The organism is Rahnella sp. P4_A8, from assembly GCF_056402435.1.
Genome location: NZ_JBFUHK010000008.1, coordinates 57,672 through 115,342, shown reverse-complemented (window position 1 = coordinate 115,342; position 57,671 = coordinate 57,672). Strand labels below are relative to the sequence as shown.

At 52.7% G+C, this 57,671-nt stretch carries 56 protein-coding genes (2 of these 56 cut by a window edge); 31 read left to right on the top strand and 25 right to left on the bottom strand.

Translation table 11 applies throughout. From position 1 onward, the window contains the following. The 6 genes from rng to csrD form a co-directional block, all read right to left on the bottom strand. Window positions 1–1,399, bottom strand: the 5' portion of a protein-coding gene (gene rng, locus AC1DUO_RS06835) for a ribonuclease G (RefSeq protein ID WP_013577287.1). The gene continues 71 nt to the left of window position 1, outside the view; only the first 1,399 of its 1,470 coding nucleotides appear in the window; the start codon lies at window positions 1,397–1,399; its stop codon lies beyond the left edge, outside the window. Continuing rightward, window positions 1,389–1,982, bottom strand: a complete 594-nt coding sequence (locus AC1DUO_RS06830; protein WP_013577288.1) for a Maf family protein — start codon at window positions 1,980–1,982, stop codon at window positions 1,389–1,391. The genes rng and AC1DUO_RS06830 overlap by 11 nt, the downstream gene beginning before the upstream one ends. 7 nt (window positions 1,983–1,989) lie before the next feature. Further along, on the bottom strand, window positions 1,990–2,478 hold the full coding sequence (gene mreD / locus AC1DUO_RS06825; RefSeq protein WP_013577289.1) for a rod shape-determining protein MreD: 489 nt from the start codon (window positions 2,476–2,478) through the stop codon (window positions 1,990–1,992). Continuing rightward, entirely contained in the window at window positions 2,475–3,482 is a 1,008-nt protein-coding gene (gene mreC / locus AC1DUO_RS06820; RefSeq protein WP_013577290.1) for a rod shape-determining protein MreC, read from the bottom strand. The genes mreD and mreC overlap by 4 nt, the downstream gene beginning before the upstream one ends. Window positions 3,483–3,737: 255 nt before the next feature. Then, on the bottom strand, window positions 3,738–4,781 hold the full coding sequence (gene mreB / locus AC1DUO_RS06815) for a rod shape-determining protein MreB (RefSeq protein ID WP_013577291.1): 1,044 nt from the start codon (window positions 4,779–4,781) through the stop codon (window positions 3,738–3,740). Window positions 4,782–5,136: 355 nt separating this feature from the next. Next, window positions 5,137–7,071 (bottom strand): RNase E specificity factor CsrD, encoded by a 1,935-nt coding sequence (csrD, locus tag AC1DUO_RS06810; RefSeq protein ID WP_013577292.1) that lies wholly within the window; start codon window positions 7,069–7,071, stop codon window positions 5,137–5,139. 316 nt (window positions 7,072–7,387) lie between these two features. On the opposite strand from csrD, the gene msrP reads away from it, so the two are divergent. The 18 genes from msrP (at window position 7,388) to AC1DUO_RS06720 (ending at window position 23,680) form a co-directional block, all read left to right on the top strand. Next, on the top strand, window positions 7,388–8,389 hold the full coding sequence (gene msrP / locus AC1DUO_RS06805) for a protein-methionine-sulfoxide reductase catalytic subunit MsrP (RefSeq protein WP_013577293.1): 1,002 nt from the start codon (window positions 7,388–7,390) through the stop codon (window positions 8,387–8,389). A gap of 18 nt (window positions 8,390–8,407) precedes the next feature. Further along, window positions 8,408–9,010: a protein-methionine-sulfoxide reductase heme-binding subunit MsrQ gene (msrQ, locus tag AC1DUO_RS06800; RefSeq protein WP_013577294.1), complete on the top strand. Its 603-nt coding sequence runs from the start codon at window positions 8,408–8,410 to the stop codon at window positions 9,008–9,010. Window positions 9,011–9,251: 241 nt separating this feature from the next. Further along, window positions 9,252–9,704, top strand: coding sequence for a type II 3-dehydroquinate dehydratase (gene aroQ, locus AC1DUO_RS06795; RefSeq protein ID WP_013577295.1), 453 nt, complete (start codon window positions 9,252–9,254; stop codon window positions 9,702–9,704). A 32-nt stretch (window positions 9,705–9,736) separates the two neighbouring features. Next, window positions 9,737–10,201 carry an acetyl-CoA carboxylase biotin carboxyl carrier protein gene (gene accB, locus AC1DUO_RS06790; protein WP_013577296.1) on the top strand — a complete coding sequence of 155 codons (465 nt, stop codon included), beginning with the start codon at window positions 9,737–9,739 and terminating at the stop codon, window positions 10,199–10,201. An 11-nt stretch (window positions 10,202–10,212) separates the two neighbouring features. Beyond that, entirely contained in the window at window positions 10,213–11,562 is a 1,350-nt protein-coding gene (gene accC / locus AC1DUO_RS06785) for an acetyl-CoA carboxylase biotin carboxylase subunit (RefSeq protein WP_013577297.1), read from the top strand. 85 nt (window positions 11,563–11,647) lie between these two features. After that, complete coding sequence (locus tag AC1DUO_RS06780) at window positions 11,648–11,890, top strand: YhdT family protein (RefSeq protein ID WP_015690529.1); 243 nt, start codon at window positions 11,648–11,650, stop codon at window positions 11,888–11,890. After that, window positions 11,880–13,325 carry a sodium/pantothenate symporter gene (panF, locus tag AC1DUO_RS06775; protein ID WP_119262146.1) on the top strand — a complete coding sequence of 482 codons (1,446 nt, stop codon included), beginning with the start codon at window positions 11,880–11,882 and terminating at the stop codon, window positions 13,323–13,325. The genes AC1DUO_RS06780 and panF overlap by 11 nt, the downstream gene beginning before the upstream one ends. 43 nt (window positions 13,326–13,368) lie before the next feature. Then, complete coding sequence (gene prmA, locus AC1DUO_RS06770) at window positions 13,369–14,253, top strand: 50S ribosomal protein L11 methyltransferase (RefSeq protein WP_013577300.1); 885 nt, start codon at window positions 13,369–13,371, stop codon at window positions 14,251–14,253. Window positions 14,254–14,398: 145 nt separating this feature from the next. Then, the gene (locus AC1DUO_RS06765; protein WP_225444940.1) at window positions 14,399–15,151 is read left to right on the top strand and encodes a carbonic anhydrase; all 753 of its coding nucleotides are present in this window, start codon (window positions 14,399–14,401) and stop codon (window positions 15,149–15,151) included. 389 nt (window positions 15,152–15,540) lie between these two features. Next, window positions 15,541–16,506, top strand: coding sequence for a tRNA dihydrouridine synthase DusB (gene dusB, locus AC1DUO_RS06760; protein ID WP_013577302.1), 966 nt, complete (start codon window positions 15,541–15,543; stop codon window positions 16,504–16,506). 21 nt (window positions 16,507–16,527) lie between these two features. Continuing rightward, a complete protein-coding gene (gene fis, locus AC1DUO_RS06755; RefSeq protein WP_004097144.1) occupies window positions 16,528–16,824 on the top strand; it encodes a DNA-binding transcriptional regulator Fis in 297 nt (98 codons plus the stop codon). A gap of 197 nt (window positions 16,825–17,021) precedes the next feature. Further along, window positions 17,022–17,453 carry a DoxX family protein gene (locus AC1DUO_RS06750; RefSeq protein WP_370447499.1) on the top strand — a complete coding sequence of 144 codons (432 nt, stop codon included), beginning with the start codon at window positions 17,022–17,024 and terminating at the stop codon, window positions 17,451–17,453. 420 nt (window positions 17,454–17,873) lie between these two features. Further along, window positions 17,874–18,794, top strand: a complete 921-nt coding sequence (gene lpxP / locus AC1DUO_RS06745; RefSeq protein ID WP_013577304.1) for a kdo(2)-lipid IV(A) palmitoleoyltransferase — start codon at window positions 17,874–17,876, stop codon at window positions 18,792–18,794. An 86-nt stretch (window positions 18,795–18,880) separates the two neighbouring features. After that, window positions 18,881–19,066, top strand: a complete 186-nt coding sequence (locus AC1DUO_RS06740) for a hypothetical protein (RefSeq protein WP_112151061.1) — start codon at window positions 18,881–18,883, stop codon at window positions 19,064–19,066. Between the two features lie 417 nt (window positions 19,067–19,483). Continuing rightward, window positions 19,484–20,509 carry an amino acid ABC transporter substrate-binding protein gene (locus AC1DUO_RS06735; RefSeq protein ID WP_013577306.1) on the top strand — a complete coding sequence of 342 codons (1,026 nt, stop codon included), beginning with the start codon at window positions 19,484–19,486 and terminating at the stop codon, window positions 20,507–20,509. Window positions 20,510–20,612: 103 nt separating this feature from the next. Beyond that, the gene (locus AC1DUO_RS06730) at window positions 20,613–21,791 is read left to right on the top strand and encodes an amino acid ABC transporter permease (protein WP_013577307.1); all 1,179 of its coding nucleotides are present in this window, start codon (window positions 20,613–20,615) and stop codon (window positions 21,789–21,791) included. A 9-nt stretch (window positions 21,792–21,800) separates the two neighbouring features. Next, complete coding sequence (locus AC1DUO_RS06725; protein WP_041673173.1) at window positions 21,801–22,910, top strand: amino acid ABC transporter permease; 1,110 nt, start codon at window positions 21,801–21,803, stop codon at window positions 22,908–22,910. An 8-nt stretch (window positions 22,911–22,918) separates the two neighbouring features. Further along, window positions 22,919–23,680, top strand: a complete 762-nt coding sequence (locus tag AC1DUO_RS06720; RefSeq protein WP_013577309.1) for an amino acid ABC transporter ATP-binding protein — start codon at window positions 22,919–22,921, stop codon at window positions 23,678–23,680. A 392-nt stretch (window positions 23,681–24,072) separates the two neighbouring features. Here AC1DUO_RS06720 and AC1DUO_RS06715 read toward each other — a convergent pair whose 3' ends face one another. Both AC1DUO_RS06715 and AC1DUO_RS06710 read right to left on the bottom strand, forming a co-directional pair. Next, window positions 24,073–24,762, bottom strand: coding sequence for an LrgB family protein (locus tag AC1DUO_RS06715; protein ID WP_013577310.1), 690 nt, complete (start codon window positions 24,760–24,762; stop codon window positions 24,073–24,075). After that, window positions 24,755–25,177 carry a CidA/LrgA family protein gene (locus AC1DUO_RS06710; RefSeq protein ID WP_013577311.1) on the bottom strand — a complete coding sequence of 141 codons (423 nt, stop codon included), beginning with the start codon at window positions 25,175–25,177 and terminating at the stop codon, window positions 24,755–24,757. Before AC1DUO_RS06710 ends, AC1DUO_RS06715 begins: the two co-directional genes overlap by 8 nt. A gap of 144 nt (window positions 25,178–25,321) precedes the next feature. On the opposite strand from AC1DUO_RS06710, the gene AC1DUO_RS06705 reads away from it, so the two are divergent. Then, window positions 25,322–26,200: a LysR family transcriptional regulator gene (locus tag AC1DUO_RS06705; RefSeq protein ID WP_119262147.1), complete on the top strand. Its 879-nt coding sequence runs from the start codon at window positions 25,322–25,324 to the stop codon at window positions 26,198–26,200. 58 nt (window positions 26,201–26,258) lie between these two features. Here AC1DUO_RS06705 and AC1DUO_RS06700 read toward each other — a convergent pair whose 3' ends face one another. The 3 genes from AC1DUO_RS06700 to AC1DUO_RS06690 form a co-directional block, all read right to left on the bottom strand. Then, a complete protein-coding gene (locus AC1DUO_RS06700; RefSeq protein ID WP_013577313.1) occupies window positions 26,259–27,908 on the bottom strand; it encodes a Na+/H+ antiporter in 1,650 nt (549 codons plus the stop codon). A gap of 268 nt (window positions 27,909–28,176) precedes the next feature. Beyond that, on the bottom strand, window positions 28,177–29,544 hold the full coding sequence (locus AC1DUO_RS06695) for an NCS2 family permease (protein ID WP_013577314.1): 1,368 nt from the start codon (window positions 29,542–29,544) through the stop codon (window positions 28,177–28,179). A gap of 409 nt (window positions 29,545–29,953) precedes the next feature. Next, window positions 29,954–30,622 carry a glutathione S-transferase family protein gene (locus AC1DUO_RS06690; RefSeq protein ID WP_013577315.1) on the bottom strand — a complete coding sequence of 223 codons (669 nt, stop codon included), beginning with the start codon at window positions 30,620–30,622 and terminating at the stop codon, window positions 29,954–29,956. A gap of 268 nt (window positions 30,623–30,890) precedes the next feature. Here AC1DUO_RS06690 and AC1DUO_RS06685 point away from each other — a divergent pair, with 268 nt between their 5' ends. Next, on the top strand, window positions 30,891–32,984 hold the full coding sequence (locus AC1DUO_RS06685; protein ID WP_015690534.1) for a putative bifunctional diguanylate cyclase/phosphodiesterase: 2,094 nt from the start codon (window positions 30,891–30,893) through the stop codon (window positions 32,982–32,984). 10 nt (window positions 32,985–32,994) lie between these two features. On the opposite strand, the gene AC1DUO_RS06680 is transcribed toward AC1DUO_RS06685, so the two are convergent. Continuing rightward, complete coding sequence (locus AC1DUO_RS06680; protein ID WP_119262148.1) at window positions 32,995–34,557, bottom strand: methyl-accepting chemotaxis protein; 1,563 nt, start codon at window positions 34,555–34,557, stop codon at window positions 32,995–32,997. A 235-nt stretch (window positions 34,558–34,792) separates the two neighbouring features. Next, complete coding sequence (locus tag AC1DUO_RS06675; protein WP_013577318.1) at window positions 34,793–35,596, bottom strand: inositol monophosphatase family protein; 804 nt, start codon at window positions 35,594–35,596, stop codon at window positions 34,793–34,795. Between the two features lie 157 nt (window positions 35,597–35,753). Here AC1DUO_RS06675 and AC1DUO_RS06670 point away from each other — a divergent pair, with 157 nt between their 5' ends. The 3 genes from AC1DUO_RS06670 to AC1DUO_RS06660 all read left to right on the top strand — a co-directional run bounded on the left by AC1DUO_RS06670 (window position 35,754) and on the right by AC1DUO_RS06660 (window position 38,344). Beyond that, window positions 35,754–36,386, top strand: coding sequence for a LysE family translocator (locus AC1DUO_RS06670; RefSeq protein WP_013577319.1), 633 nt, complete (start codon window positions 35,754–35,756; stop codon window positions 36,384–36,386). Between the two features lie 81 nt (window positions 36,387–36,467). After that, complete coding sequence (locus AC1DUO_RS06665; RefSeq protein WP_112151065.1) at window positions 36,468–37,556, top strand: ABC transporter substrate-binding protein; 1,089 nt, start codon at window positions 36,468–36,470, stop codon at window positions 37,554–37,556. A 47-nt stretch (window positions 37,557–37,603) separates the two neighbouring features. After that, window positions 37,604–38,344, top strand: a complete 741-nt coding sequence (locus tag AC1DUO_RS06660; protein ID WP_013577321.1) for a molybdate ABC transporter substrate-binding protein — start codon at window positions 37,604–37,606, stop codon at window positions 38,342–38,344. Window positions 38,345–38,372: 28 nt separating this feature from the next. Here the strand turns inward: AC1DUO_RS06660 and AC1DUO_RS06655 are convergent, their stop codons facing one another. Beyond that, a complete protein-coding gene (locus tag AC1DUO_RS06655; RefSeq protein WP_013577322.1) occupies window positions 38,373–39,230 on the bottom strand; it encodes a PA4780 family RIO1-like protein kinase in 858 nt (285 codons plus the stop codon). Window positions 39,231–39,677: 447 nt separating this feature from the next. Between AC1DUO_RS06655 and AC1DUO_RS06650 the strand changes: the two genes are divergently transcribed. Beyond that, the gene (locus AC1DUO_RS06650) at window positions 39,678–40,793 is read left to right on the top strand and encodes an SDR family oxidoreductase (protein ID WP_015690537.1); all 1,116 of its coding nucleotides are present in this window, start codon (window positions 39,678–39,680) and stop codon (window positions 40,791–40,793) included. A 226-nt stretch (window positions 40,794–41,019) separates the two neighbouring features. Here AC1DUO_RS06650 and AC1DUO_RS06645 read toward each other — a convergent pair whose 3' ends face one another. From AC1DUO_RS06645 to AC1DUO_RS06635, 3 genes are all read right to left on the bottom strand, one after another. Next, window positions 41,020–41,643, bottom strand: coding sequence for a glutathione S-transferase family protein (locus AC1DUO_RS06645; protein WP_112151068.1), 624 nt, complete (start codon window positions 41,641–41,643; stop codon window positions 41,020–41,022). A gap of 35 nt (window positions 41,644–41,678) precedes the next feature. Further along, complete coding sequence (locus tag AC1DUO_RS06640; protein WP_013577325.1) at window positions 41,679–42,212, bottom strand: GNAT family N-acetyltransferase; 534 nt, start codon at window positions 42,210–42,212, stop codon at window positions 41,679–41,681. 85 nt (window positions 42,213–42,297) lie between these two features. After that, window positions 42,298–43,176 carry an AraC family transcriptional regulator gene (locus AC1DUO_RS06635; protein WP_162906083.1) on the bottom strand — a complete coding sequence of 293 codons (879 nt, stop codon included), beginning with the start codon at window positions 43,174–43,176 and terminating at the stop codon, window positions 42,298–42,300. Between the two features lie 188 nt (window positions 43,177–43,364). On the opposite strand from AC1DUO_RS06635, the gene AC1DUO_RS06630 reads away from it, so the two are divergent. Both AC1DUO_RS06630 and AC1DUO_RS06625 read left to right on the top strand, forming a co-directional pair. Continuing rightward, window positions 43,365–44,270 (top strand): DMT family transporter, encoded by a 906-nt coding sequence (locus tag AC1DUO_RS06630; RefSeq protein ID WP_013577327.1) that lies wholly within the window; start codon window positions 43,365–43,367, stop codon window positions 44,268–44,270. 116 nt (window positions 44,271–44,386) lie between these two features. Then, window positions 44,387–44,767: a tautomerase family protein gene (locus AC1DUO_RS06625; RefSeq protein ID WP_013577328.1), complete on the top strand. Its 381-nt coding sequence runs from the start codon at window positions 44,387–44,389 to the stop codon at window positions 44,765–44,767. A 21-nt stretch (window positions 44,768–44,788) separates the two neighbouring features. Here AC1DUO_RS06625 and AC1DUO_RS06620 read toward each other — a convergent pair whose 3' ends face one another. The 3 genes from AC1DUO_RS06620 to AC1DUO_RS06610 form a co-directional block, all read right to left on the bottom strand. Further along, window positions 44,789–45,133: a type II toxin-antitoxin system PemK/MazF family toxin gene (locus tag AC1DUO_RS06620; protein ID WP_013577329.1), complete on the bottom strand. Its 345-nt coding sequence runs from the start codon at window positions 45,131–45,133 to the stop codon at window positions 44,789–44,791. Then, window positions 45,133–45,387 carry an AbrB/MazE/SpoVT family DNA-binding domain-containing protein gene (locus AC1DUO_RS06615; RefSeq protein WP_223510138.1) on the bottom strand — a complete coding sequence of 85 codons (255 nt, stop codon included), beginning with the start codon at window positions 45,385–45,387 and terminating at the stop codon, window positions 45,133–45,135. Before AC1DUO_RS06615 ends, AC1DUO_RS06620 begins: the two co-directional genes overlap by 1 nt. A gap of 116 nt (window positions 45,388–45,503) precedes the next feature. Beyond that, complete coding sequence (locus AC1DUO_RS06610; protein ID WP_112151070.1) at window positions 45,504–46,244, bottom strand: SDR family oxidoreductase; 741 nt, start codon at window positions 46,242–46,244, stop codon at window positions 45,504–45,506. A 121-nt stretch (window positions 46,245–46,365) separates the two neighbouring features. Here AC1DUO_RS06610 and AC1DUO_RS06605 point away from each other — a divergent pair, with 121 nt between their 5' ends. Next, a complete protein-coding gene (locus tag AC1DUO_RS06605; protein ID WP_013577332.1) occupies window positions 46,366–47,268 on the top strand; it encodes a LysR family transcriptional regulator in 903 nt (300 codons plus the stop codon). A gap of 54 nt (window positions 47,269–47,322) precedes the next feature. Then, window positions 47,323–47,808: a hypothetical protein gene (locus AC1DUO_RS06600; RefSeq protein WP_126124315.1), complete on the top strand. Its 486-nt coding sequence runs from the start codon at window positions 47,323–47,325 to the stop codon at window positions 47,806–47,808. Between the two features lie 37 nt (window positions 47,809–47,845). On the opposite strand, the gene AC1DUO_RS06595 is transcribed toward AC1DUO_RS06600, so the two are convergent. From AC1DUO_RS06595 to AC1DUO_RS06580, 4 genes are all read right to left on the bottom strand, one after another. Next, complete coding sequence (locus tag AC1DUO_RS06595; RefSeq protein ID WP_477986842.1) at window positions 47,846–49,432, bottom strand: hypothetical protein; 1,587 nt, start codon at window positions 49,430–49,432, stop codon at window positions 47,846–47,848. Between the two features lie 125 nt (window positions 49,433–49,557). Further along, window positions 49,558–50,715: an FAD-dependent urate hydroxylase HpxO gene (hpxO, locus tag AC1DUO_RS06590; protein WP_013577335.1), complete on the bottom strand. Its 1,158-nt coding sequence runs from the start codon at window positions 50,713–50,715 to the stop codon at window positions 49,558–49,560. Window positions 50,716–51,015: 300 nt separating this feature from the next. After that, window positions 51,016–52,947 (bottom strand): metallophosphoesterase, encoded by a 1,932-nt coding sequence (locus AC1DUO_RS06585; protein ID WP_222940634.1) that lies wholly within the window; start codon window positions 52,945–52,947, stop codon window positions 51,016–51,018. 255 nt (window positions 52,948–53,202) lie between these two features. Continuing rightward, entirely contained in the window at window positions 53,203–53,892 is a 690-nt protein-coding gene (locus tag AC1DUO_RS06580; protein WP_013577337.1) for a YopT-type cysteine protease domain-containing protein, read from the bottom strand. 206 nt (window positions 53,893–54,098) lie between these two features. On the opposite strand from AC1DUO_RS06580, the gene AC1DUO_RS06575 reads away from it, so the two are divergent. Next, window positions 54,099–54,953: a LysR family transcriptional regulator gene (locus tag AC1DUO_RS06575; RefSeq protein ID WP_037034979.1), complete on the top strand. Its 855-nt coding sequence runs from the start codon at window positions 54,099–54,101 to the stop codon at window positions 54,951–54,953. Window positions 54,954–55,048: 95 nt separating this feature from the next. Continuing rightward, window positions 55,049–56,467, top strand: coding sequence for an amidohydrolase family protein (locus AC1DUO_RS06570; protein ID WP_112197673.1), 1,419 nt, complete (start codon window positions 55,049–55,051; stop codon window positions 56,465–56,467). Between the two features lie 87 nt (window positions 56,468–56,554). Here the strand turns inward: AC1DUO_RS06570 and AC1DUO_RS06565 are convergent, their stop codons facing one another. Further along, window positions 56,555–57,097: a single-stranded DNA-binding protein gene (locus AC1DUO_RS06565; RefSeq protein WP_013577340.1), complete on the bottom strand. Its 543-nt coding sequence runs from the start codon at window positions 57,095–57,097 to the stop codon at window positions 56,555–56,557. A gap of 326 nt (window positions 57,098–57,423) precedes the next feature. Between AC1DUO_RS06565 and uvrA the strand changes: the two genes are divergently transcribed. Continuing rightward, window positions 57,424–57,671: the beginning of an excinuclease ABC subunit UvrA gene (gene uvrA / locus AC1DUO_RS06560; protein WP_013577341.1), read on the top strand. It continues 2,608 nt past the right edge of the window; 248 of the gene's 2,856 nt are visible here — the first part of the coding sequence; it begins with the start codon at window positions 57,424–57,426; the stop codon falls past the right edge of the window.

The following is a 57,671-nucleotide window of genomic DNA, read 5'->3' as shown; positions in this document are numbered from 1 at the left end:
CGAAGATTTCTACTTCGGCCAGTGCATGGGATTCTTCTCCCTTGAGCGCTTCCCCTACTGCGGCAGATGCGTAAACCAGGAAACGGTCAGAATCGTAGGCGTGATGCACGCGCACGATTTCACGCAGAATTTCATAGCAGACGGTTTCAACGGTTTTCACCGTGCCGCGTGCATGACAGGTCGGACAATCGCTGCACAGCACATGTTCGACGCTTTCGCGGGTACGTTTGCGGGTCATCTCTACCAAACCAAGGGCGGAGAAACCGTGAATACCGGTTTTCACGCGGTCTTTCGACAGCGCCTGCTCGAGGCTGTGCAGCACGCGACGGCGGTGATCTTCATTCGACATATCAATGAAGTCGATAATGATAATGCCGCCGAGATTGCGCAGCCGTAGCTGACGGGCAATGGCCTGCGTCGCTTCGGTGTTAGTGTTAAATATCGTGTCTTCCAGATTACGATGGCCGACAAACGCACCGGTATTAATATCCACGGTGGTCATGGCTTCGGTCTGATCGATAATCAGATAACCGCCGGACTTGAGTTCCACCTTGCGCTCGAGCGCACGCTGGATTTCGTTCTCCACATCGAATAGATCGAAAATAGGCTGCTTGCCACTGTAATGCTCCAGCTTGCTGGTCATTTCAGGCATGTATTCGCTGGTGAATTCGACCAGCAATTCATACGTCAGGCGGGAGTCAACGCGGATGCGGTCCAGTGCTTCACCGGCAAAATCACGCAGCACACGGTGCGCCAGTGCCAGCTCACCATACAGCTTGCATTTGGTTTTGTTGCGACGCTTGCGCTCCATCACCTTGGTCCACAAGCGTTTCAGGTAGGCCGCATCTTGTTTGAGTTCTTCTTCACCCACGCCTTCGGCTGCGGTACGAATAATATAGCCGCCGTGCTCATCACAATATTCTGAGACGATACGTTTGAGGCGATCACGCTCGGCTTCGCTTTCAATACGCTGCGACACGCCAACGTGTGACGCACCAGGCATGAACACCAGATAGCGGGAAGGCAAGGTAATGTCAGTCGTCAGACGCGCACCTTTGGTGCCCAGCGGATCTTTCACCACCTGCACCATCAGATCCTGGCCCTGATGCACCAGTTCTGCGATGTCACGCACGTGGAAATTTTTCTGCTCGTCACGCGCCACACATTCGGTGTGCGGCATGATGTCTGAAGCATGTAAAAATGCGGCTTTTTCAAGGCCGATATCGACAAATGCTGCCTGCATACCCGGCAGAACACGGCTGATACGCCCTTTATAAATATTGCCGGCAATCCCGCGCTTGGTCTCGCGCTCAATATGGATCTCCTGCAGAATGCCACCGTCAATGTAAGCCACGCGGGTTTCAGACGGGGTGACATTGACCAGTAATTCAGCTGTCATGTTTTCTCCTAAGCTCGCGTAAGGCAGAAAATTCATTGAGCAGTTCCTGAGTTTCCACCAGAGGAAGGCCCACAACTGCATAGTAACTGCCGCGAATTTCACGGACGAAACAACCGCCCTTTCCCTGAATACCATAAGCGCCCGCTTTATCCATGGGCTCACCGCTCAGAATATAATGTGCAATATCGTCGGAGGATAGTGAACGGAAAGTGACATCGGTCACAACCAACGTATTGAGGCATTCCTGCCTGTCGGCAAACGCAATGGCGGTCATCACCTGATGCTGTCTGCCAGACAATGCCTTAAGCATAACAGCGGCTTGCGCTTCGTCACGTGGCTTTTCCAACACTTTACCGTCGAGGACTACAATCGTATCTGCGCCAAGCACCGGCAAATCCTCTGCCGCGACCGTCACACCGGCCTGTGCTTTATCTTTCGCCAGCCGTAAAACATAATCTTGCGGGGCTTCGTCAGGCTGACGCTCTTCTGCAACCTCAGTCACCAGACGCTCAAAAGGCAGTTCCAGCAAGGCCAGTAATTCACGGCGACGTGGTGACCCGGAAGCCAGATAAAGTGCGGTCATAACATCCTCATTGCACAGCAAACTGACGACGAATTTTACGCATCAGCAGGAACAGCCATGGCCACAGCACACCGTCGACCACACTGCTCCAGAAAACTTCAGGCCGGAACGACACATTGACTACCAGGAATTCTCCCCAGAACACCATGACGTCCACAGCCAGCGAAAGCACCATAACAATCAGCGCTTGTTGCCACAGAGCCAGGTTACGGAATAACTGGAATTTGAACGCGACCAGGTAGGCGGTAATGGCAAAAGCCAGCGCGCGAATACCCAGGGTCGATCCCAGGATCAGATCCATAATAAACCCGACAACAAAACCGGTACCCACGTTGACGCGATGCGGTAATGCCATCACCCAGTAAATCAGGATCAGCATCAGCCATGACGGCCTGAACATATAAATCTGTTCAGGCCACGGCATCACCTGCAATAACATGGCTATTAAGAAGGATAGCCAAATAATCCAGCGTCCGTGGCTCCGGTAGCTGTTCATTGCGTCGCTCCCTGCACAGCAGGCGTGCTAACCGGTGTCGTTACCGTACCCGTTGCCGGTGGAGGAACAGGAGCTGGCGGCCCCATATCTCCCGGAGGTGGCAACACTTGCGGCATCATTTGCATCAGGCGTTCATTGGCCACGCGATGAACTTCATCCGGCGGTAAAGGATGCTCGCCATTACGGTCAGAGCCCCATAGTAACAGCAGGTAACGCAGACGTTGCAGACCGGCGGTCGGACGCGCCTGAATGACGGTATACGCACGCTGATTATCAACTTTAACCGAAGATACAACGCCGACCGGATACCCTTCAGGGAAACGTCCACCCAGACCTGAGGTGACCAGCACATCACCGACACGAATATCGGTGTTGCTTGGTAAGTGTTCAAGTTGTAAGTCATCAGCACAGCCGCTACCGGCAGCGATAACGCGGATGTCATTACGCAGCACCTGAATCGGCAACGCATGTGAAGCATCACAAATCAGCAGCACACGGCTGGTCAGCGCGGCAACAGCGATGACCTGGCCAACAACGCCTTTATCGCTGATGACGGGTTGCCCGATATACACACCGTTGTTGCTGCCTTTGTCGATGACGATCTGATCGCTGTAAGGATCATTGCTGGTGGAGAGAACCTGCGTCACCATTTTGTGCTCGTCCTGACGCAACGGCGATCCCAGCAGCTCGCGCAAGCGAGCATTTTCTTGTTTGTATTGGCCAAGCAGCATCAGGTCGCTGTTTTTCAGCAACAATTCCTGACGCAAAGCGCGGTTTTCAAGTTCCAGCTGGCCACGGGTGGCAAACGTAGAAGAGACCTGATCTAAGAATTCACGCGGGGCATTGGACAAAAAATAGAAGGGACTGACGGCAGTATCCATATAGGTGCGGATTTTAACAAACGTACCTATTTTACTGTCGGCAACAATCAGGACAATGGCCGTGAGAATAGCCAAAAAAAGTCGCAGTTGCAGGGAAGGTCCCCTGCTAAAAATTGGCTTCATAAAATATGCGAGTTCCTCGGCAACAGAAAGTTTCAGCCAGTCGAAGTAAAGACCTCACCTGACAGAAACGGCGGCAATCTCATGGGATAGCCAAAACACTGGCAGAGCTTTATCGCTCAGCCAGTGTTTGCACGGATCCACATTGAACACTGCACACTTCGCGTTGCAGGTTTTACCTGACGGACAACCACCTTCCCGGGCAGACTATTCTTGCTTGCAACAAGACTTGTTTGAATCAGCAAGTCTTCGCTGAGATTACTCTTCGCTGAATAAGTCGCCGCCGTGCATGTCGATCATTTCTAATGCTTTACCACCGCCACGGGCGACGCAGGTCAGTGGATCTTCTGCGACAACAACAGGAATACCCGTTTCTTCCATCAGCAGGCGATCAAGGTTACGCAGTAATGCGCCACCGCCGGTCAGCACCATGCCGCGCTCGGAGATGTCGGAAGCCAGTTCTGGCGGACACTGTTCCAGTGCAACCATCACCGCGCTGACGATACCGGTTAGCGGCTCTTGCAATGCTTCGAGAATTTCGTTGGAGTTCAGCGTGAAACCACGTGGAACACCTTCAGCCAGGTTACGACCGCGCACTTCGATTTCGTGAACTTCATCACCCGGATAGGCAGAACCGATGCTGTGCTTGATACGCTCAGCTGTTGCTTCACCGATCAGTGAACCATAATTACGGCGTACGTAATTAATGATAGCTTCGTCGAAACGATCGCCACCGATACGTACAGAAGAGGAATACACCACGCCGTTCAGGGAGATCACGGCAACTTCTGTGGTACCACCACCGATATCCACCACCATTGAACCGGTCGCTTCGGATACCGGCAGGCCTGCACCGATTGCCGCAGCCATCGGTTCTTCAATCAGGAACACTTCACGCGCGCCTGCACCTTGTGCAGATTCACGGATAGCACGGCGTTCAACCTGAGTTGCGCCGACTGGCACACACACCAGTACACGCGGGCTTGGGCGCATGAAGCTGTTGCTGTGAACTTGCTTGATGAAGTGTTGCAGCATTTTCTCAGTCACGAAAAAGTCAGCGATAACGCCGTCTTTCATTGGACGAATAGCGGCAATATTGCCAGGAGTACGACCCAGCATCTGTTTCGCGTCGTGACCAACAGCAGCAACGCTTTTAGGTGAACCAGCACGATCCTGACGAATAGCCACAACTGATGGCTCATTCAGCACGATGCCTTGTCCTTTTACATAAATGAGGGTATTGGCGGTACCCAGGTCGATGGACAAGTCGTTGGAAAACATGCCACGAAATTTCTTAAACATAACGAAGGGATAATCCTGCTAGCTGGGGGCGAAAAATAAAATCCGCCTACTTTACCAACCACGCGAAGCAGCGACAAGGCGCAAAAACGTCCTGCTTCCGTGAAAATTGTCCGTGATGTCGCCATTCACTTGCGGTGACTTTTTGAGGCTGATGGCACTGCGAAATAATTCTGTCTCGCAGGCTCGGTTTACCTCGGGCAGGCACCCAGGCGAAGTAGCAACACCACACATAAATTCTTACACTTTTACCAACATCTTCCATCCATCTGCGGTCTGAGTACAAACACCGGAAACCAGACAAGGGCGTAGGTCAAAAGCTGGCTCATTCTACGTTAAATAATGCATTAACGGTCACTTAAACATCGCGGTTGTGTGAATATTTTTTACCGACCGGTTCAACAGGCTCCGGACCGGCAAAAAAATCGCCCTGCCCGCCGTGGATCCCGCTTTTCAGCAGGACAGCCCACTCCTCTTTTGTGCGCACGCCAGAGGCAAATACCAGCGCCTGAGTCCCTTCGCATGCACTGAGTAAGCTTTGTACAAAGAGCTGATTTTCAACCCTTTTATCAATATCACGCACTAACCCCGGGTGAAGCTTAACTCTCTCCACCGGGAAAGTTTTCAGATAGGAGGTGCTGACCACCGTCAGTCCGGCTTGCGAAACGGCCAGACGACAGCCCAAACCCTGTAACAATCTGATCGCAGGACGCAGGCGGTCGGTATGTTGACAGAGATCCGCCTCAGCAAGTTCAATCAAAATTCGATTTCGTTGTGTTCTTTCGCACTGCAGCAAGGTATCGCGCAGCCAGCGAACAAATGAGCGCTGCAATAATGAATCAACCGTCAGGTGAAATGCTAACGTTTCATCCGGCCAACGGTTAAGTAACGGAATAATCTGACTTAACATGACCCGGTCAAAGCTTTGCGACAACCCGAACTGAACCACCAGCGGGATAAACTCCGCAGCCAGCAGTTCCTGCTCGCCGTCGAAGACACGCCGCTGCACCTCACGGTGATCCGGTTTGTTGTCCCGGGTGAAGGCGGGCTTCTGATAAAGGCGCGGGCCGCCGCGCGCCAGCGTGTTTTCCAGCAGGGTCCGCCAGCGCACGCTGCCGCGACCTTTTTCCGGCACATTTTTATCATAGATAAACCAGCTGTTACTGCCCTGGAACGCCGCATGTCGCGTCGCCTGCTCGGCCATGTCCATCACCTGATCCGGCGTCTGACCGAAACGGTAGGCGCTGATACCGATGTACATCAGCGCATCGCGGTCAATTAGCGACGAGGTCGGCAGGACGCCGAGCGCATTGACTAATTGTGAGGCCATCACTTCCGCTTCCTTTAAGGTGCGGTGTGGCAACAGCACGGCAAAATCACTGTGGAAATAACGTGCCAGCAGCGCATCAACATGGCGCATCACGAACGTCGATAACAAATTCACCATCGCCGAACGCAGTTCTTCGACCACTGCCTGACCGTGCGTTTCGCGCATGGTGTCGAAATCCGGCAAGCGCAGTAACATCAGCACACCGTGCGCACCCTTTTCTTCCAGTTGCGTCGCAAGCTGATTATCAAAGAACAGGCGGTTACTGAGGCCGGTTTGCGCGTCCTGCTGAGCATAAGCACGGATCAAGGTATCCACGCGGCTGCGCTGCTCACGTGCTTCATTCAGATCCCCTAGCAGACGATCTATTGCACTGCTGGCAGAATGCGGCCATTCGCCCACATGACCGGACAGCCCTTCTCGTTCGCCGCGTAATATTCTGACCGCGCGGTCTTCCAGCTTTTCCACACCGTCCGTTTCCTGACGTAACCAGCGAAAACTGAGCAGCAGCATAGCGAGCATGACCAGAATGGCGATCCCAATCGTGAACGTAGAACGCAGGGAGCGGATGTAACTGCTGACAGGATCAACATAGGAAATGTGCAGCGACATGGCGTGGTTGTGCATCAGCGGGATAATGGCAGTGTCATATTCCGGCATCACGCTGTCCCACGAGCGGTGTACATCCGGACGCTCGTGGTATTCAAAAACGGTGGTGTTATCAAGTTTGACTTCGATATCCGTGACATCAAGCATACGCATAGCCTGAGGCATCCAGCGTTGGGCATCTGCGGGGGGATGCGTCAGTAATGCCTGATCATAAGTCGTGGCAAGTGCCTGAAGATGTTGTTCGGTATCTTGTTTGTTCAGATAGATAAAGCTGAAAGTGACGCCAAGCAACATCAGTAACATTGCCAGCGCAACTAACATCGTTATCAGTGCCGATAGTCTGGTAGTAAATCGCATCCCTGTGCCTTACTCGCTACGGTGAGGGGGAAACAAACCCTTTCTCTGAGCTTGCCACGAAAAAACGCCGCTACTATAAAACAGAAAAATGCGATGAAAGGAGAAATTTTCGAAAGAGTCATTCGCATACATTCATAGCATAGCAACACAAAAACCAATCAATTCGTAATTCTTATATAAATGGTAAGCGCCTCCTCAATGTCTGCGGCAAAATGCGCTTTTTTAGCGTGATATCTCGCAAAGCGTCCGGTTTCACGCCATGCTTTGTTTATAACCATAAAAATGAATCACGAAAATGAGAATGCCGGAGAAGGCTATGTTCAAACCCCGCAAACTAACCGAAGCAGACGTCACACCCGAAAGTATTTTTTATGACCGGCGCAAAGTTTTACAGGCACTGGGGATCAGTGCCGCGGCACTCGCTGTTCCCCAAAATGCACGCGCAGATATCCTTTCCTGGTTCAAAGGCCATGACCGCCCTGCCGCGCCCGCCGGTAAACCGCTGGATTTCACCAAACCCGCTGCTTATCAAAATGACCTGACACTGACCCCCGAGGACAAAGTTTCCGGCTACAACAATTTCTATGAATTCGGGCTGGATAAAGCTGATCCGGCCGCCAACGCCGGGCAACTGGTTACCTCGCCGTGGAAATTAACAATAGAAGGCGAAGTTGCTAAACCGATGACGCTGGATATGGATGACATCATGAAGCGCTTCCCGCTTGAGCAACGTATTTACCGGATGCGTTGCGTCGAAGCCTGGTCGATGGTGGTGCCGTGGATCGGTTTTCAGCTGAGTGAGATTCTCAAACTTGCCGAACCGACCAGCAAAGCGCGTTATGTCGCGTTTACTACCTTATATGACCCGGAACATATGCCGGGGCAGAAAGACCGGTTTATCGGCGGTGGACTGAATTACCCGTACGTTGAAGGATTGCGTATAGATGAAGCGATGAACCCGCTGGCGATGATGACGGTCGGCGTTTATGGCAAAGCACTTCCGCCGCAAAACGGCGCGCCCATCCGCCTGACCATTCCGTGGAAGTACGGTTTCAAAGGCATCAAATCCATCGTGAACATCAAATTTACTCAAGATGAGCCGCCGACAACCTGGAACCAGATTGCCTCCAACGAATACGGGTTTTACGCCAACGTGAACCCGCATGTGGATCACCCGCGCTGGTCGCAGGCAACGGAACGGTTTATCGGTTCCGGCGGCTTACTCGACGTGCAACGCCAGCCGACATTGCTGTTCAATGGTTATGCCGGGCAGGTAGCATCGATGTATCACGGTATGGATTTACGTAAGTTCTATTAAGGAAGAGGCGGTTCAGTTATGCGTCGTTTAAGCCCTGCCAATATTACCGGGTTGAAAGTGATCATCTATCTTTGCGCCATTTTGCCTTTTTTCTGGATTGTGCTTTCGATTAATCAGGGCGGGTTCAGTGCCGATCCCGCCAAAGATATTCAGCATTTTACCGGTAGGATGACTCTGAAATTTTTGCTGGTGACATTACTGGTCACGCCCGTCGCACGCTATGGCAAACAGCCATTACTGATCCGCACGCGCCGTTTGCTGGGGTTGTGGTGTTTTGCGTGGGGAACCTTGCATCTTCTCAGCTATTCATTCCTGGAGCTTGGGATCAACAATATCCGCCTGCTGGGAAGTGAACTGATATCGCGCCCGTATCTCACCCTCGGTATCATCTGCTGGATCCTGCTGCTGGCACTGGCCTGCACCTCCACCGTGTGGGCACAACGCAAAATGGGATCAACCTGGCAAAAGTTGCACAACTTCATTTATCTCATCGCCATACTTGCGCCGATCCACTACCTTTGGTCGGTAAAAGTGCTGTCGCCACAACCGGTGATTTACGCAATACTTGCCGTCATCTTGCTGGCATTCCGTTATAAAAAATTCCGCCAGTGGCTGCGATAAGCCGTGGAACTTTTGGCCCGGTTGCCTCTCATAATTTCGACAATTGCACCCACTTTGACCGGCCGAGGGTTGATTATCTTCGCTGATAAGACCAGTATTTAGCTGCGAATTGCCACGATATCATTATAATGCCCGACCTCATGCCGAAGAGACGGGCCGATTTGCCGCGAAATAGGTGACAAACCGGTGACATCAGGGTATTTTCTACAATCTTTGTCTAATTGCCGGAGATAGGCTCACAATGGCGCATAAGTTTGACATTTTGCTACTGAACGGTCCTAACCTGAATTTGTTAGGCACCCGTGAGCCTGAAACGTACGGACACACCACGCTCAACGATATTGTTAAAGGTTTGGAAGTGCAGGCTGCTGCTGCTGATGTAGCACTGAGCCATCTGCAATCCAATGCAGAACATGTCCTGATTGAACGTATTCATCAGGCACGCGGAAATGTCGATTTCATCCTGATCAATCCCGCGGCCTTTACCCATACCAGCGTGGCGCTGCGCGATGCATTACTGGGGGTGTCGATTCCGTTTATCGAGATCCATCTGTCGAATGTACATGCCCGCGAAGCGTTCCGGCACCATTCCTATCTTTCCGACATCGCAGTGGGCGTTATTTGCGGACTTGGCGCAGATGGCTACCACTTTGCATTACAGGCAGCGGTTAACCGCTTGTCAAAAACCCACTAATTTCTACGCAAAAAGAGTACGGAATCACACCCATGGATATTCGTAAAATTAAAAAACTGATCGAACTGGTTGAAGAATCAGGCATTTCTGAACTGGAAATTTCTGAAGGCGAAGAATCAGTACGTATCAGCCGTGCTGCACCTGCGCAGGCTTATCCTATGATGCAACAGGCTTACGCTATGCCTGTACAACAACAGCCAGGTCTGGCTGCTGCGGTTGCGCCAGCAGCTGCGCCTGCAGAAGCAGCTCCGGCTGCAATCAGTGGCCATATCGTTCGCTCACCGATGGTAGGCACCTTCTACCGTACGCCAAGCCCGGACGCTAAAGCCTTCATCGAAGTGGGCCAGAAAGTGAACGCCGGTGATACCCTGTGTATCGTTGAAGCGATGAAAATGATGAACCAAATCGAAGCAGACAAATCCGGTGTTGTTAAAGCAATTCTGGTAGAAAGCGGCCAACCGGTTGAATTCGACGAGCCGCTGGTCGTCATCGAATAACGAGGCGTACCATGGTAGATAAAATTGTTATCGCGAACCGCGGCGAGATTGCTCTGCGTATTTTGCGTGCCTGTAAAGAAATGGGCATCAAAACCGTTGCTGTGCACTCTACCGCTGACCGTGACCTGAAACACGTGCTGCTGGCAGACGAAACCGTCTGTATCGGTCCTGCACCTTCAGTAAAAAGCTATCTGAACATCCCTGCCATCATCGCTGCGGCGGAAATCACTGGCGCGGTGGCTATCCACCCGGGCTACGGTTTCCTGTCCGAGAATGCCGATTTTGCAGAGCAGGTTGAGCGTTCTGGTTTTATCTTCATCGGCCCGAAAGCTGAAACTATCCGCCTGATGGGTGACAAAGTTTCTGCGATCCAGGCGATGAAAGCGGCTGGCGTACCTTGTGTACCTGGCTCTGACGGCCCGCTGGGCGATGACATGGATCAAAACCGTGCCTTCGCAAAACGTATCGGCTATCCGGTCATCATCAAAGCTTCTGGCGGCGGCGGTGGTCGTGGTATGCGTGTTGTACGCGGCGACAAAGACCTCGAACAGTCCATCAACATGACCCGTGCGGAAGCTAAAGCAGCTTTCAACAACGACATGGTTTACATGGAAAAATACCTGGAAAATCCACGTCACGTGGAAATTCAGGTACTGGCTGATGGTCAGGGCAACGCCGTTTATCTGGCTGAACGTGACTGCTCCATGCAGCGTCGTCACCAGAAAGTCGTTGAAGAAGCGCCAGCACCGGGCATCACGGAAGATCTTCGTCGTTTCATCGGCGAACGTTGTGCCAAAGCCTGTGTGGATATTGGCTACCGTGGCGCAGGTACTTTCGAGTTCCTGTATGAAAACGGCGAGTTCTTCTTCATCGAAATGAACACCCGTATCCAGGTTGAGCATCCGGTTACCGAGATGATCACCGGTGTGGATTTGATCAAAGAGCAGCTGCGCATTGCGTCAGGCCAGCCACTGTCGATCAAACAAAGCGAAGTGAAAGTCAAAGGCCATGCGGTGGAATGCCGCATTAACGCGGAAGACCCGAACACCTTCCTGCCAAGCCCAGGCAAAATCACCCGTTTCCACGCACCTGGCGGCTTCGGTGTTCGTTGGGAATCGCACATTTATGCAGGCTACACAGTGCCTCCGTACTACGATTCCATGATCGGTAAACTGATCACTTACGGTGAAACCCGTGAAGTGGCCATTGCCCGCATGAAAAATGCGCTGGCAGAACTGATCATCGACGGCATCAAAACCAACATTGAACTGCAAATGCGCATTATGGACGACGAGAATTTCCAGCATGGTGGCACTAACATCCACTATCTTGAGAAAAAACTCGGTTTGCAGGAAAAATAAAAAAGACCGTACCGTTGCGTACTCTCTTATCAAGGCCGGATATTCCGGCCTTTTTTACGTTTTGAGGGGAGACAAGTAAATGGCGTTGGACAAACGTTTCTTACAAGCCAACCGTGAAGCCCGATGGGCTTTTGGGCTGACGATTGCTTATCTGCTGGCATGGAGTTTTGCCGCCTATATTCCTGACGATAAACAGGGCATCACCGGCCTGCCGCACTGGTTCGAAATGGCCTGTCTGCTGGTACCGCTGATATTCGTTCTTTTAAGCTGGCTGATGGTTCGCGTGATTTACCGCGATATTCCGCTGGAGGACAGTCATGCAGACTGAAGTCTTATTGCCACTGATTGCCTATTTGCTGCTGGTTTTTGGGTTGTCTGTTTATGCATATACCCGCCGCGAGCAGGGCAACTTCCTGACTGAATATTTCCTCGGCAACCGCTCCATGGGCGGCTTCGTGCTGGCCATGACCCTGACCGCCACCTACATCAGTGCCAGTTCCTTTATCGGCGGCCCCGGTGCCGCCTACAAATTTGGCCTTGGCTGGGTATTGCTGGCAATGATTCAGTTGCCTGCCGTCTGGCTTTCACTCGGCGTACTGGGTAAAAAATTCGCCATTCTGGCGCGCCGCTATAATGCGGTCACGCTGAACGACATGCTGTTTGCCCGCTACCAGAGCCGTCTGCTGGTCTGGCTGGCAAGCCTGAGTCTGCTGGTGGCATTTCTGGGCGCGATGACCGTTCAGTTCATCGGTGGTGCACGCCTGCTGGAAACAGCAGCCGGTATTCCTTACGACACCGGACTGCTGATTTTCGGCATCAGCATCGCGCTGTATACCGCGTTTGGCGGCTTTCGTGCCAGCGTGCTCAATGACGCCATGCAGGGACTGGTGATGCTGCTCGGCACCATTTTACTCCTGATCGCTGTCATTCACGCGGCGGGTGGCCTGCACAGTGCGGTGGATAAGCTCCAGCAAATCGACCCGAAACTGGTATCCGTGCATGGCGGGGATGACGTCCTTTCACTGCCGTTTATGGCTTCTTTCTGGGTTTTGGTGTGCTTTGGCGTGATTGGCCTGCCGCATACCGCCGTGCGCTGTATTTCCTACAAAGACAGCAAAGCGGTACACCGTGGCATTGTGCTCGGCACTATCGTGGTCGCCATTTTGATGCTTGGTATGCATCTGGCGGGTGCGCTGGGGCGTGCCATTTTACCTGATCTGAAAATTCCCGATCAGGTGATCCCGACGCTTATGATCACCGTGCTGCCGCCCTACGCCGCCGGGATTTTCCTCGCGGCACCGATGGCCGCCATTATGTCGACCATCAACGCGCAGCTTTTGCAATCATCTGCGACTATCGTTAAAGACTTGTACCTCGGTATTAAACCGGAACAACTGGCTAACGAGCGCAAGTTAAAACGCTTCTCAAGCTGGGCCACCTTTATACTGGGATTACTGGTCTTACTGGCCGCATGGCGTCCGCCGGAAATGATTATCTGGCTGAACCTGCTGGCGTTTGGCGGGCTGGAAGCGGTGTTCCTGTGGCCGCTGGTGCTCGGTTTGTACTGGGAGCGGGCGAACGCCACGGGCGCACTGAGCTCAATGATTGTTGGCGCGGTTTGTTATACCCTGCTCGCCAGTATTGACCTGCATATTGCCGGTCTGCATCCGATTGTGCCGTCGCTGTTACTGAGCCTGCTGGCGTTTTATGCCGGCAATAAGTTTGGTAAACAGCCACGCGAAAACGTACTCAAGCCGTCCTGATCGGGCGGCACTGATTTTACAGATTGTTAAGAAGAGAATGGCTATGCCTTGGATCCAACTGAAAATTAATACCACCGGTAACGACGCGGAAACGCTGAGCGACGCGCTTATCGAAAGTGGCGCCGTGTCCGTAACGTTCCAGGACACCCACGATAATCCGGTCTTCGAACCGCTGCCGGGCGAAACCCTGCTGTGGGGTGATACCGACGCCATCGGCCTGTACGATGCGGAAACCGACATGGACGAAGTGATCGTCATGCTGGAGAACGAACCTCTGCTGGGCAAAGGTTTCGTGCACAAAATCGAACAACTGGAAGACAAAGACTGGGAACGCGAATGGATGGATAACTTCCACCCGATGCGTTTTGGCGAACGTCTGTGGATTTGCCCGAGCTGGCGCGATGTGCCGGATCCTAATGCCGTAAACGTGATGCTGGATCCGGGACTGGCGTTTGGTACCGGCACCCACCCGACCACCGCGATGTGTCTGCAATGGCTCGACAGTCTGGATCTGACCGATAAAACCGTGATCGACTTCGGTTGCGGTTCCGGCATTCTGGCGATCGCCGCGCTGAAGCTGGGCGCAAAACACGTGGTTGGGATCGACATCGATCCGCAGGCAATTCAGGCCAGCCGCGATAACGCCGAACGTAACGGCGTATCAGAGCGTCTGTCGCTTTATCTGCCGAAAGACCAGCCTGATAACCTGTCAGCCGACGTGGTGGTCGCCAATATTCTCGCAGGCCCTCTGCGCGAACTGGCGCCACTGATCAGCGTGCTGCCGGTAGCAGGTGGCCATCTGGGGCTTTCCGGCGTACTTGCCAGCCAGGCGCAAAGCGTAGCGGATGCCTATAAAGACCAATTCGAACTGGATCCGGTGGCCGAGAAAGAAGAATGGTGCCGTATAACCGGTGTTAAAAAAGCCTGATGTCAGCCTCCCGCTTTTTCTGTTTGTGCAGAAAGAGCGGGTTTTCCCCCAAAATCCTTTTCCGGCCTTTTCCCGTATTTCTCCTGCCGCCTAAACCCCTTACACTTCGCAAGGTTTATTACTCAGCAAATGAAAGGGATAACTCTTGAAAGGAACAATATTGTCTGCCGCGCTGGCTGCACTTACGCTGTCAGTTTCTGCACAACCCGCCTTCGCAAACGAAGCGCCACACTGGTCATATGATGGCGACGCCGCCCCGCAAAACTGGTCAAAACTCAGCCCTGACTTCCATCTGTGCGAGCAGGGCAAAGCACAGTCGCCTATCGATATCAAAGAGGCGTTAGAGGTGCACCCTCGCCCGCTTAAACTCAGCTATCAGTTACCGCCGGTGAATGTCATTAATAACGGCCACAGCGTGCAGGTCAATGTTCAGCAGGGTGATTTTGCCACGCTGGACGGGGATAAATTCGTCCTCCAGCAATTCCACTTCCACTCTCCGAGCGAAAATACCCTCAACGGTAAATCTTTCCCGATGGAGGCGCATTTTGTTCATATGGATGCTGACGGTGAAATTGCGGTGATTGCCGTAATGTTTGAAACCGGCAAAGCTAATGCCGAGCTGGAAAAAATCTGGCAACAGATGCCGGAAAAAGCGGGCGAATCTGTCACGCTGAAAGAGAAAGTCAGTCTTGATGGCCTGCTGCCCACCGATCTGACGCATTATCGTTTCAGCGGATCGCTGACTACGCCACCTTGTACAGAAGGCGTTCGCTGGCTGGTCGTTAAACAACCTCAGACGCTGTCTGAGGCGCAGCTGAAGAAATTCCAGCATGCGATGCATCATGCGAACAATCGCCCGGTACAAGGACTGCATGGCCGCGTGGTAGTGGCAGAGTAATTCCGTACTGCAGATTAAGGTGCAGAACCTGTTTCTGCATCTCTTTGTCTTGTTTGTTCACCTTTCTGAAAATGAGTCACTTTTTAACCAAAAGACGATCTGCATCACAGAATTTTGTGGTTGTTGCTGCTTAAAACGTCAGATCTCCCCTTAGAATCAACTGTTATAACCGGATGATTCAGAGAGTTATTAGGAATTTGCCCAAGCGCACAATTTGACCAAAGTCACATAACTCAATGTAAAACCACGATAAAAAAACAAATCGTCATGAACTTCAGCGCTGACAAGGCATTTTCTTATCAAATTGCTCAAAGTTTGGCCTTTCATATCGCAGCGAAAATGCGTAATATACGCGCCCTTGCGGACATCAGTATGGTCATTCCTAGTTCATGCGCATCGGACACCACCAGCTTACAAATTGCCTGATTGCGGCCCCGATGGCCGGTATCACTGACCGACCATTTCGTGCCTTATGTCATGCGATGGGGGCTGGAATGGCAGTATCTGAAATGCTCTCCTCCAATCCGGAGGTGTGGCGGACGGATAAGTCACGTTTGCGCATGGTACATAACGATGAACCGGGGATCCGCGCCGTGCAAATTGCCGGTTGCGACCCCGAAGATATGGCGGCTGCTGCACGAATTAACGTGGAAAGCGGTGCGCAAATCATTGATATCAATATGGGCTGCCCGGCCAAGAAAGTGAACCGCAAACTGGCAGGTTCTGCATTGTTGCAGTATCCGGATTTGGTGAAACAAATCCTGACTGCCGTTGTTAAGGCGGTAGATGTGCCAGTCACGTTGAAAATTCGTACTGGTTGGGCACCGGAACACCGTAACTGTGTACAAATTGCCCAATTGGCTGAAGACTGTGGAATTCAGGCCCTGACTATTCATGGCCGAACCCGTGCCTGTCTCTTCAATGGAGAAGCAGAGTACGACAGTATTCGGACAGTTAAGCAGAGTGTTTCCATTCCGATTATCGCGAATGGCGACATAACTGACCCGCATAAAGCCAGAGCGGTGCTCGACTACACCGGAGCTGATGCTCTGATGATAGGACGTGCCGCTCAGGGGAGACCCTGGATCTTCCGGGAAATCCAGCATTATCTGGACACAGGGGAGCTGTTACCTCCACCTCCTATGGGTGAGGTTCAGCGCTTGTTAATAGGGCACGTACGGGAATTGCACGACTTTTACGGTCAAGGCAAGGGATTCCGTATCGCCCGTAAGCACGTTTCCTGGTATCTCCAGGAGCATGCCCCAAATGACCAGTTTCGGCGCTCCTTCAACGCCATAGAGGATGCCAGCGAACAGCTGGAGGCGTTGGAAGCATATTTCGAAAATCTTGCGTAACAAAAAAGAGCTGACAGAACTATGTTCGAACAACGCGTGAATTCTGACGTACTGACCGTTTCTACCGTTAATTCTCAGGATCAGGTAACCCAAAAACCCCTGCGTGACTCGGTAAAACAAGCACTTAAGGGCTATTTTGCTCAATTGAATGGTCAGGACGTGAATGACCTGTATGAGTTGGTATTGGCTGAAGTTGAACAGCCACTGTTAGACATGGTGATGCAGTATACCCGTGGCAACCAGACTCGTGCGGCCCTGATGATGGGTATCAACCGCGGTACGCTGCGTAAGAAATTGAAAAAATACGGCATGAACTGATACTAATCAGTCGATGTCTTAAAAAGGCGCTTTTCCGCAAGGGGAGCGCCTTTTTGTTTTCTGCTTTGCCCGTAGACCTTTACCCCAAAATCTGCGCAAAACCTAACCCAGATCAACCCAAATGAGAATAATTATCTCCTGCATTCAGCGATTAAGCACTACCTTAGACGGACAATAAAACGTCTCCGGGAGTCACTCTGATGAAGCAACTTTATCTTCGTTTTACCGCAGCACTGAACAAACCTGATCTGGCGATTTTGCTGTTACGGATCACCTATGGACTGCTGATTTTTCACGGCTGGCATAAGCTGCATGACGGTCTGGGCGGTATTCAGGGCATGCTGGCAGGCTATGGTATTCCGGCATTTGTCGCCTACGGCGTGATCATCGGCGAAGTGATCGCCCCGATTATGATGATGCTGGGGATTTTCACCCGACTCGCCGCGCTGTCTGCCGCAGCGACAATGATTGTTGCGTGGATGATGGTCGGTATCCATCACACCTTTGCACTCACCCCGGTCGGTGCCTGGGCGATTGAAGATATCGTCTATTACTTCATGGCCGCCGTCGTGATCGCGCTGTATGGCAGTGGACGGTACTCTGTGATGAGCAACCCGCTGTATCGCTGATATTCCCTTTCAGCATGTTTCGCCAGCGGAGCATGCTGAAATATCATGTGGAGGATATCGCGACGTCTGAATGCTAATGCCTTCTTTCCGTAGCGTTTTCATTTTATTGTCTAAACCCACACGTAAATAAACAGTAAAGAGTGCGTTTATCGGACAATTACCCTCTGCGGTTAGATCACACGACATGTTATACTCACGGCAAGAGTCGAATTCGCCCCGCTCAACGCCTACGGACAGCCCTTCAGCTTCGCGATCCCGCCTTTTAATTGTGTCTTGATAAAGTAAAAGTGAGTCAATATATGTGCTTTCGGAAACGTTTACACCCGCATGTTGTCCCACTCTTTAACAGACAATTCGTATCGCGACTGAGCTAACCCCTGACGCGTTACCCCGGTTTTTTATGCAGATGATTGGGCTTTTATGAATTCTCCTCGCTTTCGCGCATCATTTTTACATCCACGTTACTGGCTGACCTGGTTTGGCCTTGGCGTATTGTTCCTGCTGGTTCAGCTTCCTTATCCGGTGTTAAACCGTCTCGGCATCTGGCTGGGCCGGACGTCCATGCGTTTCCTGAAACGTCGTGTGTCGATAACGCGCCGTAACCTGCAATTGTGCTTCCCGGATCTCCCCGCTGATCAGGTCGAAGCGCGCATCATCAGCAACTTTGAATCCCTTGGCATGGGCCTGCTGGAAACCGGCATGGCCTGGTTCTGGTCGGATGCCCGTGTTAAACGCTGGTTTGACGTCAGCGGCCTGCACAACCTGAAAAAGGCGCAGGAAAACAAACAGGGCGTGCTGGTGATTGGCGTGCATTTTATGTCGCTGGAATTAGGCGGCCGCGCGATGGGCTTATGTCAGCCGATGATGGCGATGTATCGCCCGCACAATAATAAAGCGATGGAATTTGTGCAGACCTGGGGGCGTATGCGGTCTAACAAGGCGATGCTCGATCGCAAAGATTTACGCGGTATGGTTCACGCGCTTAAAAAAGGCGAAGCTGTCTGGTTTGCGCCGGATCAGGATTACGGCCCGCGTGGCAGCGTATTTGCGCCACTGTTTGCTGTCGATCAGGCCGCAACTACCAGCGGAACCTTTATGCTGGCGCGTCTGGCAAAACCTGCGCTGGTGACCGTTGTGCTGGTACGTAAAGCAGGCGGTACGGGTTATGAACTGGTTATCCAGCCCCAGTTGCAGGATTACCCGATCGACGATGAAATGGCGGCAGCAGCCTACATGAATCGCGTGATCGAAAAAGAAATTATGCGTGCGCCGGATCAGTATCTCTGGCTGCATCGCCGCTTTAAAACCCGCCCGGCGGGTGCGCCTTCGCTTTATCGATAAGCGCCAGAGGCCATAAAACAGTAGCCCGATGCCACCGCGTCGGGCTTTTTTCATTCATTGCATCCAATAAGAGATCTGTAATCTTTATGGCTAAAAAACCCGACGCGACACCTTCTATCTTTGACCATCTCAAAGAGGATGACAGCTTTGACCTTTGGGGGCGCTCAGGCCTCAGTTCTGCGCTCAACAAAGCCAAACCTAAAACGCCGGACAATGACCAGATTGCGGCGGCGCGTAAACTGATCAAAGGCAGTAAAGATCAGGCCAAATAAGTCACTCCATTTTCTCCGCTGCACTGATAATGTCCCCTGTTTTAAATCCCGTCATGCCAACATATCTCTCAGAACGCCTGGTCTGAGAGATTTACTCATCGTTTTGCCTCATTTTTTTTCCAAATATGAATGCACATTTCACTTCGCTGCAAACAGCGCGATCTGCACTCCAATATTGAAATATTCCGCACTCATTTAACGCAGCCACATTGACCGCGCACTGAAACGGGGCAATAAATTTTATACGCCTCGTCAATGTTACTGTGCAATTCCTCTACATGACTTGATTGATGGGGCGTTTTTCATGTTGGCACTCCCTTTGCAAAGACAGGTGCAGAGGGCGTTGCCCCATAAACAGACAGGGTGCTCCGGCACTTACACAATAATAATTTTCAGTTTTGTCTCACAGGACGCTTTATGAAAAAAATATTGCTCTCAACACTGATTGCCGCAGCAAGCTTCGTGACACTGGCTGGTCAGGCTCATGCAGGTACCACTCTGGATGCCGTTAAAAAGAAAGGATTTGTTCAATGCGGTATCAGCGACGGCCTGCCAGGCTTCTCTTACGCTGACTCCAAAGGCAAATTCACCGGTATCGACGTTGACGTCTGCCGTGCGGTGGCTGCTGCCGTGTTTGGTGATGCTGAGAAAGTGAAATATACCCCGCTGACTGCCAAAGAGCGTTTCACCGCGCTGCAGTCTGGCGAAGTGGACATCCTGTCACGTAACACGACCTGGACCTCTTCCCGCGATGCGGGCATGGGCATGATTTTCGCTGGCGTAAACTACTACGACGGTATCGGCTTCCTTACTCACCAGAAAGCGGGCCTGAAAAGCGCGAAAGAACTCGATGGCGCAACGGTCTGTCTGCAGGCCGGTACGGATACTGAGCTGAACGTGGCTGACTACTTCAAAGCCAACAAAATGACTTACACCCCGGTCACCTTCGACCGCTCGGACGAAAGTGCGAAAGCGCTGGACTCAGGTCGTTGTGACACCCTGGCCTCTGACCAGTCTCAGTTGTACGCACTGCGTATCAAACTCGGCAAACCAGACGAATTCATCGTTCTGCCGGAAGTGATTTCTAAAGAACCTCTGGGTCCGGTAGTTCGTCGTGGTGACGAAGACTGGCTGGCGATCGTCCGCTGGTCACTGTTCGCGATGCTGAACGCTGAAGAAATGGGCGTAACCTCTCAGAACGTGGATAAGCTGGCGGCTAACCCGACGACACCTGATATGAGCAACCTGCTGGGCAAAACCGGGACTTACGGTGCTGACCTGAAAGTGCCTAATGACTGGGTAGTAAAAATCGTTAAACAGGTCGGCAACTACGGCGAAAGCTTTGAACGCAACGTCGGTCAGGGCAGCGAGCTGAAAATCAAACGTGGCCAGAACGCATTGTGGAATAAAGGCGGGATCCAATACGCTCCTCCAGTTCGCTAAATATCCTTTCTTCATGAAGTTGAAAAGTGTTTAAGGATGTTGATGCACCGGTCGTTCCCCGGTGCATCACTTCCCGGTGAAAGATTGCTAAAGGCCATTCACTATGTCGCAACGCCCAACCGAAAAAGGTTCGTTATCGCTGACCAACCCAGCCGTACGAGCCTGGATTTACCAAATTTTCGCGGTGGTGTTGCTGGTAGCCTGTTTGGGTTACCTGCTCCACAACACCATTACCAATCTGACTACACGAGGGATCACCTCGGGATTTGCGTTTCTTGAAAAAGGTGCCGGTTTCGGCATTGTTCAGCATCTTATTGATTACCAGGAAGGTGACACCTACGCCCGCGTATTTGTTATCGGTCTGCTGAATACGCTGCTGGTTTCCGCGCTGTGTATCGTTTTTGCCTCGATTCTCGGGTTCATTATCGGCCTAGGACGCCTTTCCGATAACTGGCTGATTCGCAAAGTCTCGACGGTATATATCGAGACGTTCCGTAACATTCCCCCGCTGCTGCAAATCTTCTTCTGGTATTTCGCCGTACTGCGTAACCTGCCGGGACCGCGTCAGAGTCTGAATGCTTTTGACCTGGCTTTCGTCAGTAACCGTGGCCTGTATCTGCCCTCACCGGAACTGGCACCGGGCAGTCTGGCGGGCTTTATCGCCGTGCTGCTGGCGATTTTTGGCATCATCGCGCTGCAACGCTACAACCATTTCCGCCAGATCCACACCGGCCGGATCTGGCATATCTGGCCGTGGGCGATTGTGATGCTGGTTGTCTTTCCGGCGCTGGCGCACCTGATTTTCGGGCCTGCGCTGCACTGGGACGTGCCTGCGCTACGCGGGTTCAACTTCCGTGGCGGCATGGTGCTGATCCCGGAACTGGCGGCGTTAACGCTGGCATTATCGGTCTATACCTCAACGTTTATCGCCGAAGTGATCCGATCCGGCATTCAGTCTGTCTCACACGGTCAGCATGAAGCCGCCCGTTCGTTAGGATTGCCGAATCCTGTCACGTTGCGTCAGGTGATTTTGCCGCAGGCCATGCGGGTGATCATTCCACCGCTGACCAGCCAGTATCTCAATATCGTGAAAAACTCCTCTCTGGCGGCTGCAATTGGCTATCCGGATATGGTGTCGCTGTTCGCCGGTACCGTGCTCAATCAGACCGGTCAGGCAATTGAAACCATTGCTATTACGATGTCGGTGTACCTGATCATCAGCCTGGCAATTTCCTTCCTGATGAACATTTACAACCGGCGTATCGCGCTGGTCGAGCGTTAAGGGAATCCCATGACAATGACAACACTTCCTCCGGGAGTCAGAGCCGTGAAACCCGGAACGCCACTCGGAACGGCCGTGCTCTGGGCGCGTAAAAATTTGTTCTCCAGTTGGTTTAACAGCCTGCTGACGCTGTTCTGTTTATGGCTGATGTGGCTGCTGATCCCTCCGCTGTTGAACTGGGTGATTTTCCAGGCCAACTGGGTTGGCACGGCGCGCACTGACTGCACCAAAGCTGGCGCGTGCTGGGTGTTTATCCACGCACGTTTCGGCCAGTTCATGTACGGGCTGTATCCGTTCGATCAACGCTGGCGCATCAACGTCACACTGATCGTCGGTCTGCTGACCCTTGCACCGATCTTCTTTAAAGCCATGCCACGCCGCGGACGTTATATCGCCTGCTGGATGGTGCTCTTCCCGATTTTCACCTGGATCATGCTGTACGGCGGTTTCCTGGGGTTGAGTCGCGTCGAAACCCGTCAGTGGGGTGGCCTGACACTGACGCTGATCATTGCCGCTGTCGGCATTGCCGGTGCGTTACCGCTGGGCATTATGCTGGCGCTGGCACGGCGTTCAAGCCTGCCTGTCGTGCGTATTCTGTCGGTGATTTTCATCGAATTCTGGCGCGGCGTGCCGCTTATCACCGTGCTGTTCATGTCCTCGGTGATGCTGCCGCTGTTTATGACCGAAGGGACGAGTATCGACAAACTGGTGCGTGCGCTGGTGGGTGTGGTGCTGTTCCAGTCGGCGTATGTCGCGGAAGTGGTGCGCGGCGGGTTACAGGCGCTGCCGAAAGGCCAGACGGAGGCCGCCGAATCACTGGCGCTCGGCTACTGGAAAACGCAAGGCTTAGTCATTCTGCCGCAGGCATTGAAAATGGTGATACCGGGTCTGGTCAACACTATTATCGCGCTGTTTAAGGACACCAGTCTGGTGATCATCATCGGCCTGTTTGATTTGTTCAGCAGCGTCCAGCAAGCCACCGTCGATCCTGAATGGCTGGGCATGTCAACCGAAGGCTACGTCTTCGCCGCCGCCGTCTACTGGATTTTCTGTTTTAGCATGTCGCGTTATAGCCAGCATTTGGAAAGACGCTTTCACACCGGACGTTCCGCACACTGAGGTAAACCATGAGCGACCATCAAGTCACTGAAAACCAAAATATGATGATCACGCTGGAAAACGTGAATAAGTGGTACGGACAGTTCCACGTATTGAAAGACATCAACCTGAGCGTGAAACCGCGTGAACGTATCGTGTTGTGCGGCCCTTCCGGCTCGGGGAAATCAACGACCATCCGTTGCATTAACCATCTGGAAGAGCACCAGCAAGGGCGCATCGTGGTGGACGGAACCGAACTGAACGACGACTTGCGCAATATCGAACGCGTGCGCACCGAAGTCGGCATGGTGTTCCAGCATTTCAACCTGTTCCCGCATCTGACCGTCTTGCAAAACTGCACCCTGGCACCCTGCTGGGTGCGTAAGATGCCAAAGAAAGAAGCCGAAGAACTGGCGATGCATTACCTGAAACGTGTCCGTATCGCCGAGCATGCGCATAAATTCCCCGGACAGCTTTCCGGCGGTCAGCAACAGCGTGTGGCGATCGCCCGCTCGCTGTGTATGAAGCCCAAAATTATGCTGTTTGATGAACCGACTTCTGCGCTCGATCCGGAAATGGTGAAAGAGGTGCTGGACACCATGATCACGCTGGCGGAAGAAGGCATGACCATGTTGTGTGTAACGCATGAAATGGGCTTTGCAAGAACGGTCGCCGACCGGGTGATCTTTATGGATCGCGGGGAGATCGTGGAACAGGCCCCGCCGCTGGAGTTCTTTGCCAATCCGAAGTCAGCGAGGACGCGGGAGTTCTTGTCACAGGTGATTCACTGAGCTGAGGCCGCAGCTTGACCGGCATCTGAACGGAACGGTGAAAATTTCGGTTTCTCATTAGCGGTGATCACTTATCGCGCTGCGCCGAAACCGCCCAAAAGGGGAAAGTGAGGTTGTGAAGTTAAAGTTGAGGCCGGTTCCAAAATACCGCCGGAGGAGAGGTGGAAAACCGCGCGTCTTTTTGCGCGGGTTGTAACCCGAACGGAGGGCACCGCGCAGCGGCGGAATTTTGCGGCTATCGCTGCGGCACCTGAAACATAGCCAGCGAGCGAAGCGTGCAGTAAAAGAGCCCGGGATTCTTAAGGGCGGCGGCGATAAGCCGCCCTTAAGGCCAGTTTGGGTGGCAACCCAAGGTCTTGACCTTAATGTTTCAGATCTTTTTCAAAAGATCATCACCACATCACTCCCCCGATCACCGGCGCAATCACCACAGTGACAACCCCTGCCAGCATCATCACCAGACTCGATACCACGCCTTCCTCCGCACCCAGTTCATAAGCTCTCGCCGTACCCGCTCCGTGCGACGCCGCACCGAAACCGGCACCTTTTGCGAGGCCGCTTTTTACCGCCAGACGCAGAAACAGCATATCCCCGACCGCCATGCCGAATACGCCGGTGATCACCACAAACAACGCGACCAGATCAGGCTGGCCACCCATTTGTTTCGCGGCTGCCAGTGCAAACGGCGTAGTGATAGAGCGTACCGCCAGACTACGCTGGATTTCTTCGGGCAGGGTCAGCATGCGCGCCAGCCAGACGGAACTGCCGACGGCAACGACTATCGCCGTCAGCACGCCCGCACTCAGCGACATCCAGTGACGGCGGATCACCGCCATATTCTCGTAAACCGGCACCGCAAACGCGATGGTTGACGGCCCGAGCAGCCATAACAACCAGTGCGTCTCACCGAGGTAATCCTGATACGACGTGTGCGTCACCACCAGCAAAATCACCAGTACAATCGGCGTGAACACCAGTGGCATCAGCAGCAGTGTGCGCTTCTGGCGGTACAGTTTTTTGTTGCCGTAATACAACCCGAGGGTGACCACAAAACACAACATGCTGATCAGTAAATCAGTCACGGCTCGCCTTCCTTGCCGCCAGACGCTGCTCCAGACGATACACTTTATCGACCACCACGGCAGTCGCCCCGAGCGTCAGCATCGTGCTGATCCCAATCACCAGAAAGATTTTCCAGCCTTCGATCATCAGCAACTGGGCGTAATTCACCACAGCCACCACGGCTGGTACGAAGAACAGCAGCATTTCCGCCAGCAACCAGCGGGAACCGGCTTTCACCCATTTCACAGGCAAAATACGCAACATAATCAGCAGTAAAAGCATCAGCATCCCGACAATATTGGCGGGTAACGGCAGATGTAACGCAGTGACCAGACGATCAGCGATAACGAATAACACCGCGTACAACACCACCTGAACAGGGATCTGACAACGGGTCAGCAGGGACGGCGCTTTAGTGCGCAACGCCAACAACATGGGGACGACCTCGAAAGAGGGAAAAGTGTGAAAATGAAGTATACGCTGGCAGGAAACTGGTAAAGAAATGAATTAAAATCATAAAAATGATTCCAGTTTGGAATACTTTGTAACTCGCCGATCTGACCGGGGAAACATCAGCCCATGGACGTCCGTACCTTACGCTATTTTGTCGAAGTGGTTCGCCAGCAGAGCTTTACCCGCGCGGCGGAAAAGTTGTTCGTCACCCAGCCAACGATCAGCAAAATGCTGCGTCATCTGGAAGAAGAACTGGAATGCACGCTGATTGTCCGCGAAGGACGGCGTTTACACCTGACCGACAGCGGTCAGGCGTTGTATCAGCGTGGCCTGAATATCCTTGAGGAATTCCGCCAGCTTGAAGCGGAACTGGAAGACATTAACTCGCTGAAATCCGGTCATCTGCGGCTGGGCATTCCGCCGATGGTCGGGACGCAAATCGCGCCGCTTATCGGCAGCTTCCGCCAGCAATATCCCGGCATTGAACTGATTATTTCCGAGTTTGGCGGGCTGACCGTGCAACAGGCTGTGATTTCCGGCGAGCTGGATCTGGCGCTGACTGCCCTGCCCGCTGACGCCGTGCCTTCTATCGCCTCACTGCTGCTGTTCAGTCATCCGCTGTGCGTTGTGGTGCCGCGCACGCCGCACTGGCTGAACCGCACGCGCATCGGGTTCAGTGATCTGGCTGAAGAAAGCATCCTGATTTATAACGAAGATTTTGCCCTGTACCGCCAGCTGATGGATGCCTTTACCTCACACGGCTTTACGCCAAAAATTGCGGCGCGCAGCGGGCAGTGGGATTTCCTGGCGGCGATGGTACAAACCGGTATGGGTGTGGCGATTTTGCCGGAACCTGTCTGTCAGCGGCTGGATAAGAATGTCCTGATGTGGCTGCCACTGGATCCGCTGATGCCGTGGCAGCTCGGGCTGATCTGGCATCAGGGCAGCTATCTCTCGCACAGTGCACAGGCGTGGATCACGTTGTGCCGCGACTACTGGAAATAGCCAATAAAAAACCGCGTGAACCTGGCAGCGCACGCGGTTTTTTCATTTCTGACAGAAACTACACTTCTTTTTCGACAAGCAGCGCCTCAAGCAAATCGAGGTCATGCAGCAGTTTTTGCAGCGTCTCATTACTGATTTTCTGCGTGGCACGCAGGTGATACAGCTCACCACGTTCCGCGCGCAGCGCAGTCAGACGGAAGCGACGCTCGAGATTTTCCAGCTTCAGCGCGGTTTCCATATCATCGCGGTTGGCCGTGCGTCGCCGTAACGTCCCGATAACCCGCGAACTGATTTCCTTCAGCGTCTGTTCATCAATATTTTCTTCGGTATCCGCCGCCAGACGCTCTTCCATCTTATGCAGGCTTTCAATCGCCACTTCCGCCGCGACCGATTTCGCCATGCGCTCTTCTTCGCGATAAGCGGTACCATCCGCCACTACCACGCCTTTGAGCAGGAACGGCAAGGCAATCACACCGGCAATCAGCGAGAACAGAATGACGCCAGTCGCCAGGAACACCAGCTGATAACGCGACGGAAACGCCGAACCATCGGCGAGGAATAACGGAATCGACAGCACACCGGCCAGGGTAATGGCTCCGCGCACACCGGCAAAAGACGCCACCCACAGTTCACGCGTACTGTAGCTGCCAAACAGCAGCGGTTTCTTTTTCAGGAAACGGTTGCTGAAATTCTTCATCACCCACAGCCAGACGAAACGCAGGATCAGCAGCGCAAAGTAGATAATCCCGACATCAGCAAACAGGTGCCACGTCACGATAGACGGGTCGTGTGTCGCCTGATCAATTGAGTTCTCAAGGATGCCCGGCAATTGCAGACCCAGCATGATGAACACCATGCCGTTGAACACGAACTCAAGCATCGCCCAGACGCTGTTCGCACGCAGACGCATCGCCAGCGGTGCATTACGAATAATGCCGGACTGGCTGATGGTCATCCCTGCAGCCACAGCGGCCAAAATGCCCGACACACCGATATGTTCGGCAATCAGATAAGACGCGAACGGCAACAGCAGCAGGAACACGATTTGTGTCGCCGGATCATCACCACTCCAGCGGCTCATAATGCGCAGCGATTTACTGTACAACCACGTCACCGCCACACCGGCCATCAGACCGCCAATCGCGACTTTCAGGAACTCAACACTGGCACCACCGACGGTAAAGATCATCGTGCCCATCGCCACGGCGATAGCGAATTTCAGCGACACCAGACCGGACGCGTCATTCATCAGCGCTTCACCTTCCAGCACGCTCATGATCGACTTAGGAATACGGCCCTTACCGACAATGCCGCCCAGTGCCACGGCATCGGTCGGCGACAGCACCGCAGCCAGCGCGAACGCGGCCACCAGCGGAATATCCGGCACCATCATATAAATCAGATAACCGATACCGACGACGGTGAGCAGCACCAGCACCAGCGCCAGCCCGAGAATTTCGCGCCCGTGGTGGAGGAATTCACGGGTCGGGGTTTTCCAGCCATCGGCGAACAGCAACGGCGGGATAAAGAGGACGAGAAACAGTTCCGGATCGAAGTCCACGTGCAGGCCAAAATTGGGCCACGCCAGCAAAGCACCGACGGCAATCTGCATTAATGGAAGAGGAACCTGAAACGGCAACATTCTGGTGACGACACCGGAGAGCGACACCACCAGAATCAAAATCAGAATGGTAAAGAAGATTTCCATGCTTTCCTTAGACTCTTGTTTTTATGAATTTCAGCCAGACGCAGGTGAGTGAGTCCGGAGCGAACTAAGGAATAGTAGATCAAAAGGGGATGTGATTTAAATCAGTGCGTGCGGTTACATCAGAGAGGGTTTGCTCCTCCCCCTGCGAAGGGGGAGGACGGGAGGGGGTTTTAATGACAAAACTCATGCCAAAGCACACTTCAACCTACTGATTCGTCATTAATACCCCACCCCAACCCTCCCCTTCGCAGGGGAGGGAGCAAACAGATCAAATCGCCCATCCGCCCGCATAAAACACCACTAACGCTACGGCGATAATCACCGTGCCGATGTTCAGTTTTCGCCATTCGCCGGAGAAGATGCGTCCAATCACCAGTGCGCTGAAACCGAGCATAATACCGGTGACGATGTTACAGGTCAGAACGATAAATACTGCGCACAGTAACCCTGACATCGCATCCACGAAATCATTGAAATCCAGTTTGGTGACATTGCTGAGCATCAGCAAACCCACGTACATCAGCGCGGGTGCGGTGGCGTAAGCCGGTACCAGATAAGACAGCGGAGAGAGGAACAGCATCAGCAGGAACAGCACACCGACGACGGTAGCCGTCAGACCGGTTTTGCCGCCCGCCGCCGTACCGGCTGCCGATTCGATATAAACCGCTGCCGGAGATGCGCCAACCAGGGAGGCGAAAATACTGCTCACGGAGTCAGCCGTCAGGGCTTTACCGCCGCTGATGATCTGGCCGTTTTCATCCAGTAAGTTTGCCTGTCCGGCGACAGCGCGGATGGTGCCGGTGGCATCAAACACCGCTGTCATCACCAGTGCCAGCACGCTGGGCAATACCGCAGCTTTCAGTGCACCCAGAATATCGAGATCGAAAATCACCGATTTACCGTCAGCCCCCGCCAGAGAAGGCATGGCGAATAAACCCTGATATTTCACTGTTGGATCGAAGATCAGGCCGATAATGGAAATCGCGATAATCACCAGCAAGATGCCGCCCGGAACGCGCAGTTTCTCCAGGCCAAAAATCACCGCCAGACCAAGCAACGTCATCACGACCGGGAATGAGGTAAATGCGCCGAGTGCCACCGGTAAGCCGTCCAGCGGGTTTTTCACCACCAGACCGACGCCATTGGCGGCGATCAGTAACAGGAACAGGCCGATACCAATACCGGTACCGTGCGCAACGCCGGTTGGCAGATTGCGCAAAATCCACGAACGGATGCCGGTCACCGAGATAATGGTGAACAACACACCCATCAGAAATACCGCGCCGAGCGCCACCGGTACGCTGATGTGCTGGCCGAGAACCAGACTAAATGCGGTAAAAGCAGTCAGAGAAATGGCGCAACCAATCGCCAGCGGCAAATTCGCCCACAGCCCCATCAGCAGGGAGCCGAAACCGGCGACCAGACAGGTCGCGACAAACACTGCGGTTGGCGAGAAGCCCGCTTTGCCGAGCATCGAGGGCACGACAATCACCGAATAGACCATCGCCAGAAAGGTGGTTAAGCCAGCGATAACTTCCTGGCGGACGTTACTGCCACGCGCACTGATTTTGAAAAAAGCATCAAGCGGGCCTTTTGGCGCAACTGCGCGGCCAGCTTGAGGTTGTTGACTCGACATGGAAAATCCTCTGAATGTCTTTACTGATTAGCCGGCGTGGTCATTATGAAACCGTTTCTGCACGTTCACTTCCTTATTTGTCGCCTGAAATCGCCGAAAACGGCGTCAGAACGGCAAGGCAAACGTTTAACTCGCATCGCGTGTGGCAGGACAAAAAATTACGCAAACGATTATCCTGCCTTTAACCGCCGTACATCAACCGTGAATGACAACAATTTACCGTTGTCTGGTCAATAAAAACGCGGTTGTGGTGGAAATTTATCCGGTGGCAGAAAAAGAGACAAACAAGGAGGGGAAAGAAGGGAAATAAATAACAGGGTATTTATTGTGGTTTATCTTTTATAAGACGTTTATTACGTAAAACTCCGCCCGTAATGAACGCCTGAAAATATAAAAAATGGATAAGAAATTAACGCAAAATATTAAACGAACCGCCGTTTTCCAGCACTTTCTGATATGCCGGACGCGCGGTGACATTCGATAACCAGGCCTTCAGCAGAGGATATTTTCCCAGTCCGGCGCGGGCATTGATCGCCTCTATCGGGAAACTCATCTGAATATCTGCCGCGCTGAACTGTTGACCGGCGAAATAAGGATGTGTACTCAGATGCTGTTCCAGATAATCCATATGCGTATAAATCTGCTTATCCAGATAATTCTTCTGCACGCCCTGTCCTATGGCGCCGGCAATCGGACGGATGAGCCACGGCATCGGCGGTTTACCCAGACGGCTAAAAATCAGCTTCATCACCAGCAAAGGCATCAGAGAACCTTCAGCGTAGTGTATCCAGTAACGATACTGCTGATGCTCAGCAAACGCCGTGGGTTTCAGCGTGCCCGCCTCATCGTACACTTCCTGCAGGTATTCAATGATGGCGCCAGATTCCGCAAGGATCAGCCCGTTGTCTTCCAGCACCGGCGACTTGCCCAGAGGATGGACTTTTTTCAGCGATGGCGGCGCCAGCATGGTTCCTTTATCCCGCTGATAACATTTGATTTCGTAAGGGACGCCCAATTCTTCGAGCATCCATAAGATTCGCTGTGAACGGGAATTATCCAAATGATGCACAGTTAGCATAAAAGTCTTCTGTCCTTTTTCAATTAATTATTTGTTAACTATAGACAACACTTTCAAAGCGCGTATCAGATTCGCTTTATTAACCCTGACTTTCTTCAGGGTTAATTTATCAAAAATCTTTTTATTTGATTAAAATCACTTACGGATTAATCTTAATTATGCCAAAAAAATTATCGCAACTTCGTTCGCCTTTAATAAGGCTTAATGCCATTATCGCCGGATAACAAATTAACCCGTCGCTTTCGACTCTCTGTTGGTGGAGCCTCACATGTTTTCCAGTAATTACAACAATGTGCTTGTGATGTTTTCGTTCATTGTTGCAATGCTTGCCTCTTATACCGCGCTTGATATGGCAGGCCGGGTTGCCACCACAGAGGGAAAGGCTTCCCGACTTTGGTTAACAGGTGGCGCCATTGCAATGGGTATCGGCATCTGGTCGATGCATTTTATCGGCATGCTGGCCTTTAATGCTTCGATGCCAATGGGTTACGACCCTTTAATTACCCTGCTTTCTATGCTGATTGCCATCATTTCCTCAGCTTTTGCGCTGTGGCTGGTATGCCTTGAGGAGTTACCCACCGGGCGGTTACTTGCCGGTGCCTTGCTGATGGGCGGCGGTATTGCCGCGATGCATTACACGGGTATGGCGGCGATGCAGATGATGCCGCCCATTGTCTACGATTACCGTTGGGTCGCGTTATCCGTGGGAGTGGCGATTGTCGCCTCCGGCGCGGCGCTGTGGATGGCGTTCAATCTGCGTCATCAGTCACCCAATGTCCGTCTGCTGCGCATCAGCGCTGCGGTGGTAATGGGCGCTGCCATTGTCGGTATGCATTACATTGGCATGGCTGCGGCACAATTCCCGATGGACAGCCACAGTATGGCGGCGTTCAGCGGCGTAGACAATAACTGGCTGGCACTGCTGGTGATTGTGGTCACGCTGGCGATTCTGGCGATCACCCTGATCATTTCTATCCTTGATGGCCGGATGCAGGCACGCACCTCGATTCTGGCATCTTCGCTGGCACAGGCGAACCGCGAGCTGACCCAACTGGCGCTGCACGACAATCTGACCCATTTGCCAAATCGTTTGTTGCTGGAAGACCGCCTGAGTCAGGCGTTTCAGAAAGCGTCACGTGGCGAATCACAGTTTGCGGTGCTGTTTTTCGATCTCGACGGATTCAAAGCCGTTAACGATGCCTTCGGCCACCACATCGGCGATCAGCTGTTAATTTCAGTCACCGAACGCCTGCAATCGCAGCTGAGGGCGACAGATACGCTGGCGCGGCTCGGCGGCGATGAGTTTGTACTGCTGGTTGAGATCACCGAACCCACCGATGCCTCGCAACTGGCCGATAAACTGGTGCATCTGATTGCGCGTCCGTTTTACGTTTCCCGCTACGAACTGCTGGTCTCTGCCAGCGTGGGGATCGCAGTGTATCCGGGCGATGGCGAGAATGAACGCGAGCTGATGCTCAATGCAGATGCCGCGATGTATCACACCAAAAATTCCGGCCGTAACGGTCACAGTTTCTTCCAGCCGTCGATGAATGCCAATGCCCAGAACCAGCTGCAAATGCTCAATGATTTGCGTCTGGCGGTTGCACACCATGAGCTGCGTTTGCACTATCAGCCGAAATTTATTGCGCCTTACGGGCCGGTGAGTGGCTTCGAAGCGCTGCTGCGCTGGGAGCGCGACGGTAACCTCCTCAGCCCGGATGTGTTTTTGCCGCTGGCGGAAAAAACCGGACTGATTATCCCGATTGGCGAATGGGTGCTCAATGAAGCCTGTCGCCAGTTGCGGGAATGGCATCTGGCCGGTCATACGCAATGGACGGTAGCGGTGAATCTTTCCACGCTGCAATTTGAGCAGGCGAATCTGGTCGAAATGGTGATTGAAACCATTGAACGCCATCAGATCCCGCCTGAAATGCTGACGCTGGAAGTGACAGAAACCACCGCGATGCGTAACCCGGATGCCAGCGTGGAAATTCTGGAGCGCCTGACACAGTACGGCGTAAAAGCCTCCATTGATGATTTCGGTACCGGCTATTCCAGCCTGCTCTATCTGAAACGTCTGCCGGCCAGTGAGCTGAAAATCGACGGTGCATTTATTAATGACCTGATTGCCGGTAGCGAAGACGCCAGTATCGTTTCTGCGATCATTGCCCTCGGCCAGACGCTGAACCTGAAAGTGGTGGCCGAAGGCGTTGAAACGATCCAACAGCAGGAATTTCTGACGCAACTGGGCTGCGACACCTTACAGGGTTATCTTCTGGGGCGTCCGATGACGCCACAGCAGATTGCCCAACACCCCGATACGGACTGGGAGTCGCAGATAACCCTCACAGATAAAGCCTGACGCCCCCGGCTCAGGCTGTCGCCGTGCGGAAAAACCGCACGGCGTTGCGTAGCTCAACGCTTTGTTCCGTCAGGGATTGCGCCGCTGCCGCTGCCTGTTCCACCAGCGCGGCGTTCTGCTGCGTCACCCTGTCCATCTGGTCAACGGCAATCCCCACTTCGTGAATACCGGTGTGCTGCTCAGAACTTGCTGTCGAGATTTCTCTGACAATTTCAGCCACCTTATTCACCGAGCTGACAATCTCATTCATGGCTTTACTGGCGCGATCAGCCTGCAATGACCCTTCGGCAATTTTGCTGACGGTGCCCTGAATCAGATCTTTAATTTCTTTCGCCGCCTGCCCGCTTTTTTGCGCCAGCACCCGCACCTCACTCGCCACCACCGCAAACCCTTTACCCTGCGTACCGGCACGCGCCGCTTCCACAGCGGCGTTCAGCGCCAGCAGGTTGGTCTGGAAGGCAATGCCTTCAATCACGCTGATGATATTGATAATTTCATTCGAACTGCCGGAAACATCACGCATATGTGCCTGCATCCCCGTAACAATCACGCCGCCCTGAGACGCTGTTTTCGAGGTTTCCAGCGCCAGCTGGCTGGCCTGCCGGGCGTTCTCAGCGTTCTGGCTGACGGTCGCGGTCAGGTTTTGCATATTGGAACTGGTCTGCACCAGCGAGGCCGCCTGTTCTTCGGTGCGCTGTGATAAATCCACATTACCCTGTTCAATTTCACTGGCGGCATGATTGATGGATTCACTGCCTTCCATAATCTGATGAATAGTTTTATTCAGTTGCTGGTTCATGCCGTTCAGCGAAGCCAGCAAACTGCCGTCATCACCCGGTTTCAGCGTGATTTTTGCCGCCAGATTACCGGCAGCGATTTCACGCATAATAGAGGCGGCATAAGCCGGTTCACCACCCAGTTGTTTCACCAGATGGTGCGCCAGCAGCAGCGCCATCGTCAGTGAAAGAATAAACGCCACGCCGACCAGCACTAAAAACATCGCGCTGGCCGTGTGATAGCTGCTGCGCGCATCCGCTGCCGCCTGCTCACTGTTGGTCAGCTCGTTTTTGACCAGCGTTGCCAGATCCGCCATTAACTGTGTGCGATATTTCCGTGAGTTATCGCCACTGATTTTCGTGGCCTGCGCAATGTCGTTGCGTTCAACCGCCGCAATCACATCATTATTCGCCAGCGAAAACTGCTCAAAATTAGCGACGATTTGCTTAAACAGATCTGACTGACTGCCGCCGCTGTCCAGCTTCAGATACGCATTTTCCGCGTCTTTAAAAGTGGCAACCGCCTGAAGGATTTCGACCCGGTGGTCGTCGCGCGGCGCCCCCTCTGGCGAGGCGATATATTGCACCTGTTGCAGGCGTAATTCCGCCAGCGTGCCGCGCATCACCAGCGGATACTGCACGCCGGGAAGCCGGTAGGCACGGTAGTTTTCAATCTGCTGATTACTGCTGTTGAGCAGCCAGGCTGACATCGCCGCCAGAATCAACAGCAAGCTCAGGACGAGTGCGAATGCACCCAGCAAACGGGCAAGTATGGAAAGGTTGGTGATCTTTTTCATCTGGGCACATCGGAAAGTCAGTGACAGGAAACACTCATAACGGCCGGAATGAAGGGAACTTTAGGGAAAATGAAACTATATTTCATTTTGTTAAGCGCTGTCTTTCGTAATGTAATTTTAGGGTTACCGGACGAATTTTTCATGTTACCGGCCCGCCTTAAAAACATGATCTGCCACGCGTTGCAAAGATTTGCTCTCTCATAAAGAGAGAGCACTCAGCGCGACTCACTTTGGCTCACTTCGGTTCAAAAGCGGGCCATAACGGAGTGACTGCCGACAACAGATTCGCCGTACCGGCCGCCACCGACATGTGTCGGAAATTGTCGCTGCCGTCCGCTGTCTTCGCGAATTTCACCACCGTTTCCAGCCCGGCTTCCTGACACAACACCGTGCCGCCAGCGATATCCCACAGCGTGGTGCGCCGTTGCAGATGGCCGTCGATAATGCCTTTTGCCGCAAACACCATGCCGACCGTGGTACAGCGATAACAATGTACTGACCAGTCAGCCGCGCGGATCCCCTGATAAAAGGCCGAGGCTTCGTCCAGCTTGTCGTCCGCACTGTCGCCCAGCGACACAATCTGTACATCTTCAAAACGATCATCGCGACGGAAGGGTTTGTCGTTGAGGAAAATCCCCTTTCCGGATTCTGCTGCAAACAGGTCGTTTAAAACCGGCAGTGCCACAATGCCGATCACCGGCTGTTTATTTTCCACCAGCCCGAGCGACACGCCCCACAGCGGCGAACCGCGCAGGAAATTCGAGGTGCCGTCGATAGGATCAATCACCCAGCACGGCGCGTCGGTCAGAATGCCGCCCATCTCTTCGCCGATCACCGCATCCTGCGGAAAATGCTCTGCCAGCCGGGTGCGGATAAACTGCTCAACCGCCAGATCGGCTTCTGAAACGAAATCCTGCGTACGCTTACTGCTGATTTCGATAGCGTCCCGGCGGTGAAAAAAGTCCAGCGCCAGTCTGGCGGCCTGTGCCGCAATCTGACTGGCAACCGCCAGACGCGGGGACATCATAGTGTTGGTCATGATAAATCCTGAGTTTTCAGTCGGAAGGAACAAAAGCTGTCTTCATAGAATGCATCGGAATCGATGAATAAAAAATGACAACCTGCCACTTGCTAAAATAGCGTAAAACACTCTATATCTGTGTGCTTCAACTTTCTGAATTTTGCCGGAGATTTCCATGCCCGATGCCGCCCATTGGTTGCCCTTTCTGCTGATTTGTCTCGGGCTGGTATTAACGCCCGGCCCGAACATGATTTACCTGATTTCACGCTCACTCTGTCAGGGGCCGAAAGCCGGACTGATTTCCCTCGGCGGCGTAGTGCTGGGCTTCCTGTTTTACATGTTGTTTGCTGCGCTCGGCATTACCGCGCTGCTGATGGCGGTGCCCTTCGCTTATGACGCCCTGCGCATCGGCGGCGCTGCGTATTTGCTGTATATGGCGTGGCAGGCGGTGAAACCCGGCGGACGCTCGCCGTTTCAGGTCAGGGATTTACCCCGCGACAGCAATAAAAAACTGTTCACCATGGGGCTGGTCACTAATCTGCTGAACCCGAAAGCGGCGGTGTTATATCTGACGCTGTTACCGCAGTTTATCGTGCCTGAACAAGGGCATGTGCTGACGCAGTCGCTGATTCTGGGCAGCTCGCAAATTCTGATCAGTGCGACGGTCAACGCGCTCATTGCCCTTTCAGCCGGTTACATTGCCGTCTTCCTGGCCGGGCGACCATTGTGGATGGTCATCCAGCGCTGGTTTATGGGCGCAGTGCTGGGCGGGCTGGCTATGCGTATGTTGCTCGACGGGCGTAAATAACCGGCCATTTGTCACGCGTCATATTCAGTTCCGCATCAACGCTATATAATCCTTTGCATAACGAAACCAGAGGATTTTTCCATGCGTCTATTTTCATCCCGATTTTTGCCTTCCGTTGCCTTGCTCGGGCTTGCCCTGAGCCTGGCTTCCCCTTGCGCTTTTGCCACACGCCAGATAACCGATCAGCTTGGCCGTCAGGTCACGATTCCCGATCAGGTGGATCGCGTCGTCGTTTTGCAACATCAGACCCTTAATCTGCTGGTTCAGCTGGATGCCACCAAAGATATTGTCGGCGTGCTGAACAACTGGCAGCGACAACTGGGCAGCGGTTATGTGCGTCTTGCGCCGGAACTGGCGAAAACGCCGGTGGTCGGCGACCTGACCAGCGTGAACCTGGAAAGCGTGGTGGCGCTTCATCCGCAAGTGGTGTTYGTCACCAACTATGCACCACAGGAAATGATCGACCAGATCAGCCAGGCCGGGATCGCCGTCGTGGCGGTTTCATTGCGGGATGATCCGAAAGGCGAAGAACATATGATGAACCCGGTGCTGCCGGATGAAGATGAGGCGTACACCGAAGGGCTGAAGAAAGGCATCGCGCTGATTGGCGATGTGGTCAATCACCAGAAACAGGCACAGGCGTTGATCGACTATACTTTTTCTCAGCGTCAGTTAACTGGCGAGCGGCTGAAAGATATTCCGGCCAATCAGCGGATCCGCACGTATATGGCAAATCCCGATCTGACCACTTACGGTTCCGGCAAATATACCGGCCTGATGATGGCGCATGCCGGTGCGATGAACGTTGCGGCAGCCACAGTGAAAGGGTTTAAGCAGGTCGCGCTGGAACAGGTGATCGCCTGGAACCCGCAGGTGATCTTCGTGCAGGACCGGTATCCGGAAGTGGTCGGGCAGATCACCGGTGATCCGAAATGGCAGGGTATTGATGCGGTCAAAAATCACCGCGTTTATCTGATGCCGGAATACGCCAAAGCCTGGGGCTATCCGATGCCTGAAGCGATGGCGATCGGCGAACTGTGGATGGCGAAAAAACTCTACCCGCAAAAATTCGCTGACATCGATATGCAAAAACAGGCTGATGCCTGGTACCAGCGCTTCTACCGGACGGATTTTAAACCCGCGGCAGACGCGGCGCGCGCGGGGAAATAGCCTCGTCTCCGGCGCTTTACGTTGAGGCAATGTGACAAGGAGACCTGATGACAAATACGATTAAAGTGCTGGCGGCAGGGAGTTTACGCCGCGCATGGGCGCCGCTGTGCGATGCCTTTACGGAAGAAACCGACAGCAAAGTCGACGTGGAATTCGGCCCCGCCGGGCTGTTGCGCGAACGTATCGAACAAGGGGAAAAGGTCGATCTGTTTGCCTCGGCCAATACCGCGCATCCGCTGACGTTGCAGCAGCACGGTAAGGCGCTGGACGTGGAAGCATTTTGCGGCAACAGCCTGTGTGTCACCGCCCGAAAAGGGCCGGAACTGGATAAACTCAACTGGCTGAGCGTATTACTTGATCCCCGTTTTCGGCTGGCGACATCGACGCCGCAAAGCGATCCTTCCGGTGATTACACCTGGCAAATGTTTGAGCAGATCGAAAGGCGACATCCCGATGCCGGGGCTATTTTACGCAACAAGGCGCTGCGTCTGGTGGGCGGTGAGAAATCGGCCAAAATTCCGGCAGGCAAACTGGCGGCAGAATGGCTGATTTGCAGCGGTCAGGCCGATGTTTTTATCGGCTACACCAGTTATGCCGCGCTGTTGCGGGAAAATGATGCGCTGGAAGTCTACAACATTCCGGCGGATTACAACGTGCGGGCCAGATACGCGCTCGCGACCTGCACGGAGAAAGGGAAACCGCTGGCAGAATTTATTCTTTCAGAAACCGGCCAGCATATTTTGCAGAACGCCGGTTTTTGCGGGAGACATGCGGTGATGCCGGAATAGAAAAAATACAAACAGGTACAACGCGACCTTAGTGATCGAGGTCTCTTTCTTTCATTGCCCGCTGACGATCGTAATACTCATCTTCAGCGGCAGTGATTTCATCGAGCAGCGAATCCACATCGGCTTTGTGCGTATCTTCGGTGAACAATCCGGTCAGAATAGTTTCCGGTGTCAGTTTGCCGTCTTCGTACAATGCCCAGATTTCTTTGGCAAAGCGCGTTTCCAGCAACTGCGGTGCAAACTGTCCGTAGTACTCGGTCATGTTATTCACATCGCGCTCGAACATCGATTCAGCGTGGTTATTGGCAGCGGCGTCCACGGCCTGCGGCAGGTCGATAATCACCGGCCCTTCAGCGTCCATCAACACGTTAAACTCTGACAAGTCACCGTGAACGATACCGGCGCACAGCATGCGCACGATGTTGCGGATCATGGTGTCGAAATCGGCTACCGCTTCTTCTTCAGTCAGGATGACGTCACTCAGACGCGGCGCGACTACGCCGTCAGCGTCGGTGATAAGCTCCATCAGCAGCACGCCGTCCAGACAAATGTAAGGCTGCGGCACGCGCACACCGGCATTCGCCAGACGGAACAGTGCATCCACTTCGGCTGTCTGCCAGGATTCTTCCTGCTGTTTACGCCCGAACTTTGACCCCTTTTGCATCGCACGCGCGTTGCGGGTGTTACGGACTTTACGGCCTTCCTGATACTGCACGGCCTGCTTGAAGCTACGTTGTGTCGCTTCTTTATACACTTTGGCGCAGCGGATCTCTTCACCGCATAAAACGGTGTAAACATCGGCTTCTTTGCCACTTTTCAGTCGACGGACCACATCATCAATCAGGCCGTCATCCACCAGAGGTTGGATTCTATTTGGGATTTTCATGCAGCCTTGTACCTTATTTCAGCGCATGAGGGAATGACCTGCGCAATATTCCCTGCATTACACACCAGACACGCCGTTCGCGTCATCCTTTCTGATCCTTATCGCTTACTGTTCTCAAGGGTACAGTTTAACGTAGTGGCGATGGAGTGGATACTTTATGCACATACGTTATCACTTTTTACCGCTGCTTTTCACCGTCAACGCCCGCCGGGGTTTTATGGCACCCTGATTAAATTTAACTTAAATAATTAATTTATGTCCGCTAATTATTTCTTACTGTAAATAAAGCATGCCAGTTAATAAATTTTTATGTCTTCGGAACTTTTTCTTTAACTTAAGCTTTTCGTGCTGTTTACGCTTCGTTTATTCAAGGCAAAAAACGGTATACGTTCCGTTTAGAATAGAGGTGATACTGTGCCGGTAATTTCCCGTTGCAGGTCTTCTGATATGAATACTATTTTAATAACCGGTGCCACTGGTTTTGTTGGCGGAGCTGTCGTTGAATATTTTCTTCGCCAGCAACTCACCACCAATAATGCATTATTACTCTTAGTCAGGGCTGACGATAATGCGACGGGACTCGCCAGAATTATCGATAATTTGAAGAAGTTTGAATTACATGATACTCAGCTTTCTCCGCTAACTGAGCAATCAATATTGACCGGCGATCTGGCCGATCCGGAAAGTTTTATTCATGACGCGCGTTTAGATAATGTCACGCACGTTATTAACTGCGCCGCCATCGCCTCGTTTGGTCATAATCCGGCCATGTGGCGTGTGAATGTCGAAGGTTCACTGGCCTTCGCCAAACGTATGGTGCAGGTAAAAGGTTTGCAGCGATTTGTGCATGTTGGCACGGCGATGGCATCGATGCCGGATAAAGACAGCGTCTTCTACGAAGGCATGCCGGACAACGAGCAGAACGAAGATCTGGTGCAGTACACGGCTTCCAAGCGGGCGATTGAGAATCTTGTCCGCGCCGAATGCCCGTCGCTGCCGTTCGTGGTTGCACGACCGTCGATTATCGTCGGTCACACGCAGCATGGCTGCCAGCCTTCAAGCAGCATCTTCTGGGTGTTCATGATGGCGATTAAACTGAAGAAATTCACCTGTACGCTCGACGATCAGGTGGATGTTATTCCGGTGGACTATTGCGCGATGGTGCTGGTAAAACTGTGTCTCGCCAAAGACCTCAGCCATAATTTTTATCATATTTCTTCCGGCGAAGAGATGTGTACGCCATTCCATGCAATAGATACCTCGGTGGCAAAAGCCAATAATACTTCACGTATTATCAGTGAATATGAACAGACCAGTTATCAGGAATTTACCGGCATCCGCAAACAATTTAAAGATGTGCTCGGCCCGTGTAATGATAAAATTATTTTACGTGCCATTAAACTTTATGGCGGTTTTGCTCAGTTAAACGTGAAGTTTGATAATTCTCGTTTATTAGATATGGGCATTCCAAAACCTGCTGCCTTTAACAGTTATATTGATAAATGTGTTTCCTCAACCCGCGGACAATCTATCAGCGAACTGATGCAGGTTGATTTTAAATAAACCCGGTGTCTGTTAAGTATTAAACACTCCCCTAAATCATTCTCGTTGCTTCAAGGCGGCAACTGAATGAATCCCCGGGAGCTTACATAAGTAAGTGACCGGGGTGAGTGACCAATCTGCAGGGAGCAGATTGGAACGCTGCTTGCAGCGGCTCCTTCAGGAGCGAGGTCCATGGATGGGCCGAGTAACGCAACCAACGCAGAAGCAGCGTGAAGGATGACGGGGATTAGACAAGGCCGTTTCGGCCATACAGCCTGAAACCTTCGCGCTGATTCAGGCGGTCATAATACGCCGTCACTGCCGGTAACGCCGGACGGGACATGGGTGTCATCGACCAGCGGTTCACTGCCAGCCCGATGGGAATATCCGCCAGCGTAAAATTATCCCCCAGCACATAATCGCCGCTGCGCTGAAGTTGTTCCTCCAGTATCTGCATATGACGGTTCCATTCGCTGACACCGGCATCAATCAGTGCCGGATCCTGATGCTGCGGACTGTTGCGCGCCAGCGCCGGAAACGCATAGCGCCAGGAATTATTCAGTTCACCGGATTGCCAGTCCATCCACTGTTCGGTCAGCGCACGACGTTTCGGGTCAGATGACAGCAAATCTTCGCGCCCTTCCCGCGCCGCCAGATACCGGCAAATCACGTTGGATTCCCACAGTACAAATTCGCCATCGAGCACTACCGGCACCATCGCATTCGGGTTCAGTGCTTTAAATTCCGCAGTCTGGACAGACTGAAAACCCGAACCGAATTGTTCCTGTTCGAAATCCAGCCCCAGCTCCTGACAGGTCCACAACACTTTACGCACATTGATCGACGGTGATTTACCCAAAATCTTTAGCATGACTTCCCCTGTTAACGTGGTACACGAATAGCCGGTCACGACGGACGAATAAAGATCCGCGTGGCTGAGCCGTGATAAGTGGTATCCGTTTTTGCCACGAAACCACATTTTTCCGCCAGACGAACCGAGGCCTGATGCTCCGGTGCAATAATGCAGCATAGCTGACGATCGACGTGTGTACCGGCCCATTTCAGCACTGCCTGTGCCGCTTCAAAGGCGTAGCCTTTGCCGTGAAATGCCGGAGAAACGACCCAGCCCATTTCCGCCATGCCTTTGAGCGAGGGTGTGATATCACGCTGATAATCCGCCAGGCCAATTTCGCCAACAAACGCGCCTTCTGCACCCGCCGTTTTTTCGAACACAATCCAGTAACCGAAACCGAGCATCTGCCAGTGGCCCGGATACCGCAGCAGACGACTCCAGCTGGCTTCGCGACCCGAAGGCGTGCCACCGATGTATTTCACAACCGCCGGATCGGCCCATTGCGCGGCAATATCTTCAAAATCATCAACATGATGGCCACGTAAAATCAGACGTTCGGTTTCGATAACGGGAGCACTGGTCTGCATGGTTTTTCCTGAATAAGGTGAATTACCATTAACTTAGCACCACAATTGTGCTGACCGGAAGAGAGGTTTTAGCGGGAAATAAAAATCAGACGATAATGCCGCCGCGCAGTGCCGTCGGCGTTATGCCACGCACGGATTTGAAACGGTTACTGAAATGGCTGGCGGAGCTGAATCCGCATTCCAGCGCAATGGACGTGATGTCCATCTGACTGGTTTTCAGCAAGTTTTCCGCGCGGATCAGCCGGGCATTCATCACGTACTGATGCGGTGCCAGCCCCATGCTTTGTTTAAACATGCGGGCGAAGTGGAATTCGCTGAGTTCTGCCAGCGCGGCAAGTTCCGGCAGTAATAAAGGCTGCCCGAGATGCGTGTGAATATAATCTTTTACGCGGTTGAGCATATGCGGTGCCAGCCCGCCGCGTACCGTTGGCAGCGCCCATTGCAGATGGGTGTAATGTTTCACCAGATGCGCCATCAGCAGATTGGCGGCGCTGCTGAGCATCAGTTGATTGCTGTTTTCCTGCCACTGGCTGCTGAGCAAAAAGTGGCGATACAACAGCGTAATTTGCGGATCCTCTCCGAATGTGCGTTCTTCCAGCTCAATCGCCGCCGGGCTGCGATCCCAGGTTTGTTCCACCAGATGTCGCAGGTGTTCGTCGGAGCAATACAGATGCACAAACGACAAATCGTCGCGCACATCCCAGCTCGACATACTGCCTTTCGGCATCAGACAAAAACGATCCGGCCCGCCGCCGTTACGCCAGCCGCTGCGGGTTTTGTGATAACACTCGTAGCCGTCGGCAACGTACAGGCTCAGCGTATGGTGATCAGCGCTTTCCTGATTCACGATGTCATTTTTGTTCGACCACGCCGCCAGCTGAATACCGGAACCCAGTTCCACACTGTCATGCAGAACCGCTTTGTGCTGACGCAGCGTTTCGAAAGCCTGATAGACCTTAGTCATGGCGTACCCGTGTGGAGGAAAGATGACGCTCATTTTACGGTTTTCCCCCGCCCCGGTGCCAGATCTTGCTGTGCGGGTGACTGAAAAAATGCGCAAGAATATGCAACTCAGCGCAAAACGTTGAAAGCCAGCGGTCTGCCGTTACCGCAGAATGTCCTCAGTCATTACTGTCTGAGTGAGAGAATTCTATGAACGCACTGCTTTATATTTTGGTGATCCTGATCTGGGGTACCACCTGGTTTGCGATTTATCTGCAACAGGGCGACGTGCCGGTCACGGTGTCGGTTTTCTACCGTTTCCTGCTGGCTGCGGTGATCATGCTGGTGGCATTGCTGGCGACACGCAGGTTGCGTCGTCTGGCGCTGAAAGATCACCTTTTCTGCCTGGTTCAGGGTTGCTGCGTTTTTTGCTTCAATTTTTACTGCTTCTATCACGCCGCAGCCTACATCACCAGCGGGCTGGAATCGGTGATTTTCTCGATGGCCGTGCTGTTCAACGCGTTCAACGGCATGCTGTTTTTCCGTCAGAAACTGGCTCCGGCAGTGATCCCGGCGTCGGTTCTCGGGCTGGCAGGTATTATCACGCTTTTCTGGCATGACCTCAGCGCCGCGCATATCGCACCGGAATTGCTCAAAGGCATCGGCCTCAGCCTGCTCGGCACTTACGGTTTCTCACTCGGCAACATGATCAGCTCACGCCATCAGCGTCACGGGCTGGATGTGCTTTCCACCAATACCTACGCGATGTTTTACGGTACAGCCGTCATGGGCGCGCTGAGCCTGATGCAGGGCGCTTCCTTCGCCATCGACCTGACGCCGCAATATCTCGGCTCGCTGGTCTATCTTTCCGTGTTTGGTTCGGTACTGGCTTTCGGCATTTACTTCACGCTGGTCGGCCGCATCGGTGCCAGTCAGGCGGCCTACAGTACGCTGCTGTTCCCGCTGGTCGCACTGACGGTTTCAACATTTTATGAAAATTATCAATGGCATGCCAATGCGGTTATCGGGCTGGCGCTGATCCTGCTCGGTAATCTGGTGATGTTCTGCCGTCCGGCCTGGCTGGAGATGTTCAGGCGCAAAGCCGCTGCGGCGTAGGGCGGCTTACCGGCGGGTACAAAAAAACACTCGACAACTCTCCTCCTCGTGTTGCATACCTGAAAGGCCGCATCCTAAGAGATGCGCGCCCTACAGAAAATAATGAGGAGAATAAAATGCCTTTTGTACGTATTGATATGGTCGAAGGAAAACCCGAAACCTACCGCAAAACCGTCGGCGATGTGATCTATGACGCGCTGCGCTCAGCTCTTAATGCGCCGGAAAACGACAAGTTTATTGTCATCTCCGAACACTCTCCGGCAGAAATGATGATTTCCCCTGATTATCTGAATATACAGCGCAGCCCGAACTGCATTGTGATTCAGGTAACGCTCAACACCGGCCGTACACTGGAAATGAAAAAGGCGTTCTATCACGCCGTCGCTTACGGGCTGCATGAAAAAGTCGGGTTACGTCTGGAAGATGTGTTCATCAGCCTGGTGGAAGTGCCGAAAGAAAACTGGTCCTTCGGCAACGGCGAAGCGCAATACGCGTGAGAAAAGGTCTGAAGGTAAACTTCAGGCCAACAAGTTCTCACCACCAATCAGCGGAATGATTCGGGCAAGCACGTCGTTAAAGACGCCACTTTCCGCAACAGCGATAAACTTTGCCTGACGGTGCCGCCAGTCCATTGTATGGATCAACGTGGTGGCAACCACACAAGGTGCGCTCAGATTGTTGACCGGCACTTCGGTCGGCGCGCCCCGGATGCTGCTGCTCACCGGCATACAAATCACCAGCCCGGTAACCTGATTATACGTTTCATGAGACAGGATCAGCGCCGGTCGATATTTGCCTATTTCCTTTCCTTTGGTGGGCTCAAAATCCAGCCAGCAAATATCCCCGCGCTTTGGTAAATACATTAATAATCAAGCTCCCTGTCAGTCGGTTCTGCCAATTCATCAGCGTGAGCATTATACGCGCTCAGCCCCGATAACAAGCTGGCCTCAGTGACCTTCTGCTTATCGGCTTTACGAATTTGCAGCCCGTCTTCAGAAATCTCGATATCAACGACATCACCTTCCTCGAATTGTGGAATTGACTTCAAATTTCCGGACAGCCGTAACGCGATGCTGTTACCCCATTTCTGTAATGTGGCCTGAGTACGCATGTTCATTTCTCCACCGTTGTATCTACAAAGAGTATACAACCAAAAACCCGTAACAGTATTCCTGATACGGGTTTTTGCGAGCTGCATTCCGGCTTTTTATTTTCCTGCGTTAAACGGAAGGATTAAATAATCCCGCCATTCGCCTTCAGCGTCTGGCCGTTGACCCACGCACCGTCGGGACCGGCGAGGAAGGCGACGACGGAGGCGATATCTTCCGGCTGACCGAGGCGCTCGAGCGGCGAGGTTTTGGCGATGGTTTCCACCAGTTGATCCGATTTACCGTTGAGGAATAAATCCGTTGCTGTCGGGCCGGGCGCAACAGTATTGACGGTTATCTGACGGCCGCGCATTTCCTTGGTGAGCACGCGGCTCAGCGCCTCGACAGCCGCTTTGGTCGCGGCATACACGCCATAAGTCGGCTGATATAACCCGACCACGGTTGATGAGAAATTGATGATACGTCCGCCGTCGTGCAGATGTTTCGCCGCTTCACGCAGCGTGTTGAAAGTGCCTTTCAGGTTGATATCGATAAGGCGGTCGAATGCTGCATCGTCGGTTTCGGCAATGGCGGAAAGCGTCATAATACCCGCATTATTCACCAGCACATCCACGCCGCCAAACGCCTGTTCCGCGCTGGCAAACATCCGGCCGACCGCCGCCGCGTCGCTGACATCCGCCTGCGCGCTGATAGCTTTTCCGCCTGCCTGTTCAATTTTTCTGACCACCGCGTCGGCTTCTGCCGCACCGCGTGAGTAGTTCACAATCACGGTAAAACCGTCGTGCGCCAGACGTTCTGCGATGGCGGCGCCAATACCCCGTGATGCGCCGGTGACCAGCGCGACTTTCTGTTTGGATGAAGTCATGATGCGTTTCCTTTTTTCAGTGATTCGGATCTGTTGTCAGTGAGGAAAGCGTAGCCGATTGACGCTGCCGGATAATTACCTGATATTCGTTATCACTATCCGGAAAAGGCGAACAATCATCATGGATAAACTCGACAGCATGCAGTTATTCACCCGCGTGGTGGAGCTGCGCAGTTTTACGCAGGCTGCACAAGCGCTGAATCTGAAACGTTCCACGGTGACCGATGCCATTAAACAACTGGAGTCGCGGCTGAACATCCGGCTTCTGCAGCGTACCACCCGACACGTCAGCGCGACGCTGGATGGCGAAGCCTATTACCAGCGCTGTCTGCGTATTCTGGCAGATGTGGAAGATGCTGAAATGGCGTTTGCCGGTGCGCAGCCGAAGGGGTTATTGCGGGTGGATGTACACGGTTCGATGGCGCGGCATTTTCTGCTGCCCGGCCTGGCGGATTTTCTGGCGCAGTATCCCGACATTGAGTTTTACATGAGCGAAGGCGACCGGCTGGTGGATCTGGTGCGGGAAGGCATTGATTGCGTGATCCGCGCCGGTGAACTGAAAGACAGCGATATGGTGGCGCGCCCGCTCGGTACGCTGCCGGAAATTACCTGCGCCAGCCCGGACTATCTGCAACGTTTTGGCATACCGGAAACGCCAGACGATCTCGCCGGTCACCGGATGATTGGTTTTCGTTCCAGCGCAACCGGCGGGCTGTTGCCGCTGATTTTTCAGGTGCAGGGCAAAAACCGTGAAATCCTGCTGCCAACCAGTTTGTCGGTCAGCGGCGCGGAAAGCATGAAAGAAGCGGCACGGCGCGGGATGGGGATTATTCAGGTGCCGCATTACGGCCTGCTGGAGGATCTGGCGCAGGGAAGTCTGGTACAAATCCTGGCGGATTTCCCGGCCGGTTCACTGCCGGTTTCCCTGCTTTACCCGCGTAACCGCCAGCTTTCACCGCGCGTACGGGTGTTTATCGACTGGATGGTGAAAGAGTTTGCGCGGCGCGATCCGCATCTGACATGATAGTTTTTCTGCTCTGAAAGCATGACGTCACAACGTTAACGACTGGAGATGCCGATGACCACACCTGCTGTATTGCTGCATATCGGCAGCGAAGAAACGCAAGTTATCGTCCGTAATGATGATGACGACGATAAAAGTTTGCTCCTGACACTGGGCTCACAACTCACCTCTGTCGGCTATTTTCGTCATTCACCGCCGACGCCGGATGAAATGGAAACTGCCATTATGGTGGTCGAGGACGAAGTGATACGCATCCGGCACGACATTCCGCCGGGCGCTAAACTGTTCAGCACGGACAACGATATCCGTGCGCTGGCCCGCATTGCCGGTGAGGCGGAAAATGAAGTGATGATGTTGTCGCTCGACGCGGTGGAACGCACTTTCGACCGGCTGGCGCTGGTCATTAATGGCCGCCCGGCGCATTTCGAAGGTATCCCCGACGGCAATGATTTCGCCGCCACACTGCTGATTTTGCGCGAATTTATGCATCATCTGCAATTTGATGAAATTGTGGTGAAAGGCATGAAATTTGAGATGTAATGATTAACAGCCCCGTCAGGGGCTGTTTTGGTTTTATCTACACTAATGAAGGACTGTTTTTCAACTGCGCAGCATCCGATTCCATCAGTACCATCCCGCTGAGATCCGGCAGGGTCTGATGATTCAGATAATCCCGGAACGACATGCGCGGGGCGTTATTTTCCCAGGCCGATTGCAGCGTGCCCAGCAGGTCAGTGGTTTTCGACGTGATTTCCGGCGTGGTGATGTCGGATTCCAGTGCGCCTTTCACATATTTCTGAATATGTGTTGAGTTGCTGGCGGACTGAGCCACGGTGGCACTCATCAGCGCACCTTTGTGATATTGCACGGACGTCGTGCTTTCTGCCGTGTCATCAATCTGATAGTAAAGGTAATTCTGCGAGTTGCGGTCGCTGGTCAGATTCAGTTTCAGCCCCGGTGTCAGCGATGCATGATAACTGGCGACCAGATGTGACTGTTGCTTCTGCGTGATATTGCGGTCCTGCGTACCCGTGCCGGTGATCGTGCTGGTTTGAGAAACCTGATAAGAGAACGTATCGGTTTCATCCGGGCGCACCGGATTGGTGGAATCGACCGGTGTCTGCGAGACTGACGCCGTGAAATCCGCCAGCCCGGTCATCATGTTTTTATCGGTTTTGGTCAGCGAGAAATAAACCGGCTCAGCACCCCCGCTTTTATAAGTCGTCGCGGTTTCGCCATAATTGCTGTTCAGCGCCGTAAAGGCATCTTTGAACATGTTCATCAGCGATTCGTCACCATTGCCACGATTACCCGCGCTGCTGATTTGTTTCAGATAACTGTTCAGCGCCTGCTTCTGCTGGCTTTCTGTGCCCAGCAGTGCGCGCTTACTCATGTCGACGCTGATATCCACCGTGCCAGCAACACCGGTCGATTTCACTGAGCGGGTATTCGCATCAGCATGAAAATCCAGCGTCTGGGTATTGGTGGTGCCCAGCGTGGCGTGTAAGTCCACCGACGACAGCACCGAGGTATCAAACTTCGTCAGGCCACTCAGAACGAGCTTCGGCGGTTGCGCCGTCAGGCCATCAATCGCTTTCTGAAAACCTTCCGCAAGACCGGCCAGCGCTTTGCGATCGGCATCGCTGAGCGTGCCTTTGCTGACATTCACCTGCACGCCGAGTCCGTCATCATCACTGCCCAGCGTGATATCCACCAGTGCGCCGCTGGCAGTTTTAATGCTCAGGCTTATCTGGTTATCAGCTTTGGTATGAAGTTGGGTTTGGGCGGCAACGTTGGCCGCCGAACGGGTCGACTGAGCGGAAGTCTGCTTCATCACCGATTGCGAATAACTGCTGCTGTCGGTAGTGAAACGCTCAAGCAGCGCCGCACCGAGTCCGGTAAAACGCGCCGCATTGCCGGAATGGCTGAAGTTCGATGCAAGCTTTGAAGACATCAGATCACTGGAAGAACGTTCCCAGACCAGTGCCGGTTTGGTGATGTTGTAGACCGGCGAAGCGGTGTCCGCCTGGCCGATCATTACCGTGGTGGATTGCGCCGTCGAAGCCTGCTGCTGGCTGGCTGCAGTAGTGACTGCCGTCAGTGATTTTGTTGACGTAACCAGCGTGTTGAGCGCCTGATTACCTGTCGCAGAGATAACTGTCATCCCGATGAGTCTCTATGTTTTTGCGCCATAGCGCCAGTGGATACCTTGATCCTTCTGATGCTATTTTCGGCAAAAACACAGGAAGCTTTAAGGATATGTAAAAGTTGTTTCTTACGCCCCCGACGTTATTCCAGCGGACCGCCCAGAATGGTTTCGCACATGCCGGAAAGAATGCGTTCGCCGGTTTCGCTTTTCAGATCCTCATACCATTGTTCGGTCACGGCCATTTCTTTGCCGTGGGTGACATCGCAGCGTTTACGCGCCTTCAGCACCAGATCCTTCACGCGATATGCCCGTTTTTCCTGATAACGCAGCAATGCATCTTCAATGCCTAATGAATTGGTTTGCAGCATATTTGCCAGCACCACTGCATCTTCCATCGCCGCGCAACCGCCCTGCCCGATATCCGGCGTGGTGCTGTGGCCGGAATCACCGAGCAGCGCAATCCGGCCTTTGACCAGTTGCATAAAGGGTTCGATGTCGTGGATTTCAACGCGGTTGGTGGTTTCAGGATTGATCTGGCTGATCAGCTTCTGCACCGGTTCCGCCCAGCCCGCAAAGTAACCCTGTAAATCCTCGCGTACCGTAGTGCGATCCTGCGGCAAGCCTTTTGGCAGCGGCACATCAAAGAAAAAGTAGAAACGGTTGCCACTCACCGGCATCAGGGACACGCGTTTACCCTCGCCGACAAACGTCGTCCACTGGTCGGCAGGCGCGATGCTTTCATCGATTTCCACCAGGCCGTTCCAGTTAACATAACCGGCATAGCGGCGCTCCGTTGCATAACCCAGAACGTGCTGGCGGATAATGGAATGGGTGCCGTCAGCGGCAATCAGCAGATCGCCGGTCGCGGAAGTGCCGTCGTCAAACCAGGCGGTGACGCTGTCGGCAGATTCTTCAACGTGCGTCACGCGCTTGCCAAACTGCACCTGGTCGCGGCCATAAGTCTCCAGCAGCATCGACTGAAGTTCCGCGCGTGCCACCGGATATGGCTGCTCGCCGACGCTTTGGATCAGCGGATCCATACTGAAACGCGTCATGGTCTGACCCTGCTGATATTCTTTGTAGGCCATAAAACGCATGTTGCCGCCGAGTTCGCGCAGCGCCTCTTTCATGCCGAGATAATTCAGGCACTTTACGCCGTTAGGCCAGATGGAAATCGCCGCACCGACCGGTTTGATCTCTTTCACCGCCTCGTATACCGCCGTTTCGATACCAAAACGCTTCAGCGCAATCGCCGCACACGCACCGCCAATACCGCCACCAATCACGATCGCTTTCATATTTTTCTCCCCTGAGTCTCTTTAGGGAAAAGCAATTTCTGTACCAGAAAGACGATTTGCCGCCAAAGCCTTGTATACAATCTTAAGTGAAATCATTAACTGCCGAAGCGCAGGTGAAATGCGCTAAAACGAGGCGTCGTTTTGGAGCAAGAGTGGCGTAATAGCCGCGAAGTGAATCACTCTGGTGCGAAAGGATGGGGCGGAGAGAAAGCCGGAGGGAGATTTACATCAGACAAATATTCGCAAATCACTCACCCAGCAGAGGGAGTGATAATTTGGATCCACAAATGCCGCAGTGCGTTACTTGCACCAACCCCAGTGCAGGTTACGAGGTAGCGTTCCCCACGTTTCTATGCAGGTATTTTCCTGTTTGGTCAGTGACTGGGAATATAAAGCCCGTCCCGTTCCTGTTACACCTTTAATTTTTACGTTCGTCGCTTCAGCAGGAATAATAACCTGCTGAGTATTACCCAGCGATAATTTATATTCTTTGTTGAAATTGGCTTTAGTACTGCTGTTGGTATAAGTGAGTCTGTAATAACCTGTGTAACCGCCTTTATTACGCAGACTCAGGACGTAACTTTTCGGTACAGGTGCCATTTCCGGGGCGTTAAAATTAAGTGTAAATTCCGCTCCCGGTGACATTTCATCAATTTTATCATTGCTTACCATATATGTTTTTCCTGTCTGCTTATTGTAATCAAGCTCAAGAATCAGCATATCGCCGTAATAAGCCGCCCCGCTGTTTGATGAAGAGATACCATGTGAATGGCCACCAAATCTTATCGAGCCGCCATACTCCCCCAGTATATCCCGCGTTGGAGTCTCATTTTCACTGTAACTTTCACCTCCATGCTCCAACGCTATTGTTGCTTTACCTTTTATGCCTGCATCGCGTAACTGCTCACGGAACCAGCCCTCACCGTCCCTGACCTTAATATCATACCGGCGGGCAGCATCCGAATTAAACCCTGAAAATTCCTTCGTATAATGCAAATTATTATTAAGCTGAATGAAACGAATACCCGCAATATCAAAACTGTAACCGAAACTGCCAATATAGTTGGTACTGAGATGCGGGAATTTATAACCATTCATGACGTCGTAATCAACGGAAACGACATCTTTCAAACTATTAATATGATCAACTAAATTCCGGATACTACGAATTGCACAGCGATTTTCCCACAAACCACAGTCATTCACATTGCCGTCATAATCATGATTACCCAGCCCGTACCAGTAAGGTGCATTAAGTTTGCCAAAAGCTTTCTTGGCATCAGACCACTCGCCACCATGCCCCCAGTGGGTAATGTCGCCGTTAATAATCGTCCCCCTGAAGGCATCACCGTATTTGTCTTTCAGTGTGTTAATTGCATCAATCTTCTTAAAGTTAGCTTTGCTGGGTACCGTGTTATATGGCGTAGATGTAGTCTCTGCCCCAAAATGCCAGTCAGACGTAATGGCATAATATTCTTTTGGATGAACAACACGCCACCAGGCATTATCTTTTTTATTTTCCGGGTAATACCAGTTTTTACTTTTCGCATTACCATTAAACTTTGCTTCAAAGAATTCAGTAGTCCCGTTAACCTGACGGCCATGTATTTCACCGACCGTCGTATCAGCGCTCCAGGCTTTTGGCGCAGCAATGGAACCATACACCGCAGAGGTTACCGCCGCGTCCGGGAAGACCTCCTGTCTCAGCTGTTCTTTCATATTTTTCAGTGCTTCGAATGTTTCTTCCGCACTGTCTGTTGAAACTTCGTAAGGACGGGAATGCTCCACCCCATTTACATCGGTGTAAACCATCTCCCCTTTTGCAACAACTGGAGAGATATTGTTATCACTGGAATCGACCGTTTTAGCTTCTAATAAACGCACGGCTTGTCCACCTGGCACAGTGATTGCTTTTATTTCATATGGACTTGAATTCTCTGAAACCTTATAGCCAGATATTTCGGTTGAGAGTTTCATCCGGGCATAGTCATTTTGATCATCAGGAATAGGTAACCCGTCCTGATGAGGGTCAGGTACCGGAACAGGCGCGGGAGGATTAGGAGAAGGACCCGGTGATATTTCCCGTTGCATAGAACTCATGTCGATCATCTTCATGCCATCAGGCACAGTGAGTACAACATCCGGTACATGGTAACCACCTCTTTGCGTTGCCACATTGCTAATATTTATTTCTGCTGAGGTATAAAATGGCAAACAAGCAGCGATAGCCATGGCTATCCTGCCATATTTAATTTTATTTTTTGAGACGAACACACTTTCACCCTTGAGGTTAATCATTTTACTGTTAGTAAATTATCGTACCTCGATATTATAATTTGTAACAAACATTTGTTTTAAAATAAATAATTAAGTTGACTTATTTTACAACGACCATTAAACAATCGGAATACAGAAGTTAAATACATATCAACGCTAAGAATAAAACCTTAAAAGTGGTTTTTCACTGTTATCTGTGAGTCCGGAGATTCAGGAAAAAACGGAAGCTGAATAATGTTCAACCGTCAACATAAAGTACTGGCTGTAGTATTCAGAAAAAATATGTATCAGAAATTTTTCCATTTCATCGCTGATACCATTCTTAAAGGGAAAAACCGTCTCACCATAATTGGGGTCAAAGATTTTTATTTGATTGGATTCTGCCCTGAGACCTAATGAGTGTCCGCTGGAAGATTTTTTAATCGATATATGACAGCCATTGCCCTGACTGACACTTTTTAATATTGACTGCGCCATGGTAATTGCGGTGTTTCCAGTCAATTTTATTTCCTCCCGAATAAAATTAACCTGATAAGATTTTAGAATGCCATGAAAAACACTTTTCATTTCTTTCATATTCCCGCTGGCACTCAGGTGTTCCTGAAAATTCATGATCCCCCGCACCACCGTCTTACCTTTTTCACTGGCAATATAGGCACTGAACCGGCTCCAGCTTTGACCTGATATCAGGTATGCGCCCACCAGCCCCTGACACACACCGTTTTCAAGACCATATTCAACCACCCGGCCGGCGCGATCATAGACATTTCCGGTCCATGCGCCCTTACGTTTTTTCTCATCACAATGATCCCATTTATTTTTCTTAATATATTCCCCCTGTCGGAATTTATTATATATCCCATTATAATTTTGTATCAGTCTAACTGAATCCATTCTCATAAAATCACTTCATTCCATTATTAAGAAAAATTTTGCAAATGATAAAGAAAAAATACTTTCAATGTTGAACATGATTAATTCAGAAAACATAAAGGAAACCTTTTCTTCTAAGGGGTTCTCAGCCTCTGGTCTGGTGCGAGAGCGGGAAGGTTGATACTCTGCTAAGTATTGATATTTCGAATACCAAAAGCATAAACATTTAAAAAATGAATCGCTATCCGATGTTCAGCCCGCAGCAGTTGCTTAGTTTTGTCGCCGTCTGCGAAACCGGCAGTTTTACCCGTGCGGCCGACCGCGTGTACCTGTCGCAATCGACAGTCAGCCAGCAAATCCGCCGCCTGGAAGAAGCGCTGGGAAAACCTTTGCTGGAACGCACGTCTCATCAGGTGCAACTGACTGAAGAAGGTGAACGGTTGCTGGGTTATGCGCGGCGGATTATCGCCCTGAACGGTGAAGCGCACGATGCGCTGAGTGACCAGTGGCCGGACGGCGTAGTGCGTCTCGGCGTGCCTGAAGATTTTGCCGCGGCTACCACGTCCCTGCTGGCGCAATTCAGCCGCGCCCATCCGCATATTCGCCTCGATGTCACCAGCGGCCTGAGTCACGAACTGCGCCGCGCCTGGCAACAGGAGATGCTGGATATCATTCTGGTGAAACAACTCACCGGCGAAAAGGCCAACGCCTCGCGCCCCGAGCCGATGCTGTGGCTGGACAGCGCGGCGTTTCCGGCGTTTGAACGGGATCCCATCCCGCTGGTGCTGTTTCCGCTCAACGGGTTATACCGCGAAGAACTGTGTCAGGCACTGGATGCTCTCGGACGTAGCTGGCGTATCAGTTACAGCAGCGCCAGTCTCGCCGCGCTGGTCGCTGCCAGTGCGGCCGGATTGGGTGTCACCTTATTGCCCGCCAGTTGCCGCCAGCCGGAGCACCGGATTCTTGGGGCAGAAAGCGGATTGCCGCCGATTGATAACGTCGAGCTGGCGCTGTTTTACCGCCACGACGCGACGCCTGCGCAGATTGCACTGGCCGGAAAATTAAAGGATTTTTGTCAGCTTAGTTAGCCATTGCATTTTCCACTGGCAGGCAGTGGGAAAAATCGCAGCCGGAACCGGCGTCATCTTTTAAGGTGAAGGGAAAAGCAGCATCCTCCCGCATCATGATTAAGGAATTCGACGTGCAAAATCCTCAGCAACAAAGCCGCAGAAACTTTCTTTCGCATAGCGCCAAAATCACTGCCACCGGCGCGCTGTTAACCGCAGGTATGGCATCAGCCTCCCCGTTCAAACCGGGCGCGATGGACGAAAAATGTGACGATGCCAGCCAGATCAACGCGATTTCTGCGCCGCATTACCAGTTGCGCAATGTGCGGCTGGAAGAGGGTTTTGAGCGCGAAGGCGATATCGTTATTGCCACCAGAACCGGTTTGTACAATCTTGAAATCAACAACGGCAAAATCGTGGCGATCCAGCCGGCAAAAGACGCCCCGGCCAGCACCTTGCCTGCTTTTGATGCCAGAGGATTACTTCTGCTGCCCGCCACGCGCGACATGCATATTCACCTCGACAAAACCTTCTACGGCGGCAAATGGGAAGCACCGCGCCCGCGTAAAGGCAAAACTATCATGGACATGATTGCCCGCGAACAGGTGCTGATCCCCAAACTGCTACCAACATCGGTGGAACATGCCGAAGCGATCATCGGGCTGCTGCATTCCAAAGGCACCACCGTGGCGCGCAGCCACTGCAATATCGACCCGGTCAGCGGCCTGAAAAGCCTTGAGCATCTGAAAATCGCACTGGAAAAACATCAGCAGGATTTCAGTTGTGAAATTGTGGCGTTCCCGCAACACGGCTTGCTGCATTCGAAAGTCGATGGCCTGATGCGTGAGGCGATGCAAATGGGCGCGCAATACGTCGGCGGACTGGATCCGACTAACGTGGATGGCGCGATGGAAAAATCCCTCGACGCGATGTTTCAGATTGCACTGGATACGAATAAAGGCGTGGATATTCATCTGCATGAAACCACGCCAGCCGGTATTGCGGCAGTGAAATACATGATTCAGACCGTGGAGAAAAACCCGCAACTGAAAGGCAAAGTGACGCTCAGCCACGGTTTTGCGCTGGCGATGATGCAGGGCGCGGAACTCGACGACGTCATTGCAGGGCTTTCAGAGCAGCAGTTCACCGTCGCTTCCACCATTCCGCTCGGCAAACTGAATATGCCGCTGCCGCAGCTCAGCCAGAACGGCGTATTTGTCATGACCGGCACAGACAGCGTCATTGATCACTGGTCGCCGTTCGGCACCGGCAGCATGCTGGAAAAAGCCAGCCTCTACGCCCAGCTCTACGGTAACTCCGACGAATTTGGCCTGACGCGCTCCCTCGCTATCGCCACCGGCAACGTCCTGCCGCTCGACGACAGCGGCACACGCCAGTGGCCTGCGGTCAACGATAACGCCGAAATGATCCTGGTCGACGCCAGTTGCTCTGCCGAAGCGGTGGCGCGGGTGTCAGAGGTGAAAGCGACATTCCATCAGGGCAGATTAGTGTTTGGTGCGGTGGGGAAAGTGTGAGGAATTGAAAGTAGTAAACGCTGCAAAGCAAAAAGCCCCTTTCGGGGCTTTTTGTTGTTCTGAACGTTGATGCCCGAAGGCAATGAATCAGAACGGGATATCGTCGTCGAAATCCATTGGGGGTTCGTTGTTCTGTGCTGGCGCGTTGTTTTGCGCAGCCGGACGAGATTGCTGACCGCCACTGAACTGGTTGCCGCCTTGTGGCTGCTGAGGCTGACCCCAACCGCCCTGCTGGCCGCCTGCGGATGGCTGACCGCCACCTGCTGGTGCGCCGCCGCTTGCACGGCCGCCGAGCATCTGCATGGTGCCGCCGACGTTAACAACGACTTCGGTGGTGTATTTTTCAACGCCAGCCTGATCGGTCCATTTACGGGTTTGCAGTGCGCCTTCGATATAAACCTGAGAACCTTTCTTCAGGTATTCGCCTGCGACTTCCGCTAATTTGCCGAACAACACCACACGGTGCCATTCGGTTTTTTCTTTCTGCTCGCCGGTGGCTTTGTCACGCCAGCTTTCAGACGTTGCCAGAGTGATGTTGGCAACCGCGCCGCCGTTAGGCATGTAGCGGACTTCCGGGTCTTGCCCCAGATTACCGACGAGAATAACTTTGTTTACGCCTCTGCTGGCCATGTGGATTCTCCTGATGATGTATGTCGTGGTTGAAACCACAGTTTGGGGTGTGAGGAAACTCACTTCGCGACATTATAACCACAAAACGTTGCCTCCGTACCACGGATGTCATGCACTGCGATTTTCTTTCCAGATTGTTCAGCAAACATTCCATTGTTACATTGAGTACTGGATATACATTCAGGTTTTGGGGTGGCACAGGCTGTGATTTGTGTCATAATTGCGCGTTACGTTCTTCTCTGTGCCCGATTCGATGGCTGGCGCGAAACTGGTTTTCACGGCGGTCACCGGCACGGTGAGCTATCAAGTTAATCCGGGAATGATGAATGGATAAGATCGAAGTTCGGGGCGCACGCACCCATAATCTCAAGAATATCAACCTGATTATCCCGCGCGACAAACTGATTGTTGTCACCGGCTTATCCGGTTCAGGCAAGTCCTCTCTGGCGTTCGATACGCTGTACGCCGAAGGCCAGCGCCGCTACGTCGAGTCGCTGTCGGCCTACGCACGCCAATTTTTATCCTTAATGGAAAAACCAGACGTCGACCATATTGAAGGTCTGTCTCCGGCGAT

Coding starts and splice junctions, on each gene's coding strand:
- AC1DUO_RS06580 (WP_013577337.1), bottom strand. CDS start 53,892: ATGAGAATGGATTCAGTTAGACTGATACAAAATTATAATGGGATATAT.
- AC1DUO_RS06675 (WP_013577318.1), bottom strand. CDS start 35,596: ATGACCAACACTATGATGTCCCCGCGTCTGGCGGTTGCCAGTCAGATT.
- AC1DUO_RS06565 (WP_013577340.1), bottom strand. CDS start 57,097: ATGGCCAGCAGAGGCGTAAACAAAGTTATTCTCGTCGGTAATCTGGGG.
- AC1DUO_RS06605 (WP_013577332.1), top strand. CDS start 46,366: ATGGATAAACTCGACAGCATGCAGTTATTCACCCGCGTGGTGGAGCTG.
- accB (WP_013577296.1), top strand. CDS start 9,737: ATGGATATTCGTAAAATTAAAAAACTGATCGAACTGGTTGAAGAATCA.
- panF (WP_119262146.1), top strand. CDS start 11,880: ATGCAGACTGAAGTCTTATTGCCACTGATTGCCTATTTGCTGCTGGTT.
- msrQ (WP_013577294.1), top strand. CDS start 8,408: ATGCGTCGTTTAAGCCCTGCCAATATTACCGGGTTGAAAGTGATCATC.
- AC1DUO_RS06670 (WP_013577319.1), top strand. CDS start 35,754: ATGCCCGATGCCGCCCATTGGTTGCCCTTTCTGCTGATTTGTCTCGGG.
- AC1DUO_RS06610 (WP_112151070.1), bottom strand. CDS start 46,244: ATGACTTCATCCAAACAGAAAGTCGCGCTGGTCACCGGCGCATCACGG.
- AC1DUO_RS06585 (WP_222940634.1), bottom strand. CDS start 52,947: ATGGCTATCGCTGCTTGTTTGCCATTTTATACCTCAGCAGAAATAAAT.
- AC1DUO_RS06695 (WP_013577314.1), bottom strand. CDS start 29,544: ATGTCGAGTCAACAACCTCAAGCTGGCCGCGCAGTTGCGCCAAAAGGC.
- AC1DUO_RS06575 (WP_037034979.1), top strand. CDS start 54,099: ATGAATCGCTATCCGATGTTCAGCCCGCAGCAGTTGCTTAGTTTTGTC.
- AC1DUO_RS06595 (WP_477986842.1), bottom strand. CDS start 49,432: ATGACAGTTATCTCTGCGACAGGTAATCAGGCGCTCAACACGCTGGTT.
- AC1DUO_RS06615 (WP_223510138.1), bottom strand. CDS start 45,387: ATGAACATGCGTACTCAGGCCACATTACAGAAATGGGGTAACAGCATC.
- AC1DUO_RS06690 (WP_013577315.1), bottom strand. CDS start 30,622: ATGCTAACTGTGCATCATTTGGATAATTCCCGTTCACAGCGAATCTTA.
- csrD (WP_013577292.1), bottom strand. CDS start 7,071: ATGCGATTTACTACCAGACTATCGGCACTGATAACGATGTTAGTTGCG.
- fis (WP_004097144.1), top strand. CDS start 16,528: ATGTTCGAACAACGCGTGAATTCTGACGTACTGACCGTTTCTACCGTT.
- AC1DUO_RS06705 (WP_119262147.1), top strand. CDS start 25,322: ATGGACGTCCGTACCTTACGCTATTTTGTCGAAGTGGTTCGCCAGCAG.
- AC1DUO_RS06700 (WP_013577313.1), bottom strand. CDS start 27,908: ATGGAAATCTTCTTTACCATTCTGATTTTGATTCTGGTGGTGTCGCTC.
- AC1DUO_RS06640 (WP_013577325.1), bottom strand. CDS start 42,212: ATGCAGACCAGTGCTCCCGTTATCGAAACCGAACGTCTGATTTTACGT.
- mreB (WP_013577291.1), bottom strand. CDS start 4,781: ATGTTTAAGAAATTTCGTGGCATGTTTTCCAACGACTTGTCCATCGAC.
- AC1DUO_RS06725 (WP_041673173.1), top strand. CDS start 21,801: ATGACAATGACAACACTTCCTCCGGGAGTCAGAGCCGTGAAACCCGGA.
- AC1DUO_RS06620 (WP_013577329.1), bottom strand. CDS start 45,133: ATGTATTTACCAAAGCGCGGGGATATTTGCTGGCTGGATTTTGAGCCC.
- AC1DUO_RS06830 (WP_013577288.1), bottom strand. CDS start 1,982: ATGACCGCACTTTATCTGGCTTCCGGGTCACCACGTCGCCGTGAATTA.
- AC1DUO_RS06735 (WP_013577306.1), top strand. CDS start 19,484: ATGAAAAAAATATTGCTCTCAACACTGATTGCCGCAGCAAGCTTCGTG.
- AC1DUO_RS06660 (WP_013577321.1), top strand. CDS start 37,604: ATGACAAATACGATTAAAGTGCTGGCGGCAGGGAGTTTACGCCGCGCA.
- msrP (WP_013577293.1), top strand. CDS start 7,388: ATGTTCAAACCCCGCAAACTAACCGAAGCAGACGTCACACCCGAAAGT.
- hpxO (WP_013577335.1), bottom strand. CDS start 50,715: ATGAAAGCGATCGTGATTGGTGGCGGTATTGGCGGTGCGTGTGCGGCG.
- AC1DUO_RS06600 (WP_126124315.1), top strand. CDS start 47,323: ATGACCACACCTGCTGTATTGCTGCATATCGGCAGCGAAGAAACGCAA.
- AC1DUO_RS06740 (WP_112151061.1), top strand. CDS start 18,881: ATGGCTAAAAAACCCGACGCGACACCTTCTATCTTTGACCATCTCAAA.
- AC1DUO_RS06635 (WP_162906083.1), bottom strand. CDS start 43,176: ATGACTAAGGTCTATCAGGCTTTCGAAACGCTGCGTCAGCACAAAGCG.
- AC1DUO_RS06625 (WP_013577328.1), top strand. CDS start 44,387: ATGCCTTTTGTACGTATTGATATGGTCGAAGGAAAACCCGAAACCTAC.
- AC1DUO_RS06630 (WP_013577327.1), top strand. CDS start 43,365: ATGAACGCACTGCTTTATATTTTGGTGATCCTGATCTGGGGTACCACC.
- mreC (WP_013577290.1), bottom strand. CDS start 3,482: ATGAAGCCAATTTTTAGCAGGGGACCTTCCCTGCAACTGCGACTTTTT.
- dusB (WP_013577302.1), top strand. CDS start 15,541: ATGCGCATCGGACACCACCAGCTTACAAATTGCCTGATTGCGGCCCCG.
- AC1DUO_RS06720 (WP_013577309.1), top strand. CDS start 22,919: ATGAGCGACCATCAAGTCACTGAAAACCAAAATATGATGATCACGCTG.
- aroQ (WP_013577295.1), top strand. CDS start 9,252: ATGGCGCATAAGTTTGACATTTTGCTACTGAACGGTCCTAACCTGAAT.
- AC1DUO_RS06655 (WP_013577322.1), bottom strand. CDS start 39,230: ATGAAAATCCCAAATAGAATCCAACCTCTGGTGGATGACGGCCTGATT.
- AC1DUO_RS06730 (WP_013577307.1), top strand. CDS start 20,613: ATGTCGCAACGCCCAACCGAAAAAGGTTCGTTATCGCTGACCAACCCA.
- mreD (WP_013577289.1), bottom strand. CDS start 2,478: ATGAACAGCTACCGGAGCCACGGACGCTGGATTATTTGGCTATCCTTC.
- AC1DUO_RS06680 (WP_119262148.1), bottom strand. CDS start 34,557: ATGAAAAAGATCACCAACCTTTCCATACTTGCCCGTTTGCTGGGTGCA.
- lpxP (WP_013577304.1), top strand. CDS start 17,874: ATGAATTCTCCTCGCTTTCGCGCATCATTTTTACATCCACGTTACTGG.
- AC1DUO_RS06570 (WP_112197673.1), top strand. CDS start 55,049: ATGATTAAGGAATTCGACGTGCAAAATCCTCAGCAACAAAGCCGCAGA.
- AC1DUO_RS06685 (WP_015690534.1), top strand. CDS start 30,891: ATGTTTTCCAGTAATTACAACAATGTGCTTGTGATGTTTTCGTTCATT.
- prmA (WP_013577300.1), top strand. CDS start 13,369: ATGCCTTGGATCCAACTGAAAATTAATACCACCGGTAACGACGCGGAA.
- AC1DUO_RS06650 (WP_015690537.1), top strand. CDS start 39,678: ATGAATACTATTTTAATAACCGGTGCCACTGGTTTTGTTGGCGGAGCT.
- AC1DUO_RS06710 (WP_013577311.1), bottom strand. CDS start 25,177: ATGTTGTTGGCGTTGCGCACTAAAGCGCCGTCCCTGCTGACCCGTTGT.
- AC1DUO_RS06645 (WP_112151068.1), bottom strand. CDS start 41,643: ATGCTAAAGATTTTGGGTAAATCACCGTCGATCAATGTGCGTAAAGTG.
- accC (WP_013577297.1), top strand. CDS start 10,213: ATGGTAGATAAAATTGTTATCGCGAACCGCGGCGAGATTGCTCTGCGT.